Origin of the sequence: Pedobacter sp. ok626 (genome assembly GCF_900100435.1) — a bacterium.
Taxonomy (GTDB): domain Bacteria; phylum Bacteroidota; class Bacteroidia; order Sphingobacteriales; family Sphingobacteriaceae; genus Pedobacter.
In genome coordinates, this window is record NZ_FNEX01000029.1 from 1 (window position 1) to 53695 (window position 53695).

42 protein-coding genes, 1 tRNA gene and 2 rRNA genes are annotated in these 53695 nt (G+C 39.3%); 20 read left to right on the top strand and 25 right to left on the bottom strand.

The window, feature by feature from the left end; translation table 11 throughout:
- Positions 1 to 387 precede the first annotated feature (387 nt).
- Positions 388 to 570, top strand: a complete 183-nt coding sequence (locus BLS35_RS27615; RefSeq protein WP_139205885.1) for a hypothetical protein — start codon at positions 388 to 390, stop codon at positions 568 to 570.
- A 185-nt stretch (positions 571 to 755) separates the two neighbouring features.
- Here BLS35_RS27615 and BLS35_RS26860 read toward each other — a convergent pair whose 3' ends face one another.
- Both BLS35_RS26860 and tsaD read right to left on the bottom strand, forming a co-directional pair.
- Entirely contained in the window at positions 756 to 977 is a 222-nt protein-coding gene (locus tag BLS35_RS26860; protein ID WP_090787630.1) for a hypothetical protein, read from the bottom strand.
- Between the two features lie 15 nt (positions 978 to 992).
- Positions 993 to 1994: a tRNA (adenosine(37)-N6)-threonylcarbamoyltransferase complex transferase subunit TsaD gene (gene tsaD / locus BLS35_RS26865; protein ID WP_090787633.1), complete on the bottom strand. Its 1002-nt coding sequence runs from the start codon at positions 1992 to 1994 to the stop codon at positions 993 to 995.
- Between the two features lie 129 nt (positions 1995 to 2123).
- On the opposite strand from tsaD, the gene BLS35_RS26870 reads away from it, so the two are divergent.
- Positions 2124 to 6518 (top strand): translocation/assembly module TamB domain-containing protein, encoded by a 4395-nt coding sequence (locus BLS35_RS26870; RefSeq protein WP_254779166.1) that lies wholly within the window; start codon positions 2124 to 2126, stop codon positions 6516 to 6518.
- 4 nt (positions 6519 to 6522) lie between these two features.
- On the opposite strand, the gene BLS35_RS26875 is transcribed toward BLS35_RS26870, so the two are convergent.
- From BLS35_RS26875 to BLS35_RS26885, 3 genes are all read right to left on the bottom strand, one after another.
- A complete protein-coding gene (locus BLS35_RS26875) occupies positions 6523 to 7734 on the bottom strand; it encodes a bifunctional 3,4-dihydroxy-2-butanone-4-phosphate synthase/GTP cyclohydrolase II (RefSeq protein ID WP_090787639.1) in 1212 nt (403 codons plus the stop codon).
- Positions 7735 to 7880: 146 nt separating this feature from the next.
- Entirely contained in the window at positions 7881 to 9320 is a 1440-nt protein-coding gene (locus tag BLS35_RS26880) for an LptF/LptG family permease (protein ID WP_090787642.1), read from the bottom strand.
- Between the two features lie 30 nt (positions 9321 to 9350).
- Positions 9351 to 9731, bottom strand: a complete 381-nt coding sequence (locus BLS35_RS26885; RefSeq protein WP_090787645.1) for an START-like domain-containing protein — start codon at positions 9729 to 9731, stop codon at positions 9351 to 9353.
- Between the two features lie 796 nt (positions 9732 to 10527).
- On the opposite strand from BLS35_RS26885, the gene BLS35_RS26890 reads away from it, so the two are divergent.
- A tRNA-Met gene (locus BLS35_RS26890) sits at positions 10528 to 10601 on the top strand.
- A 156-nt stretch (positions 10602 to 10757) separates the two neighbouring features.
- Here the strand turns inward: BLS35_RS26890 and BLS35_RS26895 are convergent.
- Positions 10758 to 11489 carry a DUF3630 family protein gene (locus BLS35_RS26895; RefSeq protein WP_090787648.1) on the bottom strand — a complete coding sequence of 244 codons (732 nt, stop codon included), beginning with the start codon at positions 11487 to 11489 and terminating at the stop codon, positions 10758 to 10760.
- 459 nt (positions 11490 to 11948) lie between these two features.
- On the opposite strand from BLS35_RS26895, the gene BLS35_RS26900 reads away from it, so the two are divergent.
- Positions 11949 to 12326 (top strand): DUF7674 family protein, encoded by a 378-nt coding sequence (locus BLS35_RS26900; RefSeq protein ID WP_090787651.1) that lies wholly within the window; start codon positions 11949 to 11951, stop codon positions 12324 to 12326.
- Positions 12327 to 12679: 353 nt separating this feature from the next.
- On the opposite strand, the gene BLS35_RS26905 is transcribed toward BLS35_RS26900, so the two are convergent.
- The 3 genes from BLS35_RS26905 to BLS35_RS28315 all read right to left on the bottom strand — a co-directional run bounded on the left by BLS35_RS26905 (position 12680) and on the right by BLS35_RS28315 (position 16482).
- Complete coding sequence (locus tag BLS35_RS26905; RefSeq protein ID WP_165973441.1) at positions 12680 to 15067, bottom strand: outer membrane beta-barrel protein; 2388 nt, start codon at positions 15065 to 15067, stop codon at positions 12680 to 12682.
- Between the two features lie 284 nt (positions 15068 to 15351).
- Positions 15352 to 16341, bottom strand: coding sequence for a hypothetical protein (locus BLS35_RS26910; RefSeq protein WP_090787657.1), 990 nt, complete (start codon positions 16339 to 16341; stop codon positions 15352 to 15354).
- Positions 16342 to 16353: 12 nt separating this feature from the next.
- On the bottom strand, positions 16354 to 16482 hold the full coding sequence (locus BLS35_RS28315; RefSeq protein WP_256375329.1) for a hypothetical protein: 129 nt from the start codon (positions 16480 to 16482) through the stop codon (positions 16354 to 16356).
- 270 nt (positions 16483 to 16752) lie between these two features.
- On the opposite strand from BLS35_RS28315, the gene BLS35_RS28000 reads away from it, so the two are divergent.
- The 8 genes from BLS35_RS28000 (at position 16753) to BLS35_RS26945 (ending at position 22536) form a co-directional block, all read left to right on the top strand.
- Positions 16753 to 16902, top strand: coding sequence for a hypothetical protein (locus BLS35_RS28000; RefSeq protein ID WP_165973440.1), 150 nt, complete (start codon positions 16753 to 16755; stop codon positions 16900 to 16902).
- A gap of 93 nt (positions 16903 to 16995) precedes the next feature.
- On the top strand, positions 16996 to 18717 hold the full coding sequence (poxB, locus tag BLS35_RS26915) for a ubiquinone-dependent pyruvate dehydrogenase (protein WP_090787660.1): 1722 nt from the start codon (positions 16996 to 16998) through the stop codon (positions 18715 to 18717).
- 2 nt (positions 18718 to 18719) lie between these two features.
- Complete coding sequence (locus BLS35_RS26920; RefSeq protein ID WP_090787663.1) at positions 18720 to 19835, top strand: FAD binding domain-containing protein; 1116 nt, start codon at positions 18720 to 18722, stop codon at positions 19833 to 19835.
- Positions 19836 to 19862: 27 nt separating this feature from the next.
- Positions 19863 to 20096, top strand: a complete 234-nt coding sequence (locus BLS35_RS26925) for a DUF2630 family protein (protein WP_090787666.1) — start codon at positions 19863 to 19865, stop codon at positions 20094 to 20096.
- Positions 20097 to 20106: 10 nt separating this feature from the next.
- Positions 20107 to 20634, top strand: a complete 528-nt coding sequence (locus tag BLS35_RS26930; protein WP_090787668.1) for an oxidoreductase — start codon at positions 20107 to 20109, stop codon at positions 20632 to 20634.
- Positions 20635 to 20645: 11 nt separating this feature from the next.
- The gene (locus BLS35_RS26935) at positions 20646 to 21911 is read left to right on the top strand and encodes an NAD(P)/FAD-dependent oxidoreductase (protein WP_090787670.1); all 1266 of its coding nucleotides are present in this window, start codon (positions 20646 to 20648) and stop codon (positions 21909 to 21911) included.
- 3 nt (positions 21912 to 21914) lie between these two features.
- Entirely contained in the window at positions 21915 to 22190 is a 276-nt protein-coding gene (locus BLS35_RS26940; protein WP_090787673.1) for a UBP-type zinc finger domain-containing protein, read from the top strand.
- Positions 22177 to 22536 carry an ATP-binding protein gene (locus BLS35_RS26945; protein WP_090787676.1) on the top strand — a complete coding sequence of 120 codons (360 nt, stop codon included), beginning with the start codon at positions 22177 to 22179 and terminating at the stop codon, positions 22534 to 22536. Before BLS35_RS26940 ends, BLS35_RS26945 begins: the two co-directional genes overlap by 14 nt.
- 95 nt (positions 22537 to 22631) lie before the next feature.
- Here BLS35_RS26945 and BLS35_RS26950 read toward each other — a convergent pair whose 3' ends face one another.
- Complete coding sequence (locus tag BLS35_RS26950) at positions 22632 to 23885, bottom strand: hypothetical protein (RefSeq protein WP_132226088.1); 1254 nt, start codon at positions 23883 to 23885, stop codon at positions 22632 to 22634.
- 15 nt (positions 23886 to 23900) lie between these two features.
- Complete coding sequence (locus tag BLS35_RS26955) at positions 23901 to 24839, bottom strand: BatD family protein (RefSeq protein ID WP_090787682.1); 939 nt, start codon at positions 24837 to 24839, stop codon at positions 23901 to 23903.
- Between the two features lie 387 nt (positions 24840 to 25226).
- Between BLS35_RS26955 and BLS35_RS26960 the strand changes: the two genes are divergently transcribed.
- From BLS35_RS26960 to BLS35_RS26975, 4 genes are all read left to right on the top strand, one after another.
- The gene (locus BLS35_RS26960; protein ID WP_090787685.1) at positions 25227 to 25682 is read left to right on the top strand and encodes a hypothetical protein; all 456 of its coding nucleotides are present in this window, start codon (positions 25227 to 25229) and stop codon (positions 25680 to 25682) included.
- A 13-nt stretch (positions 25683 to 25695) separates the two neighbouring features.
- The gene (locus BLS35_RS26965) at positions 25696 to 26394 is read left to right on the top strand and encodes a hypothetical protein (protein WP_090787688.1); all 699 of its coding nucleotides are present in this window, start codon (positions 25696 to 25698) and stop codon (positions 26392 to 26394) included.
- A 4-nt stretch (positions 26395 to 26398) separates the two neighbouring features.
- Positions 26399 to 27112 (top strand): DUF1266 domain-containing protein, encoded by a 714-nt coding sequence (locus BLS35_RS26970; RefSeq protein WP_090787691.1) that lies wholly within the window; start codon positions 26399 to 26401, stop codon positions 27110 to 27112.
- A gap of 143 nt (positions 27113 to 27255) precedes the next feature.
- Entirely contained in the window at positions 27256 to 27897 is a 642-nt protein-coding gene (locus BLS35_RS26975) for a hypothetical protein (protein WP_132226087.1), read from the top strand.
- Between the two features lie 150 nt (positions 27898 to 28047).
- On the opposite strand, the gene BLS35_RS26980 is transcribed toward BLS35_RS26975, so the two are convergent.
- The 10 genes from BLS35_RS26980 to BLS35_RS27020 all read right to left on the bottom strand — a co-directional run bounded on the left by BLS35_RS26980 (position 28048) and on the right by BLS35_RS27020 (position 44812).
- A complete protein-coding gene (locus BLS35_RS26980; protein WP_175459641.1) occupies positions 28048 to 30558 on the bottom strand; it encodes a phosphocholine-specific phospholipase C in 2511 nt (836 codons plus the stop codon).
- Positions 30559 to 30618: 60 nt separating this feature from the next.
- On the bottom strand, positions 30619 to 32124 hold the full coding sequence (locus tag BLS35_RS26985) for a SusD/RagB family nutrient-binding outer membrane lipoprotein (protein WP_090787697.1): 1506 nt from the start codon (positions 32122 to 32124) through the stop codon (positions 30619 to 30621).
- A 20-nt stretch (positions 32125 to 32144) separates the two neighbouring features.
- Positions 32145 to 35342 (bottom strand): SusC/RagA family TonB-linked outer membrane protein, encoded by a 3198-nt coding sequence (locus tag BLS35_RS26990; RefSeq protein ID WP_207909200.1) that lies wholly within the window; start codon positions 35340 to 35342, stop codon positions 32145 to 32147.
- A gap of 373 nt (positions 35343 to 35715) precedes the next feature.
- Positions 35716 to 35958 (bottom strand): hypothetical protein, encoded by a 243-nt coding sequence (locus BLS35_RS27620; RefSeq protein WP_132226086.1) that lies wholly within the window; start codon positions 35956 to 35958, stop codon positions 35716 to 35718.
- A 3-nt stretch (positions 35959 to 35961) separates the two neighbouring features.
- The gene (locus tag BLS35_RS26995; protein ID WP_090787700.1) at positions 35962 to 36795 is read right to left on the bottom strand and encodes a glycerophosphodiester phosphodiesterase family protein; all 834 of its coding nucleotides are present in this window, start codon (positions 36793 to 36795) and stop codon (positions 35962 to 35964) included.
- A gap of 11 nt (positions 36796 to 36806) precedes the next feature.
- A complete protein-coding gene (locus BLS35_RS27000; protein WP_090787703.1) occupies positions 36807 to 38090 on the bottom strand; it encodes a purple acid phosphatase family protein in 1284 nt (427 codons plus the stop codon).
- A 21-nt stretch (positions 38091 to 38111) separates the two neighbouring features.
- Positions 38112 to 39584, bottom strand: coding sequence for a SusD/RagB family nutrient-binding outer membrane lipoprotein (locus BLS35_RS27005; protein ID WP_090787706.1), 1473 nt, complete (start codon positions 39582 to 39584; stop codon positions 38112 to 38114).
- 12 nt (positions 39585 to 39596) lie between these two features.
- Positions 39597 to 43049, bottom strand: a complete 3453-nt coding sequence (locus BLS35_RS27010) for a SusC/RagA family TonB-linked outer membrane protein (RefSeq protein WP_175459642.1) — start codon at positions 43047 to 43049, stop codon at positions 39597 to 39599.
- A gap of 97 nt (positions 43050 to 43146) precedes the next feature.
- The gene (locus BLS35_RS27015) at positions 43147 to 44166 is read right to left on the bottom strand and encodes a FecR family protein (protein ID WP_090787712.1); all 1020 of its coding nucleotides are present in this window, start codon (positions 44164 to 44166) and stop codon (positions 43147 to 43149) included.
- A 91-nt stretch (positions 44167 to 44257) separates the two neighbouring features.
- Positions 44258 to 44812 carry an RNA polymerase sigma-70 factor gene (locus BLS35_RS27020; RefSeq protein ID WP_090787715.1) on the bottom strand — a complete coding sequence of 185 codons (555 nt, stop codon included), beginning with the start codon at positions 44810 to 44812 and terminating at the stop codon, positions 44258 to 44260.
- A 128-nt stretch (positions 44813 to 44940) separates the two neighbouring features.
- Between BLS35_RS27020 and BLS35_RS27025 the strand changes: the two genes are divergently transcribed.
- Both BLS35_RS27025 and BLS35_RS27030 read left to right on the top strand, forming a co-directional pair.
- Complete coding sequence (locus BLS35_RS27025) at positions 44941 to 45564, top strand: Crp/Fnr family transcriptional regulator (RefSeq protein WP_090787719.1); 624 nt, start codon at positions 44941 to 44943, stop codon at positions 45562 to 45564.
- Positions 45565 to 45635: 71 nt separating this feature from the next.
- Positions 45636 to 46574 carry an NAD-dependent epimerase/dehydratase family protein gene (locus BLS35_RS27030; protein WP_090787722.1) on the top strand — a complete coding sequence of 313 codons (939 nt, stop codon included), beginning with the start codon at positions 45636 to 45638 and terminating at the stop codon, positions 46572 to 46574.
- Here the strand turns inward: BLS35_RS27030 and bla are convergent.
- Together bla and BLS35_RS27040 are read right to left on the bottom strand one after the other, a co-directional pair.
- Positions 46571 to 47461, bottom strand: a complete 891-nt coding sequence (bla, locus tag BLS35_RS27035) for a class A beta-lactamase, subclass A2 (protein ID WP_090787725.1) — start codon at positions 47459 to 47461, stop codon at positions 46571 to 46573. The two genes, BLS35_RS27030 and bla, sit on opposite strands and share 4 nt — an antisense overlap.
- Before the next feature lie 20 nt (positions 47462 to 47481).
- On the bottom strand, positions 47482 to 49242 hold the full coding sequence (locus BLS35_RS27040) for a S8 family peptidase (protein WP_090787728.1): 1761 nt from the start codon (positions 49240 to 49242) through the stop codon (positions 47482 to 47484).
- 122 nt (positions 49243 to 49364) lie between these two features.
- Between BLS35_RS27040 and BLS35_RS27045 the strand changes: the two genes are divergently transcribed.
- Together BLS35_RS27045 and BLS35_RS27050 are read left to right on the top strand one after the other, a co-directional pair.
- Positions 49365 to 50192, top strand: a complete 828-nt coding sequence (locus BLS35_RS27045) for a 3-keto-disaccharide hydrolase (RefSeq protein ID WP_090787731.1) — start codon at positions 49365 to 49367, stop codon at positions 50190 to 50192.
- A 240-nt stretch (positions 50193 to 50432) separates the two neighbouring features.
- The gene (locus tag BLS35_RS27050; RefSeq protein WP_217634953.1) at positions 50433 to 52844 is read left to right on the top strand and encodes a DUF7133 domain-containing protein; all 2412 of its coding nucleotides are present in this window, start codon (positions 50433 to 50435) and stop codon (positions 52842 to 52844) included.
- 295 nt (positions 52845 to 53139) lie between these two features.
- Here the strand turns inward: BLS35_RS27050 and rrf are convergent.
- Both rrf and BLS35_RS27060 read right to left on the bottom strand, forming a co-directional pair.
- Positions 53140 to 53251: ribosomal RNA gene (rrf, locus tag BLS35_RS27055) — 5S ribosomal RNA — on the bottom strand.
- A 140-nt stretch (positions 53252 to 53391) separates the two neighbouring features.
- A 23S ribosomal RNA gene (locus BLS35_RS27060) occupies positions 53392 to 53695 on the bottom strand; the annotation flags it as partial.

Below are 53695 nucleotides of genomic sequence, written 5' to 3' on the forward strand. Positions count from 1 at the left end.
ACTTTTGATCAATGGCCATTCAGTTTTAACTTGCTCAGAAAAGTCTGAAAAACCGATGTTATCCACTCCGGCAGCTCCTTTGTTCCCTACAACCCGATCATAAGCCGGATACAGATTGCTTTTACTGATAATTTCTTCGAGTAACATGTCGAATTGCATTTTTTTTTCTCTGTTTCCTTGTTTCCTGCTTTCTTTCAAGATATCGCTCAGCGCTCCCTGCTACCTTTCTGCTTCCAGCATATTCCTTACAGAGCAGCTCTCCATTCGGAGTTTTCTGCTTTCTTTACGATAGTCCCATTTCCGGTAGTACTACTCGGACATTTAATGTTCAGCCCTTCCTTCTAAAAAAAAGTACTATGGCCTCTGCTGACTTCTGCGGAGGCAGTTATGTATCACTACATAACCTTGTTCCTTCGGGAGGCGCATCCCCCTCCGGCAACTACTCGGCAGACCTCCCCGGGTAAGAACGCAAACTTTCTCTCCATATACCTGTCGAATGTACAGCAGGATGTTTCGGATAGTTTAGGGCTTTGTTTTGTTATGCAAACTCACCCACATCCAACTGCCTAATTCGCTTCCTGTTCGTCAGGCCAGAGATTTACCGCCGGCTTCCTTCAGATTCCTCCTCGCGGAGGACACCCTTGCCTTAAGTTAACGCTTCCCACTATCAAGGTGCGTTCGGGACTTCCACCCTAGAGTTTGCGCCCGTGCCGGGCGCACATAAAAAAGGCTGATAGTTCTATCAGCCTTTTTTCTTACCGGTAACTTGGTGTCTGCGATTTAATTCTCGATCCTTCACCAGTTTCCATGAACTTGCTATCATACTTAATAATAGCAAACAGTGCGATCAAAGCCATGGCAATCAGCACCACTATTCCTATATAGCTCCTTTCTTTATCTTTTTTAAGAAGCCAACCCAAGAAAACTACCAGTGGGATTAACAATAATCCGAAAAATATATAACTAGCTGCATTCATAATTCTTTATTTATTTTAAAATTCCATTCTTGAGAGCGGAGCCACATCTTGCCCTACAAAATCCCCATTTAGGTACTTATGATACCCTGCTATGGCAATCATCGCAGCATTATCCGTACAATACTCAAATGCCGGGATATAAACATTCCAACCCAATTGATCAGCCATACTCTGCAACCCTTGTCTTAAACCGCTATTCGCAGAAACTCCACCAGCAATGGCAATTTCTTTTATTCCGTATTGCAGAGCTGCTTTCTTTAGTTTACTCAGTAAAATATGCACAATGCTATGCTGAACTGATGCGCAAATATCATTTAAATGGTCCGCAATAAAATTGGGATTCTCTTTCTCTTGTGCCCTGATAAAGTATAATATGGAGGTTTTTAACCCACTAAAACTATAATCTAATGCTTTGATTTGGGGATCAGCAAATTTAAAAGCTTTTGGATCGCCTTGTTTTGCATGTTTATCGACTAATGGCCCACCTGGATAAGGCAAACCTAATATTTTTGCTGTTTTATCGAAAGCTTCACCGGCAGCATCATCTAAAGTCTCCCCCACTATTTCCATGTTAAAGTAGTCTTTAACCAAAACAATCTGTGTATGTCCACCCGATACGGTAAGGCAAAGAAAAGGAAATTTAGGCTTCGGATCGTCAATAAAATGTGCCAGAATATGCGCATGCATATGATTTACCGATATAAGCGGCAAGTCAAGCGCCAATGCAAATGACTTGGCAAATGATACGCCAACCAATAATGAACCTAATAAACCTGGCCCTCTGGTAAAAGCAATAGCTTTTAGCTCCTTTTTGTTAACTTTAGCATCTGTTAATGCTTGTTGAATAACCGGAACAATATTTTGCTGATGTACCCTTGAGGCAAGCTCAGGTATTACACCACCATAATTTTTATGAATTGTTTGGTTTGCAATAACATTGGCAGTAATTTTGCCGTTGTTACATATGGCAACCGAAGTTTCATCGCAAGAAGATTCTATAGCAAGTATTACAGACACGAGTATTTATAATTAAGCTACAAAACTATTAAAAAACTATTACAAATACTTCTTTGGCTTGTTGCATCAGTAATTTTACTAGTTGCGATCGTTATTTTTTCCCTCCAGTTTAAGCCGGTGCAAACCTATGTGGCCAAAAAAGCCGCTGCTTACCTCTCAGACGAATTAAATACCACAGTATCATTAAGTAGCATCTACATAAAACCCTTTACTTCGGTCGTTATCGAGGATTTACTAGTACTTGATCAACAAAAGGACACCATATTAAACACCCCAAAATTCATTGTAAGCCTTAATCAGTTCTCCTTAAAACAGCGGGTAATAGCGATCAATACGGTTCAGATCAACAAAGGGTCATTTTTCTTAAAATCGTTTAAGGATAGGTCAACTAACCTGGATTTTATCATAGACTACTTCGATTCTGGTCCCAAAACAGTTAAAAAGAAGAAAAAACCCTACCAAATATCCTTCGACAGAATTATATTGAATAATTTCAGTTTCAAGTACAAGAACTTCAGAAGGGATACCATAATGAAAGGGATAAACTTTGATGATGTTGCCTTGACTAACCTAAATGGTATTTTTGAGGGATTCAATACTAAGGGACATATCCTTCAAACTCAGATAAAGGATCTAACCTTTAAAGAGAAAAGTGGGTTTTACCTTAAAAATTTAACTGCCCTTACAACAGTAGACACCAATAGCATTGAGTTGAAAAACCTGATGCTGGTGACAAACAGAACCAGGTTGACTGATTATTTTCAAATGCGCTTTAAAACGTTTGATGATTTTAATGACTATTTCAACAAGATAAGGATGAAGGCCAATTTTGTTGATAGTCATGTTTCCTCACACGACGTTTCTTTCTTTACATCTGAACTTGATCAGATGAACTTAGATATCGACATCGACGGTCAGATTACCGGTTTTGTGAATCATCTACGCGCCAAAAAACTTACCGTTAAAGCTGGTAAAGCAACCTACATAAAGGGTGACTTTGTGCTAAAAGGACTGCCCAATCTCAACGAAACTTTTATGGACATGAAAGTTGACATGGCTGGAACAAATAAAGCTGATCTTGATGAAATCGTAACGGATATAACCGGTAAGAAAGCAAAAGTAATCCCTAAAATCATAGATAAATTTGGAAACATTAATTTCAACGGATCTTTTACCGGTTTTAAAAATGACTTTATTGCCTACGGTGAATTCAAAACCAAATTAGGTAGAGCGGTATCGGATGTCAACATGAAAATAGACAAAAAGGGAGTCCCGTCCTATACCGGCAATGTTAAAACGTATGATTTCAATCTAGGAAGCTTAATTAATGAAAAAACGTTAGGCCGAATTACGGCTTCACTATATGTAAAAGGGCGGGGAACAGAGATCAATCACTTATCAGAAACACTAAATGGAGATATCGACTACATTGATTTTAACAATTATAGATATAGGAACGTTAAAATTGATGGAACTTTTGACAAGAAATATTTTGATGGTAGTTTAAAAATTAACGACAAAAACGTCCAACTTATTTTTGATGGCGGGGTTAACCTGAATCCAAAATTACCAGTATTCAATTTTAAAGCAACCATCAAAAATGCCAAGTTGAGGGCCCTTAAACTATATAAAGATTCGCTGAAAATTGACGCTGTATTTAGCACCAATTTTTCTGGAAGTAACCTGGATAACATCCAGGGACACCTTCGACTGCAGGAAATAAAACTGGACAATGTAAAAGGGATTTACAACATTGACTCTGTTGAACTACAAGCGAGTGGTGTGGGAAAAGACCGCAGCTTGGCCATAAAATCCGATATACTTGATGCTAGTATTAAAGGTCAGTACGACTTAAATACGCTCCCTTCCTACTACAAGACTTTAGCAAAAAGATACATCCCATCTTTAAAAACGGATATTGTTAAATTCAAGGATCAAATCTTTCAGTTCAATTTAAACATAAAAAGATTTGAACCTATAGCCCAATTACTTGTACCAGGCTTAGAAATAGAAGATCAGGCAATTTTTGTGGGTAATTTTGATTCGCCAAATAATACAGCGACACTTAATGGTTTTATCAAGAAGCTAAAATACAATGGCGTAGTTGTGAATAACATCATTGTCGACGAAAACACAAGTACAAATCAACTACAGGCTATTATTACGTCAGACAGGGTAGATTTGAATGATAGTTTGTACATCAAAAATGTAAATATTTCCAATATTTTAAGAAATGACAGTTTATCCTTAAACGTTAAACTCTCTAATGAAGATGATGCAAATCAGCTGGATTTGAATGGGCTAATTGAGTTCTCTAAAGATACAACTGCTCGTGTAAGTATCCTACCTTCCATTTTAAAAGTTAACAATGAAGAATGGAAGATTCAGGAAAAAGTAGGAATAAGCTTTCAAGACGGCAAAACCGAAATCAACAATTTCGATCTCAACAATGGAAGGCAATTCATTACACTGGATGGAACCCTGTCCAGTGATCCCAAAGATTTACTGCTGCTTGGCTTTAAAGATTTTAGTTTAACAACCTTAAATCCTTTTGTGAAGACGCTTGGGCTTAAAATTAGTGGAAATGTGAACGGGCAAACTACCCTAGCCAACATCCTTAAGTCGCCCGAAATACACGACAATCTAAAAATAGACTCTCTGGTTTTTAACGATACCTATATTGGTAGTCTAACGGATACCTCTTCTTACGACAAAGCCAAGAATATGGCGAATATATTTACCAATATTGTTACGGCTGATAGAGAGACCTTAAGAGCGACGGGAAAACTGGACCTAGAGAAGAAAGAAATTGACTTAGGGATAAAACTCGACAAGACTGAACTGGTTATTTTAGCTCCATTTGTCAAACACCTGGTTTCAGATCTAAAAGGTAATGTCTCCGCCGACCTCACTGTAAGGGGGCCCTTTGAAAAACCTGCCATTAAAGGTTCCCTTTCTTTGGATCATGCCGCTATGACAATCAATTACCTCAAGACCAGATATACAATATCGGATGCGGTTGCGGTGAACAATAGCGTTATTGAGCTTGAGGACCTTAAACTGACAGATGTAAATGGGCATGAAGCCATCGCAAATGGTACGGTAGATTTGAATAACATCAATAACCCAGAACTCGATGTAAATGTTGAGGCCACCAATTTCATGGCCTTAAATACAACTGAAAAAGACAATTCACTATACTTTGGCCAGGCTTACGCAACAGGGACATTTAAATTTAAGGGGCCTACAAATCTGATGTATATTGACATCGATGCAAAAACTGAAAAAGGAACAGTCTTCAATCTACCTTTAAACAGTTCCGAAACCGTTTCGAGTAAAGATTTTATCACTTTTGTAAGTAAAGACACCGCTACCTACGTAAAGAAACAAACAAGCTTTGAAGGATTAACGATGAGCTTAAAACTTGATGTTGATGCAAATAGTACGGCAAACATATTTACTTCGCTGGGCAATTTGAGTGGTAAGGGAAATTCTAAAAACCTAGCACTTAAAATTAACAGCTTAGGCGACTTTGAGATGTCGGGCGACTATATTATAGAATCTGGCAGCTTTGATTTTACGGCTCAGGAGGTCATTAACAAAAAATTCAGCATCAGGCAAGGTGGCACGATAAGATGGACAGGCAACCCTACTCTCGCCCAAATCAATTTGAAGGCCATATATGCGCTTAGAGCGAGCACCACAGACTTGTATTCTGCTGCGAATAGGGACAACCCCAACCCGAATGATAGAGTTCCTGTTGAAGTTGAGATGGGATTAAGTGGTTTATTATTAAGGCCGGATATTAAACTTGATGTCTTTTTTCCTTCAAATCCTGCGATTAAAGAGGAAATGCAGACTTATTTCAATGATGACAATAACAGGAATTTACAAGCCTTAAGTTTAATCATCAGACGTAGTTTTGCCCCAGGAACTGGAAAAGAGGGCCTTGGAAAACAATTATCTTCAGGGGTAGCAAGTACTGCGACAGAGCTATTGTTTAATCAATTTAACAATGTGCTTTCCTCACTAAATCTTGATTTTGTTGACATTAACATTCGCTCTTTAAGTGAAGCGAATGCATCCTTCCGTTTTTTCCAAAACAGGATAATTTTGAATGCGGGTATTGTGGATAAAAGAACAACCAACAGCGATCTTTCCCCTATTGGCTTTGACAGCGAAAATGTAGGGGGTGAAGTAGAAGTCCTTGCCCTGATTAAAAAAGATGGAACTTTGGTAGGTAAACTTGCAAACAAACCACCCACTCAACAAAGCATCTTTAATTTTGCCCAGAATCAAAACACCAATGTTACTTCATTTGGCTTAATTTACACACAACAGTTTGATAGTTTCAAGGAGTTTTTTCAAAAGATAACTGGAAAAATCCGAAGGGAGGAAAAAAAGAAGAAATTAGCCGACAAAAAAAAGACAGCGGAAGATGATAAAAAACCTTCCGCTGTCCAGCAGCCTACTAATAATAAAGAGGCTATATTAAATGATCAAAAAAAGCTAAAAAGGAAATAAATCCTTAGCCTTTCATGATTTGGTGTCCCATCTTATCACGTTTTGTTTTTAGGTAAAGCTCATTGTGAACATTACTTTCAATTTCAATTGGAATGTTCTCTACAATCTCCAAACCGTATCCGATCAAGCCTGCTCTTTTTGTTGGGTTGTTAGACATCAATCGCATCTTGCTTACGCCTTGAGCTCTTAGGATCTGCGCACCTACACCATAATCACGCTCATCACCTTTGAAGCCCAATTTTATATTCGCTTCTACGGTATCAAAACCTGCATCTTGTAAGTTATATGAACGTAGTTTATTGATTAGTCCGATTCCACGTCCCTCCTGGTTCATGTAAACAACAACCCCTTTACCTTCTTTATCTATCATTTCTAAAGCTTTGTGAAGCTGTGGTCCACAATCGCAACGACATGACCCAAATATATCACCAGTTACACAAGAGCTATGCACCCTTGCCAATACCGGCTCATCTGGTGTCCATTTTCCTTTACTAATAGCTAAATGAGTGGCATTGTTATCCAATTGCGTATAGGCAGTCATGTTAAAATCGCCCCATTGCGTAGGTAAGTTAATCGTAACTTCTTCCTTAATCAGGCTTTCTTTACTTAATCTATAAGCAATAAGATCCTTGATAGAGATGATTCTTAGCTGATGTCTTTCTGCGATTTTAAGCAAATCCGGAAGCCTTGCCATTTCACCATCATCCTTTAAAATCTCCACAAGCACACCAGCGGGTTTCATCCCAGCTAGAATAGCTAAGTCTACAGCGGCTTCTGTATGACCTGAGCGTCTCAGTACCCCACCATCTTTAGATCTTAGCGGAAATATGTGTCCTGGTCTTCCAAGCTCAGCAGGATCGATATTAGGGTTAATTAATGCAAGAATCGTTTTAGATCTATCAGATGCCGAAATCCCTGTGGTACACCCGTAGCCAAGTAAATCTACGGAAACTGTAAAATTAGTTTCATAAGCAGCAGTGTTTTTACCCACCATAGGCTCCAGACCAAGTTCATCACATCTTTGTTCCGTTAATGGAGCACAGATTAAACCTCTGCCATAAGTAGCCATAAAATTGATAACTTCTGGGGTAGCGTTCTCAGCCGCAGTTAAGAAATCACCTTCGTTTTCTCTGTCCTCATCGTCTACAACGATAATAACTTTTCCTGCTTTTATATCCGCAATAGCATCTTCTATTGCATCGAGTTTAATTTCCATTTTATAAGTATATCAATCCTCAAATCCTAAATCAATTTGAAAATCTATTAATTTACGCTGCAAAGTTACAACCTTCCAACACAATTTCACGCCTTAAAATATCATAAATAAGTAATGAATAGCGGGTTGTGGGATTGCCATCCCTCTTAAACTGCCTTTGAAGGTGATTTCCTTTTAAATATTTTAAAAATCTTAATGAATACCTGCTTGAAATTATTAATATCAAACAAAGCTGAATCGACAGTTGCTTTATATGTCAGGAAAGCGCCTAAAGGAGATAAAACAATAATAGCCAGCCACATACCGAAAAACGGAGTTAAAGATCCTTGGGTTGCAGACTTCTCGGCAACAGTGGCGATGATGTGATAAATGAGGAAGAACACAATGGCGACTACAACGGGTAAACCAAGCCCACCTTTTCGTATAATTGCCCCTAAAGGAGCCCCAATAAAGAACAGCAATAGACAAGAGAAAGCTAGTGTGAATTTCTTTTGATATTCAATCTCGACTTTGATAATGGCTCTTGTCCGATCACCATAGTCAGCAATTCTTGCAGATGTGGTTTGCATCACAGAGTTCGCTTGATCTAATGCACTTTGTATAACCGATAACTTTTGGTTCTTGGGAACTACATTTAGAACGGGTGCATCTACACTCTTTGCTTTCTCAATTACCTTTGTATATCCTTTTGTATAATTATTTTGTTTGTAATAACTACTTAGGTTTAAAGCGGCGAACTTATTTATACTATCTAGTTCGCGGGATAAAGAATCTTTCTTTTTAGATAGCCCTTTTAAATTGAGCATCTGTGTATTGCCCCTAAAACCTTCTTCATCCGTCCTATTCATCTTAAAACTAGAGATATCGAACTTTTGATCTGTTTCCTTAAAGCGCATCCTCGTTAACTCTTGCCTTGGATTAAAAGATGAACTTTTCCCACTAGACTCTTCATACCTTACGCCATCATGGAGATTCAATACCAAGTGGTTATCATCTTTGGACATCCTGCCTTCTTTGGCAATAATGATTTTAGCTATCCCATTGTTCCCGGTATGATCATAGATCATTACGTTATGCAACTCTCCATCATCATTCTTTTTGTCGACCCTAATGGAATATCCCGGAATACTATTGTTAAATACACCCTCCTTAATTAAGAAAGACAGTTTCTTGTTCCTAATGTCCCAAAGCAAGGAACCAAACTTTAAATTTGCCTTAGGCAGCATGTAATCTGAAAAAATGAAGGAACTGATGGCCAGGAAAATAATCACGACCAACAAAGGCATCATGGCCTTTTGCAAAGAGATACCGGCAGATTTGATGGCTACCAATTCATAATTCTCTCCTAAAGTACCGAATGTCATGATGGATGACAGCAGTATCGAAAGTGGAAGTGCCATGGAAACATTAGCCGCAGAGGCATAATACATCAGCTCAAGTATAACGTACCACTCAAATCCTTTTCCGATTAGTTCGTCGACATACTTAAACAAAAAAAGCATTAACAGTATAAACATCACTATAAAAAAAGTGACGAAGAATGGCTTTATAAATGCTTTGACAAGTAGTAAATGAATCTTTTTCAATGTACAAATGTAGGCAAAGCCAACGAAAAATTAAGCACCTAATACGCTATGCAGGTAGTTTATCTGATTATCCCAAATCAATGTACGCTCGGCCATGGTATCTTCAGTAGCAAAATCCGTTATCGAAAGGGCTACATCATTGGTTAATTCGTCCTGAACAATTTCCATTTCGAAATAGCAATGTGGGTCGTCATCAATCCATTTAAATTTAACGAGTTTGTTTTCCTTTATACTAAGCAATTTCGCTTTTTGTATCTCATCATCCCATGTGAAGGTATATGTTTGATCGCGGAATACAACATCATCCGCAAACCATTGGGACAGGCCATTTGGCTCGCTAATAAAGCTAAATAAAATACGTGGAGACGATCTCAATTCATATTCTAGGGTAAATTTTTTCTTTTCTGACATCGTTAAACGCTTACTTTCTGATTTGTTAGATAATTTTTAACATTTTCTAAAGGAAAGTAAATTTTTCTATAGTTGCAACTCTTTAGAAAATCGCACCTGTTTTTTAATGAATAAATGCGCTATAATGCAAGTCAAAATGGCTAGAACGCAAGTCCTGAAGTATATTAACAGATCTACATCCGCTGAACACTAATTAAAATTTAAGTGATTTATCTTTGTTAATACTCAGACCGAATGCAGGTAGATAGACAATCAAAGACTTATTCCACATTTAGAAAATAATTTTTTCAAATTTTCAGCGGTGCTTTCGCAGCCTGGATAGCACTTACTAATAGGCCTTTACTGGTAGTCTTCTGGTAGTCTACTTGCAGTTGGATTTTTACCGAACAAAGACGAACGAGAGACGAACCAAAGTCGAGGCAATAACGACTATGTAAAGAGCCACGGCACAGGGTTCCTGCAAGCCTCAAGTCGTTCCGAAAGAAATCTGATTTTTTTGCGCGGCTGTTTTACCGCTGTGAACGTAAATATAAGAAAAATGAATATATACTGAACATAAAACGGGAGTTTGCTCATCCTGCTTTCAATCTTTTGTCCTGTGTAGTGCATAGCTTATAATATATTATCATCATTAATTATATCTTTCAGCAGCACAAAGTAAAATAACTAGCTCATTATCACAACGAAACCACTTTCTTAAAGCTTATTACAGATTTTTTTTTATTATTTGAAATCATTCTCCTATATTTGCAGCTCTAAAAAATACAGATAATACATTTGTATTATATAAAAACCCGGCGGGGTAGCTCAGATGGTTAGAGCGCAGGATTCATAACCCTGAGGTCGGCAGTTCGATTCTGCTCCCCGCTACTGATTAAAAGCTCATCGAAAGATGGGCTTTTTTTGTTTGAAGCTATTTCATTTTATCTAAATCGAATCAGAGACTCTTTTCTATTGGTATGTCCGTAGAATTCCTACGGGAAGCTACGGATAGCTGGGAACCATCTGTCAAGCTGGGATAAATATTTATAGGGTGCCAAATAGCTTCTGCCACCATGAACGTCCTACCTTTGGTAAGGTGCTGTTAGCTGCTGGTTTTTCTTGGGAGATTGTTGTATCTGTCATTTCGGTAAGTTCATTGATTTGTCTGTCGTGTTTTGATTGCCAAAATTCATTTCGTTCCTCCTCAGGAACATCATAAAGGTTAAAGATTTTATTAATTCTAAACTTCGATGTAATAATATATTCTTTAGCTATTTCCAAATGACTTTCAAAATGTGTATGAAACATTAGTCCATAAATTCCAAGGGTAATGGCAAATGGAATATTGCTACAATCTTTTTCCAATGTCACTCTTGCTCCCCTCGAATGTTCCATATCAATCAAAATTGTTCCATTTTCTGAACCCTTTTTTCCAATTGTCCACCCATTTTCGAAATCTGACCAATCGAGGTCTATAAGTTTTTTAAAAAGTAAAGCGGAGAGCTCTATAACAGATATGTTGTCTATCTCGGTAGCTACTTTAAAGGCTTTGGGGAATATTGAAATACCTATATAGATATTATAATGCAAAACAAGTTCACTGTTGTTGTATCTAAAATCCCAGTAGAACGTGTCAGTATCTTTAAGTTTGTTTGAAAATTCTAGATTAAAATGATTTACTAAAAGATCTGCAACCCTATAAAATTTTTCAAAGTCACAATCATTGTATATAATTGCTTCGGTCCATCCTTTATCTGTTTCTAATTTTATTTCCATTCCTATCTTGTGGGTATTTAAACTTACAGCTAAAAAGCGAATATTTTATTTTGGTTCAGAATATTTCCAGTTAAATAGATCAACACTAGCTGTTCGCGTAGATATTAAATTTTAACATAGCTTGCCACTTTAGCCAATTCCTGCAAATGAGACAAGAAATAATTCGAAAGTTGCCCAGTAACCGCTACTGATCAGAAGCTCATCGAAAGATGGACTCTTTTTTATTTACAAGGGCCTTTAATTAACCTAAAATTTTTCTGTTGTTGCAAAATAAAACTATCGAAACCCCGCACACGCGATGCGTATGCGAGGGGCAGATTTGTACAGGATTTTGGGATTTTCGACAGGTATTTTAATAAGTTTCGCATACTTGGCAATCTATTCTAGTGACGCCAGAGGAGAACAAATTTTGCCGAGATATTCATATTAATCATTAATTTGCTTCTTTAATAATCAGCAATGAGCGACGAAGATTTTTTTGAGGATTTGGTGAAATCATTTCCAATTCTAAAAATAGATATTGAGGAGGAAGATATCTATATGGTTCATATGCGTATGGAAGTGTTTGCGAGGTACACTAATAAGCTGATAGTGGAAAACAATATCCCGGAAATAACTAAATGTTTTGATTTCCTTGAATCGAGGATTGATCTTATGAGTGACTCCTTAAATAACGCCTTGAATGTTTCATACTGCGAAGCATTACTATTAGGCGAAAATGCAAAAAAAATGGCCGCAATAGTCCAAACAATGCCCACGAAGCTGTCAGTTGTATATGCAGAGTATGAACAGTATTATGCAGATATATGGAAAAGGTATCGCGACTCAGGTCAGTAGAATAGTTTTATCAGGATTTTGAACGACCGAAAAGTGTACATCAGGCCTGATGCACACTTTTGGCGATGCTCCTTGCAAACCGTTCGATGCCTTTTTGCGGGTATTTTCAATCTGCCTAAAAAAGCTATTGAAGAACTTTTATCTAGGTAGTTCGATGTCCCAAATCCAAGTGCGAAACAAATACAAATTAATCTTCAAGTTTGTTTAATCTAGCTAAACGACGCAAATCTTCTATAAATTCATTCGTGAATCTATGTCCTAACGCTATTACCTCCGAAGCAGGCTAAACTTAGCAAGAGGCTGGTCAATTATTGAAATTGACCAGTCTCTTGCGTTAATTTTATCTCCAACAATTAAATTCCCTGCTTGATCCGGTTGGTTTCTGTATCATCGGTATTTCTTGACGCTTTATTTCCTTTGCTGTTTCCAAAACGGTAAAGAATGCTGATCATTGTTTTTCTATTATCTTTATATGCTGTATTGAACTGATGCACACCATTGACAATGCCCTTATATTTCCGCTGACTGGTTTTAAAAATATCAGATGAATTGAGGGAAAAAGTTAATTTTCTGTCCATAAACATCGCTCTTAAACTTAAATCAGTTGCATAATAAGCCGAACTGATCAATCGGTTAGCTACTTCAGGAAACTGATACCAAAATGTAGCATTCGCCATTAACGTTTTCTTTGTGTTGAGGGTAAAAGTATTATCCGTTGAGACATAACCGCTCCATTGTTTTAACGTTCCTTCTGCAATTGCCCCGTTTGATTTAGACCTTTCCACATAAACATTAAACTGATTGTTGTTTTCCCACCAGCTTATTTTATTGATGGTCAGTGTTTCACTCAGGCCGGTGGTTACTGAATTTGCATAATTCCGTTGCACACGGGATTGAATGTTACTTTCCGGGTCGAAAAAGTCAAGGGTGCTAAATCCATTGGAAACAAAATTGGAGTAAACAGAAGTACTCAACCAATCCTTATAATTGTAATTTAACTCGAAATTATTGCTAAAGGATGGTTTCAGGAACGGATTTCCTTCCTCGTAGACGTTAATGGCGCTATAAAGTCTGGCTGGATTCAACAAGCTGTAATCTGGCCGGTTAATTCTCCTGCCGTAAGTAAAGGAAAAAGCATTGTTTTCATTCGGGCTATGCTTCAGATAAAAAGTAGGAAACAACTGGACATAATCGTTTTTGTTTGCGGATGTTTGCAAAGAGGAACTTCCGGTAGTCTGGGTCATCTCCATTCTTAAACCCAATTTCATGCTCCATTTGTTGAAATTCTTATCTGCCGTTGCATACAGCGACTGTGTGTTTTCTTTATAGTCGAATAGGTTATTGTTGCGCACAATCGCATCTGAGCTAGGCTCATAGACCAGGTCGTTTTTACTTTTGATATTTGAGATTTTGGCCCCCAACTCCAGACTGGCGAATTTATAGGGTAAGCTGAGGTCTAATTTGCTGGAAAAGATGTCAAAGCGTTCATCCTGAGCTAAACCAACAGGCTGGTAATTATTTAACAATTCCAGCTCAGGCAAATAACTCTTACTTTGGAAATGATTGTTATCAATGGTTCCGTATTTAAAATAATTGGAAGTAAATTCTATCTTTTTTCCTGAGGTATCAATTTTATGATCCAGATAGAATTCAAAGTTTCTCAGCGTATACTTCAATTTATCTTTGCCAGTAAGCACTAATGTGGAATCTAAAAGCCGGCCTGTGGCGTAGAATGCGCCATTCTCCTTCGAATCAATCGTGTAATGACGTGCACCCTCCATGTATTTTACGCCTATTATTGTGTTTGCGGTTAAATCGTAATCCACCCTGATATCTCCTCTTCCTCCTTTTCCAGTTGTTAGCTCATCCAGCTGCCGCTCCCATAAGCTTTTTGGGCCAGAAAAAGCAGAAAAAGACTTAGATTCTATTTTCAAATAAACACCACTTAGGTTACTGCTGAGGTGAAGCTTCCCCTGATTATAATTGAAGATCCCTGTTAGGCCGGCGGTGTATCTGCTGGCTATAATACCACCAGTATTGATCATGCCGTTGAAGCCCTGCTCGCCATTCTGCTTTAATACAATATTGATCAGGCCTGAGTTTCCGTCTGCTTCATAACGTGCCGAAGGATTGGTGATGATTTCAATTCTTTTGATGTTGCCAGAGGGAATTGACTTCACATAGCTGATCAGATCAACACCCGAAAGCTGGATCAATTTATCATTTACCATGATTTTAATGCTGTTCTTTCCGACGATATTGATACCATTATCATTGATGCGAACCCCGGGTGCCTTGCTCAGTGCATCAATCCCATCTCCGCCAATGGCAGACAGGCTATTTTCTACATTGAATAAAATCCGGTCTGTTTTACGGACGATGAGTGGCGCCTTCATATAAATATTGACCTCCTTCAATTGCTTGCCCTGTCTGGTTAACCTCACAAGCAAAATGGTATCCTGATGAAGGGCATCAGGTAAATCTACAAACGTAGATTCAAAGCCTATGGCACTAATGACCAGTTGATGTTGTAAGGTTTGCTTTGGATTCAGCAGGAAGACACCGATGCTATCTGTGATGCTGGTTTGTACAATGGATTTTTCTGATTTTTTCTGCAGAAGGATGCTGGCAGAAATTACGGGCTGATTGTCCTCGTCGATTACTTTTCCTTTGATTAAATGTTGTGCGGATCCGGCTAAAGTAATAAAAGTTAGGAAAATGGCAAGTAGGTTTCTTTTCATTAAGTAAGTTCTAGTTTTACTCATGATGATTTTCCTATAAGTATTCCATAAATGAAGTTTCAATAACATATTGCCACGATTATATATTGACAATCCAAATCGTTCAGTTTGATCGGGATTGTCAGTGATAATATTTTGTAGTTCTTGAACCTGACTTTGAAAAGAGAGATAATTTCTTTGTAATCCAATTCATTGCCTTGAAATCAGGAAACCGAATTTCTCAACTCCAATAACTAATGAGATTTAAAGTAATATTTGCTCCGGAACAAACTAAGCTGCGTGAATTATTTTGCACCCTCATTTTGAGCATTTAGCTTGCTCTGAATTAACAAAAGATAAGATTGAACATTCGAACTTAATAAGCTTACCGATTTTTCTAATTGGCCCAATAATACAGAACGGGTTTGTAAATCGTCCTCGGAGTAACTGCCACCCTTATTAAAGAGCAGATCAAGCATGCGGTTATCGGCTCCATTCAACTCAATATCCGACCATCTTTTTTTGATATTTTGCTGTATAGATAGGTTGCTATTGCCTATGTTGAGTTCTTTCCTGTTCATGAGTTGCCATATAAATTCCGGGTATTGACTGGACACTGGTGGCTCGGTCCAGATATCTGAAATCAGATTTCTTTCATATGTAAAATCTACTTTGTTGTGCCCGGTTTGCAGGAGCTTGGCACCCAAGTAGGCCGATACTATTGCCCCTCCAATTACAATTATATTTTGTGGTGTACTGCTTTTTACAAAAACAGGCGCCACTGCGGTTGCCGAGCCGGCAAATATGGCAGCTATGGTTAAATTATTCGCTCTCTTTGATTTGTAACCGTCCAGAAAAACGGTGGCCCTTTTTGTCCTTTCAGCTTCACAACTAAGCTCAGACTGCAGTGCATCAAAAACCGATTTCACCCTCAATACCTTTTCAGTAAGGCGCTGTCGTTGTTCCAATCGCTTAGCCATTGCTCCGGCGGACCTATCGCTTTGAGTGATCAACAGCTGTTTAATAACGGGTACTATCCCAGTAGCGTTAGCTACCAGGATTTCATTTTTTGAAAATCTGTTACTTAGTAACGAATCATCTTTCAATAGCGAATCTGGATTAGTAAAAGATGGTTCAATTTCTCTAAAACCAGCATTGATATTTGACACACAATAATCATCCTTCATGATCAGACGAAACTGGGACGCTTTTCTGGAAGTATTGCAGCTCATTAACAGCGGCAGAATGCCAATTAAAAAAAATGAAAATGCATGGAGCTTAGTTTTATTTTTCATGACAGTTTGAGTTTAAAATGTATTAGCGATAGCTCCATTGGCTGTGACACCACCCTTTGCAGAAGAGTAATTAAAGTTTCCGATTGATCCATTAGGTAAATAACCCGGAGAAAGGCTGTTTTGGCGACGTTGTGTTTGCATGGCTATTGTTATTTGATATTTTGCTGTGCTAAACTAAACGATACCATAGCAATGGGTTATCGTTATTCGGCGAACGGGCAAATACTATCGCTAAATGCTATGATACCAATTAAAGCAGGAAACCAAGCTACAGCCGCTATGATTTTAGCCTAACAGGCCATTAATTGGTTTCAACGACACTATTTCCTTGTTCAACGAAAATCATCCATGGCGTTTTAATAAGGACCCTAATTTTAGGATATAATAAAAAAACACTAAAACACGATCGCCATGAAAACATTAGCATTACCTCCTTACATTTCTTTTGTCCATAAAAAAAATAACCGAACTAAAAATCCGGCTCATGTGCGTTTAGCAGTTATGTCCTGCCCAATCAAGGCATTATTTAGTAATTATAGCCAGCCCCCAAAATTTGAATAAATATCAATCCGCCTTCAGTAGTAGTTGTTTTTAACTATGAAACAACATGACAGCATATGCCTAATTATACACACCTTTTAAAGTTAAATCATTATGTCTAAAACCATAGCATCAAAATTAGTAGAGATACTAGAACACGCCGGTGTAAAACATATACATGGCGTAGTGGGCGATTCGCTCAATGGAATTACCAATGAACTGCGCAAATCAGGTAAAATAAAATGGATCCACTACCGTCATGAGGAGGCGGCAGCATTTGCTGCGGGTGCAGAAGCGCAATTGACCGGCAGATTAGCAGTTTGCGCGGGCAGCTGTGGCCCGGGCAATATGCACCTGATCAACGGTTTATATGATGCACATCGCAGTAATGCGCCCGTGTTAGCTATTGCGGCACAGATCCCCAGCGAGCAGATAGGCACCAGCTATTTTCAGGAAACCAGGCCGGAGGCGTTATTCCGCGAATGCAGTTATTATTGCGAAACTATTACTTCTGGAAAACAAATGCCCAGGGTATTGCAGATCGCTATTCAAACAGCAATTAGCATGAAAGGTGTATCGGTAGTGAGCTTATCCGGAGATGTGGCTATGCAGGCAGTCAACAACGATGAACTGGAACATCCATTATTTTTAAACCGCCCGCTTACCCGTCCATCAGATACCGACCTTAATGTACTGGCAAAGCTCATTAGCCAGGCTGAAAAGATCACACTGCTCTGTGGGGCTGGTTGCGCCGGGGCTCACGACGAATTAATTGCCCTGGCCGGCCTGCTGTCTTCGCCTATGGTGCATGCGCTTCGCGGGAAGGAGCATGTTCAATATGATAATCCATACGATGTTGGCATGACCGGCCTGATCGGCATGGCATCCGGTAATCATGCGGTGAAAACCTGTGATCTGCTGCTGATGCTGGGTACTGACTTCCCCTACAAGGAATGGTACCCCGATGGTGCAAAAATTGTCCAGCTTGATATTCGGCCCGAACGCTTGGGCAGGCGGTGCAAACTGGATTTGGGGCTTACGGGCGATGTAAGTGAAACCATCAAAGCTTTATTACCAATGGTGATTGCAAAAACGGATAGCGTATTCCTGAAAGATTGCCAGGAACGCTATCGGCAAAATCGCCAAAACCTTGATAAACGCGCCGCAGGTGAAACAGGGAAATTGATACACCCCGAATACCTCACTAAAGTTTTAAGCGATCAAGCAGAACCAGATGCCATATTTACCGCCGATGTAGGCACACCGACCGTTTGGGCGGCGAGGTATCTGCAAATGAAAAAAAACAGAAGGCTGATCGGTTCATTTAGCCACGGTTCTATGGCTAGTGCAATGCCCCAGGCAATTGGTGCACAACTGGCATTTCCCGAAAGGCAGGTGATCTCCTTATCGGGCGATGGCGGTTTTGCAATGATGATGGGCGATATCCTGACCATTTACCAATATGATCTGCCGGTAAAACTGATCATTTATAACAATGGTTCATTAGGATTTGTAGCCATGGAAATGAAGGTAATAGGTATGCCGCCGTTCGGTACCGAACTTAAAAACCCCGATTTCGCAAAAATGGCAGAGGCAATTGGCATAATGGGTATACGCGTAGAAAATTCAGAAGATTTACCGGCTGCGGTAGCAAAGGCTTTGGCGCACAAAGGACCGGTTTTGATAGATGTGTTAACCAACCCAACAGAACTGGCCATGCCGCCGCAGATTAATTTTGAAGAAGCAAAAGGATTTGGAATCTATATGGTCCGCCAGGCGCTTTTAGGCAACGGTACCGAGGTTTTAGAAACATTGCAAACAAATTTTTTAAAATAGTTATGAAAGTATCCATCATCGGCGGGTCTATCGGTGGGTTGTTAACAGGCATCGCCATGCAAAAAACCGGACATCAGGTAGATATTTATGAACGGTCAGCAACAGCAATGCAAGGCCGGGGCGCGGGGCTGGTTGTACAAGCTGAATTAATGAATTATATGATACATCAAGGCATATCCAGCCACCAGCTGTTTGGTGTTCCAGCTGCGCAAAGGCAAATCCTGAATGGCCAGGGATATCCGGCCTACAGCTATGACAACGACACTTCATTTACATCATGGAATTATCTTTGGCAACAATTAAAGGCTTATTTTCCGGCGGCAAACTACCACTACAATCATCAGTTGGTAAATTTGCAGCAAACAGGCAAAATTGTAAACGGCACTTTTGCCGATGGCAGCCAAATTGAAACTGATTTGCTTATTGGCGCCGATGGATATAATTCGGTAGTGCGTCAGCATCTTTTCCCCGACATAGCCCCCCTATACGCGGGTTATGTTGCTTATCGCGGCCTGATACCCGAAGACGAATTGACAGCAGAGGAAATTGATTTTTTTGCCAATAAGTTTACTTTGTACCCCTACAGTAATTCTCATTTACTGGCTTATCTTGTGCCGGGCAATCATGGCGAACTGGGCAAAGGCAGGCGGCAATTAAACTGGGTTTGGTACCTAAACAAAACTCAGGCCCAACTTAAAGACTTGATGATTGATAAAAATGGCGTTGAGCGGCAATATAGTGTACCCGCAACGTTCTTACGTGATGCAAATATCGCTGAATTAAAAACCAGAGCCCAAATTGAATTGCCCGAGATACTATCGGCAAGGGTACAACAAACCCAAAACCCTTTTGTGCAGGTAATTGTTGATATGGCAGTTCCAAAAATGTATCAGGGCCGGGTTGTCATACTTGGAGATGCAGCATCATTAGTAAGGCCGCATACTGCGTCTGGAACTGCTAAAGCGTATGAAGATGCTGCAGCACTCGCTGCTGTATTGACAGACCATTCCACCCTAGCAAGTGCCTTACAACGGTGGAATACTATGCAACTACATCATGCTGCCGAACTTATTAGTTACGGAAGACGATTGGCAAAAGGGAGCGGATTAGGACAATAATTAAATTAACAACAAATATTAATCATCATGGAAGACAATCAAGTATTAAACCACATTAAAGCCCTGACAGAAAAAGAAGAGAAACTGTGGGGTAACGAGAATATAACGGACGATGACGTGCAGCAACTGCATAAAATAAAATTGGAGCTTGATCAATATTGGGATTTGCTTAGTCAAAGAAGAGCTTTGCGCGATGCGCATAAAAACCCCGACAAAGCCGGGATTCGCGATATCGACACTATTGAAAATTACAAAAATTAAGGCGAAAATCATGGCAAATATCAATTTATTCAGTCCTCTTAGAATCCGGGGCATGGCCTTAAAAAACAGGATCGTCGTATCGCCGATGAAGCAATTCAGTGCCGTTAACGGCAAAGTTGGGCACTGGCATATAGTACATTTAGGCAGCCGCGCCGTGGGGGGCGCAGGGCTTATCATGGAAGACGAAAGAGCCTGGAAAATAGAAGACAGCATTGTTTTGGCCGGTATATTGAAACAAATAGGTGTAGACCTGATCACTGCTTCAGCAGGAGGTTTCGTGATTCTAGATAAAGCAAGGGTTTATCCCTCGTACCAGGTTCGCTTTGCCGAAAAGATCAAAGCCGAGACCGGCATCCTGTCTGGTGCTGTTGGTGCAATCACCGAAGCTGCGCAAGCAGATGAGATCATCGCATCCGGAAAAGCCGACCTGGCCATCGTGGCACGCGAATTTTTAAGAGATCCTTATTTCCCGATGCATGCCGCTAAAATACTGGGGGCAAATGTTGAAATTCCTTTTCAGTATAAAAGAGCCTTTTAAATTGTAAAGCTATGGAAAGAACTAAAGCAGTGTTAAATACCGTAAAGGTTTACGGCACCATGGAATCCAGCGAGGCTTACATTATTCGCGATTTCCTAAAACGCAGTGTGGCGGCTTTTGATTGGATACCCGTACCCGACATCAACGCTTTGCAGCACCTAATAACGGCTCCGATACCTGAATATGCAAATTTACCGGTGGTTGAATTACCAGGCGGTAAACTGTTATTCGATCCTTCTATCGAATCGATCGCTTTTAGTCTGGGATGGATCAGTAAACCTAAACATACAGAATACGATGTATCGATCTTCGGCGGTGGCCCTGCCGGGCTTAGCGCCGCAGTTTATGCCGCATCGGAAGGCCTGCGTACAGTTTTGGTGGAACGCGAAGCGATCGGCGGCCAGGCCGGTACCAGCTCACTTATCGAAAATTACCTTGGCTTCCCTAACGGCTTAAGTGGCGCAGAATTAGCTGAACGTGCCCGGCAGCAGGCCGTAAAGTTTGGTGTGGAAATACTGCTCATGCGTAGAGGGGTCAACGCCAAATTTATCGCTAATAAACTCCATGTCGACCTGGTTGATGGCAGCAAAATTATTGCCCGGGCCAATATTTCGGCAACCGGGGTAGAATATAGCCGCCTTGATCTGCCGGATGAAAACCGCTACCTTGATAAAGGTGTCTATTATGGTGCTGGTTCCAGCGAGGTACTGCTTTGCACCGATGAGCATGTCTTTATTGTTGGCGGAGGTAACTCTGCCGGGCAGGCAGCGCTTAATTTTTGCAGGTACGCTAAAAAGGTAACGCTGGTTGTCCGCGGCAGCGACCTGGCCTCTACCTTGTCGTTTTACCTGCTTAATCGTATTCAAAACAATAAGAACATCGAGGTACTGTTTAACTCCAATATCACCGCTTTGAGTGGTACCGGCACATTAAACGAAATCAACATAACAGATCATTTAAACCATACCATAACAAACTATTCAACCCGCTTTGTTTTTGTATGTATAGGTGGTAAACCCAATACGACATGGGCGAAGGATACAGCTATCGTTCGCGACGAAGCCGGTTACCTGGTGACGGGTACAGATCTGTATGAACCATCCTTCAAAAGCAAATGGTCCAATTCATTTACACCAGCCTTTTTAGAAACCAGCGTCCCTGGCTGCTTTGCTGCCGGCGATGTCAGGCATAACTCCATTAAACGGGTAGCCTCTGCCGTTGGCGAGGGCGCCATGGCCGTAACTTTTGTACATCGTTATTTAACCAAAAACTATTAAAAAATGGAAACTCAAATCTGTAAACACCTTAAACTATTGATAGTTAAGCCAGCCGACAAATATTATTGTGAAGAATGCATAAAAACAGAGAGCACATGGCTGCATCTGCGGGCATGCCAAACCTGCGGAGCTGTTTTATGCTGCGATTCGTCGCCTAACCAACATGCTTCTAAACATGCCGCGCATACCCATCACCCCGTTGTAATATCTGCCGAACCCGACGAATATTGGGCTTACTGCTACCCGCACGATCAAATGATAGATATTGATCCTTATTAGATCATTCCAAAATTGGGGGGATTTTCTTAAAGAATTGGATCTAACAGAAGGTAAAGCTACCGGCATCCCCATGATAAAAAAAGCAATGCAGCAAAATGGTTCACCAGATCCCGATTTTGAGACAGACGATGAACGCAGTTATTTTCAAGTTACCCTCAAGATACATCCTGGATTTCTTCCAGAAAATAATGTTTCGACAAGCTCAGAGATAACTGAGGGAGCAAAAAACAACCCAGCAACCTCAAATTACCCTATTTACGTAGACATCAAAGTAATTGAGGGAGTCAGCACAAGATTAAAAGACAAACTAGGCAAGACACTCCAGAAGGCCCATAAGATTCTTTAGTTCTCTCATTACGGATGATATTCCAAAAATGGGCATTAAAGTACAATGATCAAGATAACACTACATTATATAGAAGAATAACGGATATTATATCTCTAATAGATTTCCATTATCTTATCGGCATGCAGCATATAATAATAGAGAATGGTGCGAAGCTGCAATACATCGTCTTCAAAATAGACACCGACATCTCCGGTACTACTGACAGCGGAAGCACCAACATCTTCGCCCGTGCTTTTGGATAGTGATTGCGAAAAACGCATTTGCTGTTCCTTGGATTTTACCAGCTCATCCGCCTTTGTTCCTGCTTTCTGTATTGCGATCTTTTGCTCCAGCTCTATTTTCGTTAATATACAATCGGCCTGGTTTTTACAGGTAGCCGCATGTTCTTTAATTTTATCGTTAAAGCCATAAGCGGAATAAGAGGCTAACGCGTTATAGTTGCACAAAAGGTTATATGTTTGTGAAATAAGAAGAAAGCGTAATGCTTCTTTTTCAAATGCGGTAAGTTTCAAACCATCGATGACTACTTCTTCCGCTTTGATCCATTCCATTGCCAAAGGTTTCAGCTCATCCCAATCGCTTCTTGTAGTCATTTGCGGGAGGCTCTCTTTGTTTTCTATTTTGTTCAGGTAGTTTTTGCTAAGCTCGCTCAGGCAGCCAGGCAATTCTTCTTTGTTACTGATATCGCACAAGCAGGGAAGTTTACCCTCGCAATTTTGGGTATAAGGCAGGAAATCAAACACACAATCCTCCGCCACACCAAGGGGAATATCTCCATTAAGCTGGGCATAAGTTGTTCGGTAAGGCTTTACATAATTCTCCTCCAGATCCCGGAGGAGCAGATATTGCTTTTTGTCGTTATATAGAATATCATATGCATAAGCGATAACCATAACCGATTGTGCAGTAAGGCTTTTAGGTAATTCAATGGCCAGGGCCTTGTATTTTTCTTTCGACGGATCGGAACTTCCAAAGTCTGTCAGCAGGCAATAGAGCAAGCGTGTCTCTGCTGGCACTTTAGGATCTTCAATTGTTGTTTTGTATTTGCCTTCGATGAACTGTTGATACTTTTTTTTGTAAGTGGTAAAGTATTCCTCAGCGGCATCATCTTTCCATTCAAAATAGCTGGCCAGAGCAGAAATCAATGTTGCTTTTTCACCAAGACTATGATCGGAACTGAGGTAATTAATAAAGGAAGCTTCAGCCATTCCATTTTTTGAAACAGACTGTATCATACTGTCATTTTCATATAATTTGGTAAATCCTAATCCCGGTAAAAAGGAAGAATCAGCATTGGCAGCCTTTGCAAGCATGAAGCACAAAAAGAGAGTCAGGTATTTTTTCATTATTTATATTATACTTTATTTTACTTTAAATTCAATGGCCTGGGATTTAACCTGGAGTTGCGTTGCGCCCTTGTCTGTTACCTTATACCTACCGTTATCCTGGGGCTCAAATTTGCTAAAATAGTCTGTATTGCTTTTATACACCTCATACTCAAATTCGCTGGGTTCTATTTTAAATTCACCTTTATTTTTAGCCACAAGACCGGCTGTAAAAACTTTCGTTTTTACATAACTGGTACCGTTAATATTTTCAATGCTTTTGCGATTCCCCGTTGCATCCCAATCAAAATCAACTAATTCAAAGTTCTTAGCTACATAGCTTTCCAAACCTCTAATACCGGCAATATCATCCAGCGTTGTTTCTCCTGAAATCCTAATTTCATTATCTTTCCCGGTTAACGATCCCTTCTTTGCCTTGTTTTTTTTTCTTGTAATCGTTATAAACCGACTGTATTCATAAAGGCTGATGACAATGGTATCTTTAAGACTGTACACTGCTTTATCGGAAGTCAATGCTAACTTAATTGCATCAGCACCCACCGTTAGCTGCTGAACCACATGGATAGAAAATGGGCGTGTTTTGTATTCCTTCCCCTTTACTTTCATGGTCAACACTGGAAAATCTATCTTCCCCAGCTTTTCAGGCTTCGCATAAGTATAAAAATTAAAATAGGACTTCTTTTTGCCATTTTCATCAATAAAATTACTTTCATTTACCTTACCTACGATCCGGCTTAAGCCATCGGTTAAGATTAATCCGTTTATCTGATCAGTCTCCGACCAGATACTGTCTGGTTTAGTGGCAAAACGCACATAAAAATCTGTAGTCTTTCCGATCTCTACCTCAGGTTGTACAACGTATTGAATAAAATTAGGCTCTTTTTTCTCCTGACAGAAACCAGAGACTGAGGCGCAGATTAAAGTTGTGACACACAGAAGTATCTTTTTTGCCATTTTATTATCCTTATTGGAAGCAGAACAACCTCCTTGCTACGAAGGTATTAATAATTTCAGTATTTATTTTTTATTTACGTAACCTAACCGGTGTAGCTTATTCGAGTTAGGATTAGTCCAATAAAAGTTGCACAAATTCAAACAGCTTAAATGCGGATTAGGTGGCTACCCTTGGCGAATTTCTCATTAGTAGAAGTCATCTACAAACAAAAATCAATTATTACACTCTGCATTAAAAAACATTACTTTTGCACCTCGAAAATTAACAAATAGTGGCACAAATTTTGCTTGTTTGGATCACTTATTACCAAACGTTAGCTTATGATAGCCTGGAAGTTGAGCGACATCATATTGAAATCAATAACGAAATAAATAAACAAAACATATATGACTAAAAAAGTACTTTTAACCGCACTCATCGCATTTTGCACAATAACTATTGTATCAGCAAAAGCAAAAATTCCAGTTTGTATTCCTTGTGAAACAATACAAACAATTCAAGAATTGCCTACAGATTCTGAAATTCAAAAATTGGCAGGCCAAAAAGTAAACCTATCTTATCTTAATAATGAATATGGTATTCTTTGGATGTCTATTTGGAACACTAAAGGAAGATATGTATTGAGTGATATTTCAAATAATACGTATTTTGAAATTGATGCTCAAGCAGCCAAAATATTAAAAGAGAAACATAATTTTGATGTTGAAACTGCACAAAGTCCGTTGTCTTTTTGGAAAAAAGCTGGAGGAAAACTTGTTTTTTCAATTATTGTTGCGCTATTGATTTGGGGAAGTATTCCTTCAAAGAAGAAAGATGGAGAGGTAAAACCAGTTAACATTTAAATTAAATAGCTTTATGAATCCATTATTTCTAATTCCAGTAGTACTAGTAATTGCAGGTGTGTGTTTTATGATATATATGAACAAAAAGCACCAATCAGCAAAATCAGAAATAGACTTAGATTTTGAAAGAAATAAATATGATGCTTACAAACAAGAAGTTTTAGCACAAGATTTCCCGCAAATAAAGCAATGGATGAAAGGAAAATCAATAGATGCGTATACCTCTGCATCTGTACCTCAATCTACAGCAAATAAAGTCCAGGATATTATAAGTGATGGCATAAAAAACGTAGCACTCTCTGCAATTGGTGTAAAGCTTAGACGAATAGAAACCGAATGTTTTTGGGTGTTAAGCGGCAGTGATTTACATTTTTTCAGTACCAATACTGTTGGCGAATTAGATGAACATATTGTTTTTGACATTTTTCGAATTGAAGAAGCAAAGCTTCAATATGGAGGTATATTAAAATCGCAGTTAGGTGCTTACTCAAAATCTTCGGAAGAATATTTACCAAAAATACACATCATCACATTTAACATCGATGGTACTCCTTTGTCACTTGAAATACACGACAGATTAAATTATGTACCAGACCCAACGGATATTTTAAACTTGAACAAACAGTTAATGACAAGAGCCAAATATCAAGTTGTGGGTGAAAAATTTGTGAAAATATTGCAAGACAAGTTCCAAAATCTGCAATTAGCATAGTTATATGAGCATATTTTCGAAATTTATTAACGCATTTAAAAATATAAGGTTAAACGATAAAAATGTAGTAATTGGCCTACAGTTAGACCATCTGTTAATTAGTTCAATGTATGCAGAACAACAATCTGCCTATCTTAATTCTTATGAAACCGGACTTGATAAAGGGACATTAAAAACAATTTTAGAAGATTATTGGCAAATCTTTGATAAAAATGATGCGGATGAAATTCTTTCAGATTTGCAAAGTAGAAATAGAGACGAGTACTTAGATATTGTGTATAATGCCTTTGAAGATAGAGAGAATTACGCAGCTATTTTAAAATCCAATTTACCGGGTGAAGAAGAAGTTTTTAAACACTATTTAGAAATATATCGAAAATTAAGCAATGTTGTACCCGAGCTTATAGAACAGGATGTAATCCAGAATTTCTCAGCTATTAAAAATATAAGAGACACTGCCTGGAATTATGGAAGAGGCGCATTTTTATCCCGCTGTTGTTACGAAGCAGGCTATATTTCTGAAGTAGAATTGATAGAATATTTACAGAAATCACATACAGAGCTAAGAAACTATTGCAGAACCTGGAAAGAATACACAACCAGTTATATTTTCGGAAGAGCAATTTGGGGTGGTTCAAACAACGATGGAATGATACAAATCGCAGACGATCTCCTGAATAGTGAAAAAAGCCCATTGAAAAATAAAATCTATCTCTAAAGAATGCGGGTCAGCCTCCACAATTTGACATTAATGCGGGGCTGACCAGCAAAAGTTCGACAGTTGTACTATTATTGAACATTAGTAATAAATTCGGCTTTTGTGCTTCCCCCTCAGTTTGGCGGAATAAAATGAAATTCAATATGAAATTTAGACTTTTAATTTTGCTTTTAGTAATTTTTGGTTGTGAAACTAAAAAAACGGAAACAGAAAAAACTGTTCAAACAAAAATTGAAATAGAAAACAAAAAGTTTTTTATTGGTAATATCAATAATGACAAAGAAAATGACACTGCATTTATAAGTTTGAAACGGAATATAGAAACTGATGAAATTGAATGCGGACAAAGTAATTGTTTGATAAATATTGAATTTACAGGAAATATTCCCAAAATAAGCTTTGACCAAAGTTTGGGGATTTTTATTTCTAAAACGGAAGATTTGAATGACGATAAAGCAAATGAAATAATAATTTTTTCTCGAACCAATGAAGGTTACTGGAATAATATTTCGGTTTGGTCTTTTAAAGACAGAAAGTGGAATGAAATTGCAAAAACCAAAGCATTTATATCAGAAAATCTAGATTTTGAAAATAGGATAACTAAAGAAGACGGCAACTATTATTTAATTGGAGAAAATCAATGGGAAGAAGATGAAAACGGAGATTGTAAAAAAATAAAGGTCAAGATATCCCGCCACATTAAAAAGCAGCCAGCAAAAAAATCTTCAATTGAAGATAGAAGAACCTCCAGCAGAAGATTTACGAACTACCTCAAAACTTGCTAATATTGGCCAGACGCTGCAAATCTTCCACAAATTGGTTCGTGAATCTTTCGCGGTGGGCTACAAAAGGCCTAGTTTGCGAACTAGGCCTTTTTAATTCACAAAAACCTAACTTACTGTAAGTTAAAAAAATCCATCAAAACAGGACATTTTTTAAGGTTTACGTTTGGCCATTGCTGGATCAGAAATGCTGTTTAAATCATTTTCAATTCTTCCCGCATAACGCTGACTAAAGGCGTCATTGCCCCCTAATGTTATGGTAAAATCATACCATCCACCTGATCTGCCCGACTCAATGATGAATACTGTCGGTTTTCCAGCTTTTAGTACCATTGTTTGCATCCTATTTCCATAAGCATTATCTGTAATAATTACCCTCTCCTGTTTTTGAGAAAGAACTGCAATACGTACATCTCTAGTTGATTTTTTAACATTCAGCATTTTCGGTGACACTCTTACATTCAAACCAGCGAGCTTCTTCGCATCCTTGAATGACCTGAAAAAACCATTGGCACCATAACACTCAAGCATATAGTTATCTCCAATAAAATCATCGAGCTTCCACTCGTAACTAATCTGTTCACCTGGTAATACACAGAAATTCCACTGGTTCATTTCCAGCTCCTCAGTAGTCTTTTCCTTTTTTAAGTTGAATTTGCCAGGAGCATAAACCTGAAAAGCTCCAGCAGCACTCTTCTTCCCAAATACAGAATTTTCTGCCGAAAACTTTATTTCCAATATACCCTTTACATTTTGCTCAAGATTTACCTCATGCTGATAAGGCAAAGCATTTGAAGGCTTTGTACCAGGTTCTTGTGCCGGATACAAATCGCCGATATTGCCTCTTTTTATCGCCTCATCAATAGCTGATTGCTGAACTGCCCTGAAATTTCCTGGAAGCGGTTTATTTTTTGCAGCATAAATACTCTCAATAAATCGATTACGATCGAGGTGTCCAATTTCGAGGGCCTGTTCATTAGCTGGGCGAAATGCAGAAGTAAGATCCCCACATACGCTTCTTCTCCAGGAACTTATGTTGGTTTCTTTCACACTTTTACCTGTTTTGACCTCGATAAAATGTTCTAAAAATTGCAGGCAGGAGGTATGATCAAATATCTGCGAATTTACATATCCACCCTTTGTCCATGGCGAAGCAATAACCATAGGCACTCTAAAACCTAGTCCAACCGGACTATCTGCACCTTCATTTTGTTCGAGTTTTGGATCAAAGCCGGAAAATTCAGTTTCTGTATTGATTCCTGCGGAGGTTTTCCCAGTATATGGACGTCTACTGTGAGGCGGAACAAAAGGAGATTGATGGTCGAAATAGCCATCACTTTCATCATAAGTCAATACAAAAATGGTCTTTTTCCAAACCTCTTCATTTTTGGTCAATATGTCCAGCACTTCGGAGATATACCAGGCACCATGCCAAGGCGAACCCGGATGATCAGAAAAGCGACATGGGGCAACTAACCAAGATACCATAGGCAAATCTCCATTATTCACATCCTTTCTGAATTGGTGAAGAATGTCGCCTTTAGGCACCGTCATTTCCCGTTTTACCCCTGCGTCATCGTATTCAATGTTTTCAACCTTATGGTAGTCAGGATCATTCTGATTGGTAACAAAAGCCCTTTTATGAATGTTCTTTTCAAAGTTAGTTAAATTATCAAAACCCTGCTTATTCCAGGTCTTAATAGCTTCTTGGGCTTTTGCTAAATTTTCTTTTTTCGATTGCAATTGCTTTTCTTCCTCTGCACTCTTAGGTGATTTAGCTTCCAAATGTTGTATTTCCGATGGAAGATCAGCGATGAGTTTCTGCACGTAGTTAACGTGTGCCGGATGAAAACGCACATTGTATTGCTTGAAAAACTCCAGACTGTTGTCTGTAAAGTTTGCCAGCCAGTCATCTTCTTCACCTTTAAATCCCACAGGAAGGCTCAATTCATTTTGATAGACTTTCCAGGGGATTTGTGCCTCTTCCAAACGTTCGGGATATGTTTTCCAGTTTACATCTTTATAATCAATCTGCCCATTGTGTACATGAGGAACAGATTTCACATCCTGCGGATTTTCTTTGATGGAACCAGACCAAAAAAAAGTTCGGTTCGCACTGGTACCAGTCAGTGTAGAACAGAAATGCTGATCACATACAGTAAATGCATCTGCTAACGCATAATAAAAAGGGATATCTTTTCGATCATAATACCCCATAGTTAATGGCATTTGCGCATATTCCCTGCCTGCTTTTTTAGCTTCAAGCCAATTATCCATCTTACCTAGGTTACGCGCGCCAACCATATCACTCCATGAATGTGGGAGGGAACCCATCCAGGTCGATTTAGAATTTTTAATGTCCAGTCTGAACGGTGCAAAGTTTTGTCCGGCTTTGTTTCGTTGAAACCAGATCGGATTTCCATTAACCTGTTTGAGTGCTCTGGGGTCATTAAATCCCCTTACTCCTTTAAGTGTACCGTAGGCATGATCAAAAGAACGGTTCTCCTGCATTAAAAATACAACATGTTCGGCATCCTTATAACTGCTGCCTGCTGCTGCTTCAATAGACATCGCCTTCAACAGCGATGGAGGAATAACATTGGCAACTGTTGTCAGTCCGGCAAATAAACTTGCCTTTTTCAAAAAATCTCTTCTTGATTCCATAATTGCTATTAGAAACAAAAGCGCGGCCATTTCTGACCACGCAATATATTGATATATTATTTATTTAATCCACCAGGTAGGTTGATTGATTAAGTCATTGTTTACACCGAATTGGCGGGTAATGGCTTTATTTACCTCATCTTTATTATTGTTGTATTCAGATTGCGGATAAATCCATCTAAAGGGAATGTTTACCCCTGCTGGTCTTCGGTATGTTGGATAGCCAGTACGCAGATTACTAAAAAAGGCTGTCCATCCACCTTGGAAATAAGTTTGAAAATATTTCTGTGTGGTGATTAGCTCTATTTTTTGTTCAGTACTCAAGGCCAGGGAGAAATTATTGAGCGGTTTAGTCAGATAAATCTCTGCGGCATTTTCATTAACATAAGGAGCAAGACTTGCTGAACTGGCCAGAAGCGCTACACTATTTTCATAAAACTTGAAGTTTGCTTTTACACCGTTTTCGTACAACTGTTTAGCATCTGCTGTGATCCAGTTCTTTACAGCCGCTTCTGCCAGGATCAACTCCTGTTCTGCATAACCGATCAGGATTCTTGGCTCGTTTACCGGATCTTTATGATAGCGTTCATTAACTTTAGATACTCTTCCCGCTACCGCTTTAACATTGGTCTCTGCATACGGAGCTGCAGGATCACCGCCTTCATAAGATGAAAAATCGGAGATGGCTTTACCTGCTTCTTTTCCTAATCTGGTTTGGGTACAGAAAAGGAACAGGCGTGGATCTTCTCTGTCTTTTAAACGTTCTACAAAGGTCATATCCATATACATACCAGAACCAAAACCACTAGAATTAAACTCAGGGTACCTGTTATTGATTTGATTCAGAAAAACCAATTTTGCGCTTTCATCCTTAGCAAATAGCGGTTCAGACGCATAAATTGAAGCGAATTGATTGATGATATTAAGATCTGTTTCGCCAGTGCGTTTTGATAAGGTAAGTAGTACTTTTAACCGTAAAGCATTGATGGCTTTACGCCATTTTTGGGTTGATTTTCCGAAAATGATATCACCTAAGATTTCGGAGTTATCATTCTTTAACAGGTTATTTGCATCACTAAGTTCCGCTAAAATTCCTTTAAAAACCTCTTTCTGTGTATCGTAAGCTGGTGTGTAAATTGGGCTGATGTTTTCTGCTTTTAATGCCTGACTGTAAGGAATATCTCCAAAAGTAAGTGTTAAGTTATAGAAATAGTAAGCGCGGAAAAATTTAGCCAAGGCATTATATGATGTTAGCTTTAATTTTGTGGCTTCTTCATCCATTTTAACCACATTTCTTAAATTGTTAAAAGCATCAAAATTAGAACGGTTCCATTTGTAGTATTGTTCCAGGTTTTCACCATCACTCTGAACCAACATTTTGTTCGCATAAAGCGGACCGGTGCCACCAAATTCCTGAAACGCGGTCCACTCAATTTTTGTAAGTAACAGTTGAGGATGCGTTTCCTTCGCATTATTGGGATTTGTATTTAATTCTACCAGGTCTTTTTTACACGAAACGGTAAAAAGACAGGCTGCTATTACGCATATATTGAATAAATTCTTCATTCTTGTTTTTGTTGATGATGTTAAAACTTCAGGTTAATAGAACAGCCAAGGTATCTGGATGATGGATCTTGTAAATCAGAATCCGTCCCGAAATCAGGATCCAGGTATGGCATTTTTTTCCACATGGCCAGGTTATAACCATATAAACTCACATCTAGTGCCTTTACTTTACCCATTTTAATCAATTTTGTCATGTCGTATCCAACAGAAACCCTGCGGAGCTTAATGAACGAACGGTCGAACGTATTGGCAAATTTGCTGTTTTCTTCTTCCGTTACCCTAGCTCTGTATGGGTATTGCTGACTCCATGTTTGCCAGCTTACTGCCCTTGTATTTGGCGCATAAGTACGGGTATCTGAAACTACGTTTCCACTAATGTCTCGTGTCAGACTTCCCCCAGTTACCACCACACCAGTTGGCACATAAACAGGTTTACCTGCCGCATACTCCTGGTCACGGTATTCTGTTGATGCAGGATGTTTTCCTCCCCACCACATTTTCTCAATGGTAGTAGAGTTCATCAGGCCACCCCATGCACCATCAATGTCTACATTAACTGTGAAATCTTTAATTTTAAAGCTATTTAAGAAGCCCACTCTCCAGGTTGGATCAATGTTGCCAACTTTTCTTTGGAATGGATCTCTAATCGGCAAACCACTGTTGGCATCAAGGATTAGCTGACCGTCTGCACTTTTTTCCCAAACTGTAGAATAGTAGCTGTCTGCACGGTCGCCCACTACCAGGTTTCCGAATTTAGGGTTGTTGCCATAAATCTCAGTCAGCTTTCGGATCGAAGACGACCAGTTCAGATTTAAGTTCCAGCTAAAATTCGGGTTTACAATTGGCTTAACACCCAATACTACTTCATAACCATTGGTTTGGTATTTGTTTCCATTTACTTTGCGCGTACTAAATCCGGAAGCCTGTGATATATTCAGATCGATGATCTGGTTCTCATCTAAAATGTGGTAATAAGTAAAGTCTATACTCAATTTGTTTTTAAAGAGCGTTGAGGATAAGCCCAGCTCATACGAGGTAGATTTTTCGGGTTTGATGTTTGGGTTTACCAGCCCCGATCCATAACTTACCGAAGGTGTACTTTCGTAAGTTACATCCTTTGTATAAACGGACTGGATGCTATATGGTGTTAAATCGTTAGATACCTTTGCCCATGATGCATTCAGTTTTACGTAATCTATCGCCTTTGGCATTTTTAGGTATTGAGATACAATGGTACTGATGGAGGCCGATGGATAGAAATAGGAATTTGAACCTGCAGGCAGGGTAGAAGACCAGTCGTTACGTGCGGTTACATTCAGGTAAACTGCATCAAATAAATCCAGGTTGGCAGAACCATAAACACTCTGTATTTCTTTTTCCTCTAAGGAATTGGAAGCTTGAACAGGACCTTGTGTATTGTTTAAGCTGTAGACAAAAGGAACGATAATTCCGTCAGTACTCTGGTATTGTTGTCTGTAATTTCTGGTAAATTTTGAAGCTCCTGCATTTAAGGTAAAACCAACTTTTTCGGTCAGACTTTTTGTATAGGTAGCTAAGAAATCGGCATCGAAGTTTGTCTGGTTGCTGCTCCAGTTTTTGTAGTCTCCATTTCTGGAATCATCGTAATTCATGTAAGATTTAGGACTCTGCCTATCTTCGAACAGGTTCGAAGTTCTCAGGTTTGCTCTGGCTTGTAAAGTCAAACCAGGTGCAGCTGTCCACGCCAACCTCATTAATCCATCCACGGTGTTTTTATTGTGCACCTGATTCAGCTCATAAGCTGCAAAATAAGGGTTATTGTACCATGCATAGTTGTAATTTGCTTGTCTATAACCTTCAAGCCCGGGAACATACATGTGGTCTTTCAACTCCTGACCATTTACGTCATCACCCATCCAGATCAGAATGGTATACATGTGGTTTTTAGGGCCATAACCATAACGAGGGAAATTTGGTGAATACACTTTGTTGTAAGATAAGCTGGCTTCGGCAACAAGATTTTTAGCAAGGTTATAGGTTCCGCTAAAATTCAATCCGCCGGTAGACAAATTGGTGTTTGGTACTTGTCCTTTTTGAAAGGCTTGTTTTGCCGAAAAATAAAGCTGGGCATTTTCGCTTTTGTATGCCAGTGACAGGTGGTTATCGGTTACGATGCCCGTACCCAGAAAATTATTGAGGTTGTCATGACGTACCCAGTCTGTCGGTACTCTTTCATATCTCGCCTTATCGTCGTAAATGGTTCCTGCAACGTTACCCCACCATGGAATAACTGTTCCGGTTTGTTTATCTCTGATCGGGCTGTTCCACTGTCTTACCTTAATTCCTGTCCCAAATTTTGGTCCCCAGATCATATCTCCATCAGATATACCACCGTCGGCACCATCCCAAAACTCATACTTACCTTCGGAACCGTTACCATATTCTGTTTGTGTTTCCGGGAATACGGTAAATCCTGCAGTAACCATATTATTTGTACCCACATTGATTTCCAGGCCGTCTGCTTTAGCTCTTTTGGTCGTAATAATGATCGCACCATTTTTACCCCTTGAACCATATAATGCAGATGCAGTTACGCCTTTCAGGACGTTAATATTCTCAATATCTGCAGAAGAGACATCATATAAGTTACTCTCTACCGGGATACCATCAATGACAATCAGTGGTGTTTTGCCCCTTAAACTGATCTGCGGACTTTGAAAAATACCTGTAGGGTTATTTACTGTTAAGCCGGCAACCTGACCTGTAAGTGCATTTCCGAAGTTCATGGTTTTTGCTTTGTCCAGAACTTCTGTATTTACTTCCTGAGTTGCGTAACCCAATTTACGTTTTTGCTGTTTGATACCGATTGCAGTAACTACTACCTCGTTCAATACGGCTTCTTCAACTTTTAAACTTACGTTGATGGTGCTTTTGTCAGCTACCGATATTTCTTGTGACTGGTAGCCTACCAATGAGAAGACCAATATATCTGTAGACTGAGCTTTGATGGTAAATTTACCATCGCCATTGGTAGAGGATCCTCTTTTACTTCCTTTAATGAGAACGGTTACTCCTGGGAGTGGTTGTCCATTAGCATCTTTAACCGTGCCATTGATGGTTAATTCTGCAACAGAAATTGTACTTGCAGCTTCTTTTTGGGTGGATGCAAGTGCCGTGTAATTGCTCATGATGGGAATAAATAACAGTAATATTCCACTGAGTGTCCTTTTAAAATTCATAATGACAATTTGTTTGGGTTTTAATCTGGTTGGTTTATTGATCCAGATATTACCGGCAATTTTAAAGTAATCGTATGAAATTAATGAGGGGATTATATTAAATACACTGCATATGAAATCGTTTTTTTGTTATCAAATTATTAAGGGACTAAATCTAGGTATAGTGCGGGCCTTCAACACTAATACTAACCACTTTCTCAAAATTTACTATAACCTCACAACGATTGTAAAAGTTCGACAAATTGCCGCTCGACTCTCCATTTACAAACGGTATCTTGTACGTCCTCAATGGCTGATTCAATTATTGTTTGACCAGGTCTTAACCTAGCCAAACAATTAAAGTTTATATTTCCATGTAAATGCGAAAGCTACATCAGCGTTTACTCAATGTCGACTCATAAATTACTTTTCCGGAATCGTCGATCGCCTGTACATTCAAGCGGTTTTTATCAATTGAAAAATACATAAAACCGTATGCTGAAGCTTCGAACCGGCTATAGGAAATTCCAGCTGCTTTTCCGGATGCGGATTGTTTACCATTGCTATAATCCGTATTTCTCCGACCTTTAAAAGCGTCATATTTAAATGCAGCAAATATTAAACGTAAAAAGCTCACCTTTCAGTGAGCTTTTTTACCATTACGTAGATTACTTCTTTGTAAGTATTCGACTAAAGCTTGCGGATGATCAGTTTGAACGCCCTGAACTCCTTTATCTATGGCTGCCTTCCATTTTACAGGATCTTCATATGCCATTTGTACATCTAAAAAAACAGACAGTCCATTATTCCTCATAGCTTCAAAAAGCGCTTCATTTGGAATATTATCAGTCGCTTCCAAAGGCATTTTATCGAGAAAAGAAGTCAGTTCTTCTTTCGTCTTTATATTCTTCGGTAAGCCAGACATTAGCGGCATTTTTGGAGCCAAGGTTCTCCAGGACTTATACTGTTCAGCTTTATTGATATAAACGAGCATTTGTTTTTCCATGCCTGCAGACCTAATCTCTTTATATGCCTGCGCTACATCAGCCTCCTTAAAATCCAGATAAATATTAATCCGGTTCTTGCAAGCCTTTAAAGCGTCCTTAAAATCAGGCAACTTGTAGATCTGCCCATCCTTAGCATTCAAAGCAAGTTTTTCAACTTCATTCAGATTCAGATCCTGTATCCTACCCTTACCATTTGTAGTATGATCTACGGTTTCATTGTGAATTAAAACCAAATGACCATCACGCGTTGTGCGAAGATCTATTTCAACATAATCAGCACCAAGTGCAATCGCCTCCTCAATTGCGGCTATACTATTTTCGGGTTTTGTCAGATGGCTTCCACGATGCGCGATCACGATAAAGCCATTTTTACATTCAGGGAGCGGAGCTAATCTCCGCTGCCCAAATGTGATAAAAACAAAACAGCTAAATAAGAGCGTCAACAAGCTAGTTTTATAATTCATCATTTAAATCATTATTACTTTGCAGCAGGGTTCATATCTGTAAATTCTGCAGCTTTATTTTTACTTGATTTTTTCAGAGAAAACGCATCAAATAATTCTCCCGAGGTTTTATAAGCTTCAAACTTTAGTTTACCACCCTCAACATGAATAACCTGAAACAATTGTGTATTTTCCAATGAAACATTCATCCATTTGGCACCATCCACTTTATACATTTTAGGACCAGCAACAGAAACCAAATAAACTGGCCCGCTGGCTTCTCTGCCCGACAATCCACGTGGCAGGTTTTGTCCGCGGCTATAAGTATGATCATGTCCTTGCAAAACAAGGTCTATATGATACTTATCAAATAGCGGTTTAAACCGTTCTCTGAATTCCTTATTGTCTCTGCTTTTGGCTGTAGAAAAAATAGGATGATGAAAAGTGATGACCGTCCATAATTTCGTGTTTTCCTTTAAAACCTTTTCTAACCATTCATATTGAATCTTTGCAGAAGCCTCATCAAGAATAATCATTTGAGAATCCAGAGAAATAACCTTCATGTTCTGATAATCGACGTAATAAACAGACTCTTCTAAACCTTTCGGGCCATTACCCGGCAAGGTATATTGTACACCCCAGTGCGGATCCAGAATCAACTTTCTGTTGTCGTCCCTTACATATTCATGGTTACCCGGCGAAGGTAGACTAGGAATCATCCCATTAATAAAACCACCACCATAATGCCACTCTCCCCATTCCTTATCATTATTTGAACGGTTAATCAAATCACCAGTATGAATAATGAATCGGGCATCTGGCTGATGTGCAAATGCTTTACGGATTACACGAGACCACTTTGAACGGATATCGTTCTGAGCGTCGCCCAGATAAATAAAAGAAAAGGGTTTATTGGTACTAGATGCTGTGGTAAATTGAAACCATTCACTCCAATAATCGCCTGCCCCTACACGATAAGCATATACTGTTCCTGGCTTCAGGTTGGTAAAAGTGACCTGATGATATTTTGCAATGACATAACTATTTCCACCAGACAAAACACGAGATCCGGCATCATAGGTAGTGATAGACTCTTCCAGAGCTGGACTAGAATCCTCAGCTTTGATTTGTGCCTTAGAAGCCGTAATGGTTGTATCTGTGCGCCAGGTAACGGTCTGGCTCACTTCAGGATTTCCGGTCCAGGTTAAAATCACCCTATCTGGGAAAGGTTTTGGATTAAAATCCTGAGCATTTGTTTTATTGAGGCCCGCCACAACAAGCAGGATCATCAGTCCTATCAATCTTTTTAAGCTATTCATATTATTTTTCGTGTGTTTAATTTATTTAAGGGACCACATTAATGTAGACTCCTTGTCCGCTCCGAAAGCAGATACCGCTTTTTGGTAGTTGAGTTTGTTTTTGGCACTTTCGGAATCTGGAAAAACATAACGTTTTGGGATTCCACGACCAGCAGCAAGCGGCCCCGTTACGAAAGCAGGGTAACCAGTACGACGCTGATCAAACCAACCCTCTGCGCCTTTGAACAACATAGCCATCCATTTTTGAGTAATCAACTGCTCCAATGAACCGTCATACTTTACGATAGCCTGGTCGTAATAACTTACAGGAGCCGTTACCGCATAACTACTCATCGACTCTTTAATCGCTTTGTAGTACATGGACTCCGCAGTTTCTCCAGACACATTTAGCTTACCCTTTTGCATAGCTTCGGCCAAAACAAAACATTGCTCTGTATAGGTTACCAAACTGGCTTTCAACAAAGGATTTGAACTAGCACCATTCTTTCTGAAAAAAGTAGAAGAAAAAACAGATACATGATCTTCACCACCGTTATAAGCAGCAGGTGCATCAATCGCATTAGGTACACCAACATATCTATTGAGATCTACTGTTGACCCTGTTATACTTTTAACCGGTTCAACCCAAACAGCCAATCTAGGATCGTTTCTTTGAACAAGTCGATCAACCAACTCTTTACTTACTTTTGTTTTCAGATAATCAAAATCGATCATCGCCAGAGGCCCACCAGGCCAGCTGTATGCAGCTAAATTGCCCAGATAAGGGATTTCAGCATTATCAGCACTGCTTTCAAAAATGGGAAAGCCCGTTTTATCATTGATGATTTCCTGCATTTCGGTGAAGGCAGGAGCATAATTTTTGGAAATACGCAACAACATCCTTAAACGTAGCGTGTTGGCAAACTTACGCCATTGCAAGCCCTTACCTTTGAACATCACATCAGCTTTGGCATTAATTTCTCCAGGGGTACCCTTTAAAAGCTCATTGGCTTCACGAAGCTCCCTTAATAAATCCGGATAGATCACCTGTTGCTGGTCATATTCCGGATAAATTACACCGCTCTCTTTAGATTTCAGTGCCTGAGAGTATGGAACATCTCCATACAAATCAGTTAAATAACTGAAATTAAAAGCCTTTATAATTTTGCTGATCGCAACATATTGATTTTCGGAACGCTTCTGCGCAGTTTCCATGAAAGTCTTATTGACAGACAAACGGGCATAAATATCATTCCAATCCACAGGCCCCCAATCAAAAAGGTCGTAACCAGTATTGCGGACCAGTGTAAGGTAGCGTGCTGCAGATGCCGGTCTCCTACCTACTGCATTTTCCTGATAGGCATAAGCAGTAGACAATACCACTTCAGACATCAGAAATTCGGTATTAGTGGTTTCCGGAGAATTTGGGTTGGTATTGATTTTTTCAAAATCTTTAGTGCAGGCCCCCAATAGGGTCATAAACAGCACCAGAATGGTTTTATATTCTAATTTCATTTCTGCTGGTAATTAAAAATTACAATTTAATTTAAAGCCAAAAGAGCGTGTTCCCGGTAGTGTCCAGTGTCCAACCCCCAATTTAAAGCCTTCAGTAACACTCATGGTAGTTTCAGGATCATAGCCCAAACCATTTGATGCCCAGGTATACAGATTTCTCCCGATTAAGGAAAGCGAAAGGTTGCTGATTGGAAGCTTACGCAATAGCTTTTTATCAAACACATAAGTCAAGGATGCTTCCCTTAACTTGAGGAAAGTTGCAGAATAGGTTAAGCGTTCATAATACTTGTTGTAAGTATTGTTGTAAAAATCAGAGGCAGCAATGATGACCTTATTCTCACTGAATGAACCATCACCATTGGCGATATAACCCGGGATAATCATTCCGTCATTCCGACTTTTACCTTGCGAATCCACCCATGGCAAACCACCAGTCGCGGCATCTCTACCAGTAATGGTATTATCTGTTAGGCCTGCATTGATCAAACTTTTAACTACATAAGAGTAAAAATTACCGCCCTTACGCCAGTCTAAAAGAAAATTAAGGGTAAAGCTTTTATAGCTAAAAGTATTGTTAAAGCCCACCGTAAAATCCGGATTGTAATTACCCACTTTGATATATTCGGCATTGTTACGAATGTAATGCCCGGTTTTGTCTAATAAAGCCGCGCCAGCGTTTGGCCCAGTTGGTACCTTGGTATAACTCGGAGTATAAAAGTCTCCAATTTTGGTGCCCTCTTTAATTAAGTAACGGATATTATCTCCATCAGCACTCCCCATAGAGTATTCAGGCAAACCTTCCATCAATGAGATTACTTTATTTTCATTCTTGCTGAAGTTTACATTCATTTCCCATTTCAAGGCTGCTTTTACAGGAACGGCAAAGAAGCCTATTTCCCACCCACTGTTCTGAATGTTACCAGCATTGATCAAGCGATTAGAAGCGCCAGACGCAATGGTTGTTGGGATGTTGATGATCTGGTTCCTTTTGTTTGTTTTATACCAGGTTACATCCAGTCCTAAACGACTGTCGAGGAAACGCAGATCTCCGCCAAACTCATACGAAGTAGCAATCTCTGGTTTTAAGAAATTATTTTTGAGGTTAAACTCAATAGTAGCTCTTTTCACATCACCCCAATCCTGGTTAAAAGGAATGGTATTATACAATTGGTATGGATCAGTATCACTACCAACCTGCGCCCAGTTTGCTCTGATTTTAGCAAAAGACAACACATCGGACTTGATTTTAAACACATCTGTTAACACCGTACTTAAGGAAACCGAAGGATAGAAATAAGAATTGTTTTCGGCAGGAAGTGTACTAGACCAGTCATTCCTTCCGGTCACATCCAGAAACACCATATCTTTAAAAGAAGCATGTCCCATTCCATACAAACTATTGATCCTTTTGCGGGAGTTGTATTGAGAATTGGTTATGGTACCTGCTTGTGCATTGTTAATGTTGTAGATACCTGGAATACTTAAGCTTTCGGTACGCTGAGCAGTACTTCTGGCAGTTTGGTTCATCTGGTTTCCACCTACAGATAAACTAAATGACCAGTCTTCATTTAAAGTTTTTTTATAACTCAATAGAAAATCAGTATTCTGCTCCTTGAAGAAACTATTATCTACGCCATAACCACCAAATTTAAAACGTTTAGAGCTAAAAGGACGCTTTGTTTCATGTTGTTCATTATACATATCAAGGCCAGTACGCGCCATCAAACTCAGGTCATTAGTCAGGTCAATTACGGCCTGTATATTTCCGGTTATGCGGTTTCTATCATAACCATTGGTATGTTCGTAAGCCACAAAATATGGGTTATCCGAATCGTCTGGCGAGAATTGCTCTATATTTTCCCGGCCTGGTTTCCAATAATTCCTCAAATCTTTAATGCTCATATTCGAAGGCATCGAATAAAGCATTTGTGTTACGCTTTCCCGATAGGCCGATGGACGGTTATCGCTCTTATTGTTTACATACCCCAGGTTAGTGCTAATTTTAACTTTAGGATGTAATACATAAGTGGCTGCCAGGTTCAAAGTATTTCTACTCAAATCTGTATTGGGAACGATACCCTTATTCACCAAATTGGTATAAGAAAGCCTGTAATTGCCATCTGTATTTTTACCAGTGATGGCTATGTTATTGGTATAAGTTGAGCCAGTCTCATAAAAATCTTTGGCATTGTTGGGATGAGACACCCAATCCGTAGGTATTGGTTTCCCATTGGCATCAAGTGGACTGTTCCATTGTAAGTGTTTGGTACCTACATCCAGGCGCGGCCCCCAAGCTGAGGTTATAGAAACAGCCGGATCATCGGTGTATTCTCCTGCCCCGAACTCATTTTGGAAATGAGGAAACATCCAGGCCTTGTCATACATGGCATTGGAGCTGAAACTCACCCCTAAACCTTTTTTGCTTGTCGCACCACTCTTAGTGGTAATGAGCACCACGCCACTTCCAGCCCTACTGCCGTATAAAGCCGCTGCACTAGCACCCTTCAATATGGTAACACTCTCAATATCATCCGGACTAATATCAGAAATGGGACTACCATAATCTACTGAAGAACGTCCCACCTCCGATGTTGCACGTAAGGAATGTGCCACTGGAACACCATCCACCACAAAAAGCGGTTGGTTGTCTGTCGCAATAGAAGATTGTCCGCGAATGGTGATGAAAGCAGAAGAACCTGGATCAGAACCCGCACTCACTACATTCACACCGGCTACTTTCCCAGCCAAGGAATTGATCACATTGACTTCTTTAACCGTATTTACATCACTTCCTTTAACAGTTGCGATAGAATAGCCTAGAGCCTTTTCAGAGCGTTTAATACCCAATGCGGTAACTACAACTTCCGAAAGTGCAGTTTGATCAGGTACAAGGCTCACATTAATTACTGCCTGACCGTTTAGAGAGATCCCCTGGGTCTGATATCCCATCATTCTGAAAAGAAGTGTAGCTGAACCGTCCTTTACATTTAAGCTATATTCTCCACTTAAATTGGTTATAGTTGCGTTATCCACACCTTTTTCAATGATACTCACACCAGGTATAGGTAAGCCCTTCTCATCAGTTACCTTACCTTTAATGCGAAGTGCTTTTTTAATAATAACCTGGTTGTTTTGAACCTGGTAAGTGAGTTGCATAGGTGTCAATATGCGATTTAGCAAACTACTGACCAACTCATTATCGGCCTTAATGGTTTCAACGCGACGACTCAATATGGCGTCAGTATTTGTGTAAACAAAAGAAAGATTAGTTTTCTTTTCGATGTTTTTAAGTAATTCGGTTAAGGTACCGTGTTTAAAGCTGAAACTAATCCTACTGTTTAGATCCTGTGCTTTCACAGGCGAAGCCTGCCCCGCAAAGAGCATTACAGAAAGAAAAATATAGATCAGGGTAAAAAAACGCATTACTTTAAAAATTAATTGATTAGTCACTGCGGACTTTTTCATAACTTTGAATGTTTTAATCATTGATGGGTTAAAATAAAATTGAAATTCTTAGCCGTAAGCGTGCGCCAACATGCTTCGGCTATTTTTGTATAGGTGTCTAATTACATTTACCTCCTTTTATATAAATTGTCTGTTTGTTAATGGTGTAACTGATATCTAAAGTCATTTGAATGGTTTTCAATACTTCAGTTATGCTGACGTTATCAAATTTTGCGGTGAGCTTGCAAGGCTTGAAAGAATGATCTGTCTTAATCTTAACTGCATATCGGCGTTCTATTACTTCAAACACCTCTTCCATAGGGGTTTGATCAAATGTCATTTTCCCTTCGCTCCAACCAATGGCAGAATGCGCATCTTCTACATTTTCAAGATGTAGCAACCCCGATTTTAAATCACAAATACCTTTTTGATTGGGTATGAGGTGAATCGCTTTCGACTGTAATCCTGCTGAATCCCGAGATACAGCGACTTTACCGGTAAGCACTGTTACTTCAGGACTAGATTTACCCCATGCACGGATATTAAAACTTGTCCCCAATACCCGGGTCTGGATATTTAAGCTATGTACGATAAAAGGATGTTTAGGGTCGCGCTTCACTTTAAAGAAGGCTTCGCCATTCAGTTTAACTGATCTAAAAGAAGCCTGTTTAATATTATTGGGAAAGCTGATGCTACTTCCGGCATTTAGCCAAATCTCGGTACTATCCGGAAGCATGATATTGGTAATCTTTCCAGGTCCCGATACTTTCGTGATCCAGGCTGTTTGATGAGTTGGTAAAAGCCTTTCCTCGCTTTTATTAAATAAGATAAACATGGCTATTGCAGCCAAAACTGCAGCTACTGCTGCTGACCAGATTCTAAATATTTTGTTTCTTGTAGGTCTTTGTGTTTGCAATGAAGTCTGGATGTCTGCAAAACTTGCTTTCCAGGATTCATCCTGAGGTGCCATAGCCGTACTTTGCCAAAGCCACATCGCCTGATCCAACTCGTGTTGGTGCTGAGGGTCTTTACGAAGCCAGTTTTGCAAACGCTCCTCCAAATCTGCCAGCTCCTGCACATTGCCCTGCTCTTGTGCAGATAAATAATCGAGTAGTAATTTCCAGTTTTCTTGGTCCATGGCTATGCTTTTATAACTACAAGACAAGATTCAGCCGGCGATTACGGGTCCAAAAACGTTAAGGTTCTATTAAGAAATCGTTAAGCATAATTTATCTGAACTCAGCCTCATTTTTCAAGACCCTTTCCTGTAAAAACTGAAATCCTTTAACCAGATGATCTTCTACTGTGCGAACAGAAATATCCAACAAGGCCGCAATTTCTTTATAACTGAAGCCTTCAATTCTATACATATAGAAAATAAGGCGCCTACGTTCTGGCATTTGATCTATCAAATCATAAAGCATACGCGTTCTGTCCTTATACATATGTGTTTGAAAAGGATCAGCCCTAACATCTACGATTTCCTGGACTTCCTCTTCCTCCAGATGCTGAAAATTTAATCGGGAAGTTTTAAAATAGTTATTAGCTCCATTTTTTACAGCGCGAAACAGGTAAGCTTTTTCATTGATGAGCAGAATCTTATTTTTCCATATGGCAATAAACACATCGTTTAAAATGAGCTGCGCTTCTTCCATATCTTTGACCAGATATATCGCGTACTTTTTAAGCGTAGGATACATACGACGGTAAAGATCCTCGAATGCTTTGTCATCGAGTATACGTACATCATCTTCGTTAAAGCCGGCAGTATTATTTTCGCCCATAAAATATGTAGCAAAATTAGACCTGCCAAATGACGGACATATTAACAAAATGTTAAATGAAGCGGATATATGAATATAACCAATGTTTATTTTTCTTTACTTTTATAAACTTAGAATTCGGTTTAATCATGAAAAATCAAATGATTTCGAAAACAGCATTGCAGGTATTTAGAGAAGGCCTCGCAAAATTCGTTACTTTTTCCGATGTAGAGTGGGCCGAACTTATCCCTTATTTAACAACTTCAAGCATTAAAAAGAAAGATCACTTTGTAGTTCATGGCACAGTTTGCAAACATGTAGGTTTCATAATTAAGGGTTCTCTAAGATTTTACCATATAAAGGATGGAGCAGAAATTACCGGATATTTTTGCTTTGAGAATGAATTTGTAAGTTCTTATAAAAGTTATCTGAAACAAGAGCCAAGCCTCACCTGTATCCAGGCCATGGAGGATACGGAATTGATTTTGATTGCTTATGAAGATATGCAGCAACTATTAGCTCATCCTAAACTTGCCTTTAAGATGGAGCAGTTTGGCAGGTTAGTAGCCGAATATTATATCTGTTGTTATGAAGATCGAATTGCGGCTTTTATTGTGCAAAGCCCAGAAGAACGTTATTTAACCATGCTTGAAAATCAAGCCGGTTTACTATTGCGTATTCCCCAACATTATGTGGCCAATTTTCTTGGCATTACCCCGGTTTCCCTTTCAAGAATCCGTAAAAGGACTATAAGAGGAGTTGTAAATAACTAAAACGCTTATCTTTTGTTAACGTTTTGAATAACTATGGTCACTTACCTTTGATTAGATCAAAACATAAAACTATGCATACCATTTTAGGAGCCGGCGGGCCATCAGCAAATGCGCTGACACGTGAATTGTTAAAAAATAATGAAGAAGTACGACTGGTTAGCAGAAGGCCAGTGAAGACCACCGGTCCCCAGATGACCTGGAGAAAGGCAGATTTGTTGAACTACTCGGAAGTATTAGAAGCTGTGAAAGGCTCAACAGTTATTTATATGTGCGCGGGACTGGTCTATGATAAAGAAATCTGGAAGCGACAATGGCCGATCATCATGCAGAACTTAATCAATGTGGCAAAGGAAACACAAGCCAGACTGCTATTTTTTGATAACGTGTATATGTATGGATTGGTTAATGGCCCAATGTTGGAGAGTACCCCTTACCATCCAGTGAGTGTAAAGGGTGAAGTCAGGGCGAAAATTGCGACGCAATTGATGGACGAAGTGAAATCGGGCAACATCCAGGCTACGATTGCCAGAGCTGCTGATTTTTACGGCACCGATTCTATGAATAGCTTTCTGGATAGCATGGTACTAGATAAATTTGCCAAACATCAAACTGCACAATGGATTGGCGATCCTAAGAAACTCCACAATTTCACTTATGTCCCCGACACCGGAAAAGCAATGTATTTGTTGGGTCAAGATGAATCATCTGGAAATCAGATCTGGCATCTACCAACTGCCGCACCAATAACCGGTCTAGAGATGATCGCGCTGGCAGCGGAGATTTTTGGTACTAAGGGCAACTTTACCAAGGTGAATAAATTGATGCTGCAAATGGTTGGCCTATTTAAGAAAGTCGTTGCAGGAACAGTTGAAATGTATTATCAATATGATCACGACTATAATTTAGATTCTTCAAAATTTGAAAAAGCTTTTAATTTTAAACCGAGCAGTTATGAAGAAGGTATTAGACAATGGTCCAAGACCTTGATTTCGGAAAGCAGAATAAGTTAGTATTTAATTGCTTCATCCCATGCGGCACGGGCCAGTTCGGCAATAATCAGATCATTTTCTTTCTCATTCCCTTTAGACATTGATACAAAAACCGAAATCAGCATACCATTTCCATTCGGGAGTGTGATAACCCCAATGTCATTAGTAGCTACAGTAATCCCTTCTTTATTTACGCCCGAGTATCCTGTTTTGTGTGCAACGATGGTACCTGCAGGTAGCAGTCCTTTGATTTTATTAGGTCCCGAAACAGTCTCCTCCATGGTTTTCTTTAAAAAAGCAGTAGTGTTCTTTTTTAGTACCGTCCCATTCCAAAACTTTAGTAATAATGCATTCGCTGCTTTTGGCGTAGTCCAGTTCGTAAACTGCACTTTATCATCTGCATGCATTTCCTCTTCAGTCGCCACAATCGCACAATCTTTAATCCCGAGATTAGCTATATACTTGTGCACCTTATTAGGTCCGCCTACTAGTCGAAACAAAATATCACAACCATTATTATCGCTCTGAGCGATCGTGAATTTAATAATTTCAGATAATGGCAAATCAACATTTCCATTAGGATATTTGTCTCTTAATGGACTCCAGGTATTAGGTAATAAGTCGCTCTTTTTTACAAAAATATTTTGCTGAAGTGATAATTTTCCTTTATCAACCTGATCCAGCACAGCCAGGGCAAGATGAAACTTATATACACTTTGCATAGGATAATGCTTATCTCCATTTACAGAAACCGATCTACGATCTCCAAAAAACAACACAGATATGCCTACATCAGCGTTTTTACCGTTGATGATTCCCTCTATTTTTTGTTGAAGGCTACTTTGCGCCGAGAGTTTTACCGAAGTAAGGCTTGTCAGCGTTAAAAGAATACAAAAAAATTGTTTCATAAAAAATCAGAATATCTAAACTACTTTGCTTTATAAGTTTCAGCCAATTTTAATGCCTGATAAGCATTAACAATTCCACCGCTCACACACAGCTCCTTAAAATTAACACGCTCAGTCTCCCCCTTTTCATTCTCGCGTCTTACCTTTTGTTCTGGCTTCACCACAGATTGCATAATGATAGCCCTCACATCCTGAGCTTTCAATTCAGGATAATAACTTAAAATTAAAGCAGCTAAGCCCGAAACTACAGGAGCAGCCATACTTGTTCCATCAAACTCTTCGTATTTAGATTCAGGAACAGTAGACTTAATCATAAATCCAGGAGCAAATACATCTACCGTGTGTTTACCGTAATTAGAAAAAGAAGCCTTTAAACTCGCATCATTTTTATATGCACTAGCCCCTACTTCAAGCCAGTTGCTAGCATGAGGTAAATTAAACTTCGTGGTATCCAAAACAACCTTTGCAGGCGGAACAGGATAATTCCTACCCATACCGTTCCCTGGAACAGGGTTTTGACCAGGTCTAAATATCATAGGGTTAACCTCAACTTTCTTATGTGCTTTTTTATAAGCTATCGCCTCTGGACTATCATAATATTTAGTTGGATAATTCTCATCTACATCATTATTCTGATTGTCGTTACCTGCAGCATGCACCAATAAAACTCCCTTTTCTTCAGCATACTTTACGGCCTCATCTACAACATCCTTGGCCCACTTAAAGCCCTTACCAAAACTCATGTTAATCACGCGCGCCCCATTATCTACCGCATACCTAATACCATTTGCCACATCCTTATCACGCTCATCCCCTTCAGGTACAACTCTTATACACATGATACGAACATGATCAGCAACACCATTTATCCCTATCCCATTATTTCGCTCTCCGCCAATTATACCCGACACATGTGATCCATGATCTGCATTTGGCCCCATGACATCGCTATTGCCATAATTACGCTCTCGCGCATTTGAATAATCATCGCCAACCAATTCAGCACGCTCATCATATTTAGGATTTAAGTTATACCTCAACATTACATCATATTGTTTATAAGCATCCTTCATTTCCTTATGAAACTTTTCCATAGATCCACTTTCCTTTGCGCCTCTCCTAATGATCTTTTTACACTGCTCCTCTTCCTCACTATCGGCTTTATAACGCTCCATATCCTCTAATGAAGGAATAGTCTTATGGTTTATCTGTCCAACAGAATCAAGCATCTTGTTTATAATAGAAATAATGGCAAAAGTCTGATGCGCATCGTCATATTTCTTTCCAAACTCAGCAGTAACTTTTGTATAAAGAGCAAATTCTTCCTTTTCAGTGCTATCTAGAACAGTAGATTTAATTGTTGAACGGTATTTAGGCTGCAATTTCCTGTAAATCCGAACCAATTCTAAGTTATCATAGGCAAGGTCCCCTTTTTTCGAGCCTATAAAGTTCCAACCATGTATGTCATCAACATATCCATTTCCATCATCATCTATCCCGTTTCCCGGAATTTCCTTCTTATTTGTCCACAAAACGTTCTTCAAATCTTCATGTTTAGTTTCGACACCACCATCTATGACAGCTACAATTATACTTTCTTTAGGCTTTTTATGCTTTAACAATTCATTGTAAGCCTTTTCGGTGCTAATGCCAAAATACCCGTCCTTCAGTAAATCTAAATTATACCAATTTGGAGGTAACTTAACATCCTTACTCTGTGAAAAAGCAGTTGAACTGGCAAAAAGAAAAATTGTAAAATATAATATATGCTTAAGTTTCATTCCTGAATATTTATGAATTAAGGTAAAATACAATAATACGGTTTTATAATATTTAGGGCACAGATTTAGCATTTTTTAACAACATATTGATATCTTGTCCCTTAAACCATTATAAACCTACAATGCTGCAAACTAAATCAGTTAAACTAATTTTTCCAAATTTATTGCTGTTAGTCTTAGCTATTACTGGCTGTTCACCCCTTAAATCACAAAACAATCCCGAATGGAAAGATCTGTTTAATGGAAAGGACATTAAAGACTGGAATGTAAAAATCAATCACCATGAAATTGGTGATAATTATGCCAATACATTCAGGGTTGAAGACGGTATGATTAAAGTTAGATATGACCAGTACGGTGCTTACGACAATCAATTTGGCCATCTATACTATAAACAACCTTTTTCACATTACCATCTGTTGGTAGAATATAAAATTACGGGCGAATGGAAAACTGATGCGCCATCCTATACCATTAGTAATAGTGGTATCATGTTCCATTCGCAAGATCCAAAAACAATGCTCAAAGACCAGGACTGGCCTATATCAATTGAATATCAACTCTTAGCTGGCTTAAATGATGGAAAACCAAGACCTACTGGCAATATGTGCTCACCTGGTACAGATGTGATATATGAAGGAAAAATAGACAGTCGGCATTGTATTGACTCTAAATCTAAAACCTATAAAAAAGAGGAATGGGTAAGAGCCGAACTAATTGTATTGGGCGACTCGCTGATCACTCACCTTGTTAATGGCGATACTGTACTGCAATATTCAAAACCACAAATTGGCGGTGGTGTAGTCAACAATTTCGATCCTGCCGTTAAACTTGATGGCAAACTTTTGAAAGAAGGATTTATAGCTCTTCAAAGTGAAGGTCAACCTGTTGACTTTCGAAAAGTGCGAATCATCAATTTAGAAAAACGTAATAAAAAGCCACAAAGATAAACGCAATCTATATCATACTTACAAACCAATACTCCAAACACACAAATGATTAAATTTTCTTTAAGTCTCGTCTGCTCCTTTATATTTTTCGGGGGAATCAATTTCTTTCTAGACAAACCCAAAGCAGCCTTTGCTGGTCCAGACGAGCTCGAAATCACACGCTTTACAGGCCCTGAGGTCACACCAAGCCCAGCCTGCTTATCAGTCGCCCCAACAGGTGAAGTATTTGTTGGGATCGATATGATGGGATCGTTAGGGAAAGCTCCAAACAAAGGACGTATACTCAAGCTCATTGACAAAGACAATAATGGTACAATGGACCAACATATCGAATTTGCGATGGTCGACAATCCAAGAGGCATCATTGCTCAAGGAGACAAAGTTTTTGTATTGCACACTACATTTTCAAAGGAAACAGGTAAAGCCACAGGAATGGATCTTGTCGTTTTTGAAGATAAAAATAACGATGGAATCGCAGATGGACCTGCAAAACCACTAATTGAAAACATTAGCAATGCAAAATACATCGCAGAAAGAGGAACTGATCATGCAACTAATGGAATCAGAATGGGTATCGACGGATGGATATACATCGCGGTAGGTGATTTTGGCTTTCATAATGCTGTTGATCGAAGCGGCAAAAAACTAACTATGTTAGGTGGCGGCATTGTTCGTGTACGCCCCGATGGGACTGAGATGGAAATATACACCCATGGTACACGCAATGTCTACGATTTGGCAATCGATCCCAACATGAATATTTTCACCAGAGAAAACACAAATGATGGTGGCGGATGGAATGTGCGATTTTCACATCATATCCAATCCGGGGAATATGGATACCCAGTACTGTTTCAACATTTTACAGATGAAATAGTACCAGCCCTTGCCGACTTAGGCGGAGGTTCGGGAACTGGTGCATTATATATGGACGAACCAAATTGGCCTGAAAAGTACAACAAAGTACCAATGATGGCCGACTGGGGTCAAAGTATGTTATATATACACAGGGTGAGTCCCGATGGACCTACCTTTACACAAAAGGATGAGGATTTTATAAAACTATCGCAAATTACAGATCTGGATGTGGATGGTTCAGGTCGTCTTTATCTATCAGCCTGGGATGGCGCCGGCTATTCTGGTAGTCCAAGTAAAGGATATGTCGTTCGTGCAGTACCTAAAAACTGGACCTATAAAGCATTTCCAGATGTAAAGAAAGCATCAATCAAAGCATTGGTTGAATTATTAAAGTCTCCAAGTGCTGTAGCACGCATCACTGCATCACAAGAATTAATTACCCGTCCAGCCAAACAAGTAGCTTCAACAACACTAAAAGTTGTTTCAAACAAAGACCTTTCTTCAGAATCCCGCATTGCTGCGCTTTATACATTTGCACAGGTCGCTGGAGAAAACGCGATCCCGACTTTAGTTAAATTGACTGCTGACGATATAATGAAGGAATCCGCATTACGAGCACTGGCCGACCGTAAGTCTTATCTAAAAAACGTTCCCACTGAACCTTTTTTAGCATCACTGAAAGATCCATCGAAACGTGTTCAGGCAATAGCAACTATAGGACTAGGTCGCTTGGGACATATAGAAACAGCCACTGCATTATTACAAACTAAAGTCCCTGACTCATTTATAGAACCAGCAAAAGATGTAGAAGGGCCACACGCCACACCTAATTCGAGTATTATACTCCCGCATCTTGCAGTCCAGGCACTCGTAAATATAAATGCAGTAGACGCATGTGTAGCAGCAATTGGATCTGAAAACTCAAATCTGGCATTATGGGCACTTCGTTACATGCATCAGCAAAAAGCAGTTGATGGATTGATAAACGCCTATTCTTTAAACAAAGATGAAAAACTAAAAAAACAGATCCTAATTACCTTATCGCGTCTGTACAAGAAAGAAAATGCCTATGATGCATCCTGGTGGTGGGGTACGAGACCAGATTCCCATGGCCCTTATTTCAAGGCTGTTCTTTGGTCCGCTTCGCCAGCTATTGAAAAATTTCTAGTAAGTGAATCTGAAAAAGCAGGTGCCAGTCAAAAACAATTCTTTACAGATCTAAATGCACGCCACCGTATGGATATTCCTGCATTTGCAACTGAAGAGAAAATAATTGCAGCTGAAGAACCTAAAGTAGATCTGGAAAAAATTAAGAATAAACCGGGGCAAGTTGGAGACAATTCTATCGAAGATGTGCTCTTAGCCATAGCCAAATTACCAGGTGATGCAGTAAAAGGCAAAGCCTTATTTACTAGTCAGGGATGTTTTGCTTGCCACAGCATTAACAAGGGTGAAAAAATGAAAGGTCCTTTTATGGGACAAATTGGGTCTATTATGAACCGCGAACAAATTGCCGAATCTATTCTTAAACCCAATGCCTCCATTTCACAAGGCTTTGCAACCGTAATGATATCTGCAAAAGGAGATAAAACCTATATGGGATTCATCACTGAAGAAACAGCCAATAAAGTCGTTATGCGAAACATTGTTGGTGAAGTATTTAATATTAAAGCTTCGGATATCTTATCGCGTCAAGAAATGGATTCTTCTATGATGCCAGCTGGTCTTGCCAATTCATTATCATACAATGAACTTGCATCACTAGTTACCTTTTTATCCTTGCAAAAAAAATAGTTAAAATATGGCCAGAAAGTGCTTTTCACCTTTCTGGCCATATTTTAATGTTTTAAAGATCCTCAAGGTCTATTTAGAAATCAGTACACGTATATCTAATCGCGCTGCCATGATCTAATTCCCTATCGATACCTAGAATTACTCGATTGCATGCTAATTATGAGCGCATATAAAGCCAGTCATGAAAGCACCTAAAGTAGGGCCAGAATCGTTTTTAAAACGAACAGCAGAGACTCAAAAAACCTTATAAACAAGAAAAGCCGATAGTCTATTGGACTACCGGCTTTCTTTTAAGATTTGGCACCGACCTACTCTCCCACGTGTTACCGCAGTACCATCGGCTCTGGTGGGCTTAACTTCTCTGTTCGGAATGGGAAGAGGTGGACACCACCGATATAGGCACCTAAATATTTTTAAATATCTAGTATATATCGTTTCGCTTTTATTGCCTGATCAATATCGCTATTAACCCTGCTCGATTTGTTACTAAACAAATGACATATTATTGAAAGAAGTTAAGTTAGGAAGAACAAACAACAGTTTATTGCTCTTGAAAGCTTCGGATGATTAGTATTACTCGACTTTGATCTCACAACCTTTACATCTGTAACCTATCAACGTAGTAGTCTGCTACGGTCCTATATGGAATTCTCATCTCGTGGCTAGTTTCGCACTTAGATGCTTTCAGCGCTTATCTATTCCCAGCGTAGCTACTCTGCAATGCCCCTGGCGGAACAACAGATTCACTAGAGGCTAGTCCAACCCGGTCCTCTCGTACTAAGGTCAGCCCCACTCAAAATTCCTACGCCCACAACAGATAGGGACCGAACTGTCTCGCGACGTTCTGAACC

Coding starts and splice junctions, on each gene's coding strand:
- BLS35_RS27050 (WP_217634953.1), top strand. CDS start 50,433: ATGATGGGATCGTTAGGGAAAGCTCCAAACAAAGGACGTATACTCAAG.
- BLS35_RS26920 (WP_090787663.1), top strand. CDS start 18,720: ATGAAAGTATCCATCATCGGCGGGTCTATCGGTGGGTTGTTAACAGGC.
- BLS35_RS26975 (WP_132226087.1), top strand. CDS start 27,256: ATGAAATTTAGACTTTTAATTTTGCTTTTAGTAATTTTTGGTTGTGAA.
- BLS35_RS26900 (WP_090787651.1), top strand. CDS start 11,949: ATGAGCGACGAAGATTTTTTTGAGGATTTGGTGAAATCATTTCCAATT.
- BLS35_RS26970 (WP_090787691.1), top strand. CDS start 26,399: ATGAGCATATTTTCGAAATTTATTAACGCATTTAAAAATATAAGGTTA.
- BLS35_RS27030 (WP_090787722.1), top strand. CDS start 45,636: ATGCATACCATTTTAGGAGCCGGCGGGCCATCAGCAAATGCGCTGACA.
- BLS35_RS26955 (WP_090787682.1), bottom strand. CDS start 24,839: ATGGCAAAAAAGATACTTCTGTGTGTCACAACTTTAATCTGCGCCTCA.
- BLS35_RS26985 (WP_090787697.1), bottom strand. CDS start 32,124: ATGAAGAATTTATTCAATATATGCGTAATAGCAGCCTGTCTTTTTACC.
- BLS35_RS26875 (WP_090787639.1), bottom strand. CDS start 7,734: ATGGAAATTAAACTCGATGCAATAGAAGATGCTATTGCGGATATAAAA.
- BLS35_RS27010 (WP_175459642.1), bottom strand. CDS start 43,049: ATGAAAAAGTCCGCAGTGACTAATCAATTAATTTTTAAAGTAATGCGT.
- BLS35_RS26905 (WP_165973441.1), bottom strand. CDS start 15,067: ATGAAAAGAAACCTACTTGCCATTTTCCTAACTTTTATTACTTTAGCC.
- poxB (WP_090787660.1), top strand. CDS start 16,996: ATGTCTAAAACCATAGCATCAAAATTAGTAGAGATACTAGAACACGCC.
- BLS35_RS27045 (WP_090787731.1), top strand. CDS start 49,365: ATGCTGCAAACTAAATCAGTTAAACTAATTTTTCCAAATTTATTGCTG.
- BLS35_RS26895 (WP_090787648.1), bottom strand. CDS start 11,489: ATGGAAATAAAATTAGAAACAGATAAAGGATGGACCGAAGCAATTATA.
- BLS35_RS26910 (WP_090787657.1), bottom strand. CDS start 16,341: ATGAAAAATAAAACTAAGCTCCATGCATTTTCATTTTTTTTAATTGGC.
- BLS35_RS27015 (WP_090787712.1), bottom strand. CDS start 44,166: ATGGACCAAGAAAACTGGAAATTACTACTCGATTATTTATCTGCACAA.
- BLS35_RS26995 (WP_090787700.1), bottom strand. CDS start 36,795: ATGATGAATTATAAAACTAGCTTGTTGACGCTCTTATTTAGCTGTTTT.
- BLS35_RS26965 (WP_090787688.1), top strand. CDS start 25,696: ATGAATCCATTATTTCTAATTCCAGTAGTACTAGTAATTGCAGGTGTG.
- BLS35_RS27025 (WP_090787719.1), top strand. CDS start 44,941: ATGAAAAATCAAATGATTTCGAAAACAGCATTGCAGGTATTTAGAGAA.
- BLS35_RS26930 (WP_090787668.1), top strand. CDS start 20,107: ATGGCAAATATCAATTTATTCAGTCCTCTTAGAATCCGGGGCATGGCC.
- BLS35_RS26950 (WP_132226088.1), bottom strand. CDS start 23,885: ATGAAAAAATACCTGACTCTCTTTTTGTGCTTCATGCTTGCAAAGGCT.
- bla (WP_090787725.1), bottom strand. CDS start 47,461: ATGAAACAATTTTTTTGTATTCTTTTAACGCTGACAAGCCTTACTTCG.
- BLS35_RS27005 (WP_090787706.1), bottom strand. CDS start 39,584: ATGAAATTAGAATATAAAACCATTCTGGTGCTGTTTATGACCCTATTG.
- BLS35_RS26980 (WP_175459641.1), bottom strand. CDS start 30,558: ATGGAATCAAGAAGAGATTTTTTGAAAAAGGCAAGTTTATTTGCCGGA.
- BLS35_RS27000 (WP_090787703.1), bottom strand. CDS start 38,090: ATGAATAGCTTAAAAAGATTGATAGGACTGATGATCCTGCTTGTTGTG.
- BLS35_RS26960 (WP_090787685.1), top strand. CDS start 25,227: ATGACTAAAAAAGTACTTTTAACCGCACTCATCGCATTTTGCACAATA.
- BLS35_RS26885 (WP_090787645.1), bottom strand. CDS start 9,731: ATGTCAGAAAAGAAAAAATTTACCCTAGAATATGAATTGAGATCGTCT.
- BLS35_RS26990 (WP_207909200.1), bottom strand. CDS start 35,342: ATGAATTTTAAAAGGACACTCAGTGGAATATTACTGTTATTTATTCCC.
- BLS35_RS26860 (WP_090787630.1), bottom strand. CDS start 977: ATGAATGCAGCTAGTTATATATTTTTCGGATTATTGTTAATCCCACTG.
- BLS35_RS27615 (WP_139205885.1), top strand. CDS start 388: ATGTATCACTACATAACCTTGTTCCTTCGGGAGGCGCATCCCCCTCCG.
- BLS35_RS27040 (WP_090787728.1), bottom strand. CDS start 49,242: ATGAAACTTAAGCATATATTATATTTTACAATTTTTCTTTTTGCCAGT.
- BLS35_RS26940 (WP_090787673.1), top strand. CDS start 21,915: ATGGAAACTCAAATCTGTAAACACCTTAAACTATTGATAGTTAAGCCA.
- BLS35_RS26935 (WP_090787670.1), top strand. CDS start 20,646: ATGGAAAGAACTAAAGCAGTGTTAAATACCGTAAAGGTTTACGGCACC.
- BLS35_RS28000 (WP_165973440.1), top strand. CDS start 16,753: ATGAAAACATTAGCATTACCTCCTTACATTTCTTTTGTCCATAAAAAA.
- BLS35_RS27020 (WP_090787715.1), bottom strand. CDS start 44,812: ATGGGCGAAAATAATACTGCCGGCTTTAACGAAGATGATGTACGTATA.
- BLS35_RS26925 (WP_090787666.1), top strand. CDS start 19,863: ATGGAAGACAATCAAGTATTAAACCACATTAAAGCCCTGACAGAAAAA.
- BLS35_RS28315 (WP_256375329.1), bottom strand. CDS start 16,482: ATGCAAACACAACGTCGCCAAAACAGCCTTTCTCCGGGTTATTTACCT.